General features: G+C 65.9%; 56 protein-coding genes and 2 tRNA genes (2 of these 58 cut by a window edge). 22 read left to right on the top strand and 36 right to left on the bottom strand.

Going from position 1 to position 55,325, the window contains the following annotated elements; translation table 11 throughout:
* The 9 genes from RBH22_RS03280 to RBH22_RS03240 form a co-directional block, all read right to left on the bottom strand.
* A protein-coding gene (locus RBH22_RS03280) for a thioredoxin family protein (RefSeq protein ID WP_306676523.1) crosses the window boundary here: on the bottom strand, positions 1-504 show its 5' portion. 60 nt of this gene lie to the left of the window's left edge; the window shows 504 of its 564 coding nt (coding positions 1-504); its start codon is at positions 502-504; the stop codon falls past the left edge of the window.
* Between the two features lie 78 nt (positions 505-582).
* Positions 583-1,008, bottom strand: coding sequence for an EamA family transporter (locus tag RBH22_RS03275; RefSeq protein ID WP_306676522.1), 426 nt, complete (start codon positions 1,006-1,008; stop codon positions 583-585).
* A gap of 63 nt (positions 1,009-1,071) precedes the next feature.
* Positions 1,072-2,325, bottom strand: coding sequence for an MFS transporter (locus tag RBH22_RS03270; protein WP_306676521.1), 1,254 nt, complete (start codon positions 2,323-2,325; stop codon positions 1,072-1,074).
* Between the two features lie 110 nt (positions 2,326-2,435).
* Positions 2,436-3,329, bottom strand: coding sequence for a DUF58 domain-containing protein (locus tag RBH22_RS03265; protein ID WP_256544844.1), 894 nt, complete (start codon positions 3,327-3,329; stop codon positions 2,436-2,438).
* A 2-nt stretch (positions 3,330-3,331) separates the two neighbouring features.
* Positions 3,332-4,273 carry a MoxR family ATPase gene (locus tag RBH22_RS03260; RefSeq protein ID WP_256544843.1) on the bottom strand — a complete coding sequence of 314 codons (942 nt, stop codon included), beginning with the start codon at positions 4,271-4,273 and terminating at the stop codon, positions 3,332-3,334.
* A 15-nt stretch (positions 4,274-4,288) separates the two neighbouring features.
* Positions 4,289-5,389, bottom strand: a complete 1,101-nt coding sequence (locus RBH22_RS03255; RefSeq protein ID WP_256544842.1) for a hypothetical protein — start codon at positions 5,387-5,389, stop codon at positions 4,289-4,291.
* The gene (locus RBH22_RS03250; protein ID WP_256544841.1) at positions 5,382-5,738 is read right to left on the bottom strand and encodes a hypothetical protein; all 357 of its coding nucleotides are present in this window, start codon (positions 5,736-5,738) and stop codon (positions 5,382-5,384) included. The genes RBH22_RS03255 and RBH22_RS03250 overlap by 8 nt, the downstream gene beginning before the upstream one ends.
* Positions 5,735-8,158 (bottom strand): VWA domain-containing protein, encoded by a 2,424-nt coding sequence (locus RBH22_RS03245; RefSeq protein ID WP_306676520.1) that lies wholly within the window; start codon positions 8,156-8,158, stop codon positions 5,735-5,737. The genes RBH22_RS03250 and RBH22_RS03245 overlap by 4 nt, the downstream gene beginning before the upstream one ends.
* Complete coding sequence (locus tag RBH22_RS03240) at positions 8,158-9,969, bottom strand: BatA and WFA domain-containing protein (protein ID WP_306676519.1); 1,812 nt, start codon at positions 9,967-9,969, stop codon at positions 8,158-8,160. Before RBH22_RS03240 ends, RBH22_RS03245 begins: the two co-directional genes overlap by 1 nt.
* A gap of 156 nt (positions 9,970-10,125) precedes the next feature.
* Here RBH22_RS03240 and RBH22_RS03235 point away from each other — a divergent pair, with 156 nt between their 5' ends.
* The 4 genes from RBH22_RS03235 (at position 10,126) to RBH22_RS03220 (ending at position 15,014) form a co-directional block, all read left to right on the top strand.
* Complete coding sequence (locus tag RBH22_RS03235) at positions 10,126-10,614, top strand: Lrp/AsnC family transcriptional regulator (RefSeq protein WP_121568308.1); 489 nt, start codon at positions 10,126-10,128, stop codon at positions 10,612-10,614.
* Positions 10,611-11,777 (top strand): aminotransferase class I/II-fold pyridoxal phosphate-dependent enzyme, encoded by a 1,167-nt coding sequence (locus RBH22_RS03230; protein ID WP_306676518.1) that lies wholly within the window; start codon positions 10,611-10,613, stop codon positions 11,775-11,777. The genes RBH22_RS03235 and RBH22_RS03230 overlap by 4 nt, the downstream gene beginning before the upstream one ends.
* A gap of 140 nt (positions 11,778-11,917) precedes the next feature.
* Positions 11,918-12,739, top strand: coding sequence for a hypothetical protein (locus RBH22_RS03225; RefSeq protein ID WP_256288233.1), 822 nt, complete (start codon positions 11,918-11,920; stop codon positions 12,737-12,739).
* Between the two features lie 85 nt (positions 12,740-12,824).
* The gene (locus RBH22_RS03220; protein ID WP_306676517.1) at positions 12,825-15,014 is read left to right on the top strand and encodes a hypothetical protein; all 2,190 of its coding nucleotides are present in this window, start codon (positions 12,825-12,827) and stop codon (positions 15,012-15,014) included.
* A 1-nt stretch (position 15,015) separates the two neighbouring features.
* Here the strand turns inward: RBH22_RS03220 and RBH22_RS03215 are convergent, their stop codons facing one another.
* The 3 genes from RBH22_RS03215 to guaB all read right to left on the bottom strand — a co-directional run bounded on the left by RBH22_RS03215 (position 15,016) and on the right by guaB (position 17,621).
* Positions 15,016-15,162: a hypothetical protein gene (locus RBH22_RS03215; RefSeq protein ID WP_306676516.1), complete on the bottom strand. Its 147-nt coding sequence runs from the start codon at positions 15,160-15,162 to the stop codon at positions 15,016-15,018.
* A 185-nt stretch (positions 15,163-15,347) separates the two neighbouring features.
* Entirely contained in the window at positions 15,348-15,962 is a 615-nt protein-coding gene (locus RBH22_RS03210) for a HalX domain-containing protein (protein WP_256288230.1), read from the bottom strand.
* Between the two features lie 159 nt (positions 15,963-16,121).
* Complete coding sequence (gene guaB / locus RBH22_RS03205) at positions 16,122-17,621, bottom strand: IMP dehydrogenase (protein WP_256288229.1); 1,500 nt, start codon at positions 17,619-17,621, stop codon at positions 16,122-16,124.
* A gap of 370 nt (positions 17,622-17,991) precedes the next feature.
* Between guaB and RBH22_RS03200 the strand changes: the two genes are divergently transcribed.
* From RBH22_RS03200 to RBH22_RS03185, 4 genes are all read left to right on the top strand, one after another.
* On the top strand, positions 17,992-18,204 hold the full coding sequence (locus RBH22_RS03200) for a hypothetical protein (protein ID WP_121568431.1): 213 nt from the start codon (positions 17,992-17,994) through the stop codon (positions 18,202-18,204).
* A gap of 6 nt (positions 18,205-18,210) precedes the next feature.
* The gene (locus RBH22_RS03195; RefSeq protein WP_306676515.1) at positions 18,211-19,182 is read left to right on the top strand and encodes a DUF5794 domain-containing protein; all 972 of its coding nucleotides are present in this window, start codon (positions 18,211-18,213) and stop codon (positions 19,180-19,182) included.
* 83 nt (positions 19,183-19,265) lie between these two features.
* Positions 19,266-19,487 carry a DUF5795 family protein gene (locus RBH22_RS03190; protein WP_121568301.1) on the top strand — a complete coding sequence of 74 codons (222 nt, stop codon included), beginning with the start codon at positions 19,266-19,268 and terminating at the stop codon, positions 19,485-19,487.
* An 82-nt stretch (positions 19,488-19,569) separates the two neighbouring features.
* Positions 19,570-19,749: transfer RNA gene (locus tag RBH22_RS03185), tRNA-Trp, on the top strand.
* A gap of 225 nt (positions 19,750-19,974) precedes the next feature.
* Here the strand turns inward: RBH22_RS03185 and RBH22_RS03180 are convergent.
* Complete coding sequence (locus tag RBH22_RS03180; RefSeq protein ID WP_306676514.1) at positions 19,975-20,739, bottom strand: FkbM family methyltransferase; 765 nt, start codon at positions 20,737-20,739, stop codon at positions 19,975-19,977.
* Positions 20,740-21,094: 355 nt separating this feature from the next.
* Between RBH22_RS03180 and RBH22_RS03175 the strand changes: the two genes are divergently transcribed.
* On the top strand, positions 21,095-22,012 hold the full coding sequence (locus RBH22_RS03175) for a DMT family transporter (RefSeq protein ID WP_306676513.1): 918 nt from the start codon (positions 21,095-21,097) through the stop codon (positions 22,010-22,012).
* 112 nt (positions 22,013-22,124) lie between these two features.
* Here the strand turns inward: RBH22_RS03175 and RBH22_RS03170 are convergent, their stop codons facing one another.
* Both RBH22_RS03170 and RBH22_RS03165 read right to left on the bottom strand, forming a co-directional pair.
* A complete protein-coding gene (locus RBH22_RS03170; RefSeq protein WP_306676512.1) occupies positions 22,125-22,556 on the bottom strand; it encodes a pyridoxamine 5'-phosphate oxidase family protein in 432 nt (143 codons plus the stop codon).
* A 121-nt stretch (positions 22,557-22,677) separates the two neighbouring features.
* Complete coding sequence (locus RBH22_RS03165; RefSeq protein ID WP_256288216.1) at positions 22,678-22,833, bottom strand: rubrerythrin-like domain-containing protein; 156 nt, start codon at positions 22,831-22,833, stop codon at positions 22,678-22,680.
* 235 nt (positions 22,834-23,068) lie between these two features.
* Between RBH22_RS03165 and RBH22_RS03160 the strand changes: the two genes are divergently transcribed.
* Positions 23,069-23,629: an NAD(P)/FAD-dependent oxidoreductase gene (locus RBH22_RS03160; protein ID WP_306676510.1), complete on the top strand. Its 561-nt coding sequence runs from the start codon at positions 23,069-23,071 to the stop codon at positions 23,627-23,629.
* Positions 23,630-23,722: 93 nt separating this feature from the next.
* On the opposite strand, the gene RBH22_RS03155 is transcribed toward RBH22_RS03160, so the two are convergent.
* The 7 genes from RBH22_RS03155 to thyA all read right to left on the bottom strand — a co-directional run bounded on the left by RBH22_RS03155 (position 23,723) and on the right by thyA (position 28,081).
* The gene (locus RBH22_RS03155) at positions 23,723-24,337 is read right to left on the bottom strand and encodes a TetR/AcrR family transcriptional regulator (RefSeq protein WP_256288214.1); all 615 of its coding nucleotides are present in this window, start codon (positions 24,335-24,337) and stop codon (positions 23,723-23,725) included.
* Between the two features lie 57 nt (positions 24,338-24,394).
* Positions 24,395-25,144, bottom strand: a complete 750-nt coding sequence (locus RBH22_RS03150) for a pirin family protein (protein ID WP_306676509.1) — start codon at positions 25,142-25,144, stop codon at positions 24,395-24,397.
* Positions 25,145-25,233: 89 nt separating this feature from the next.
* Positions 25,234-25,308, bottom strand: a tRNA-Glu gene (locus RBH22_RS03145).
* Positions 25,309-25,420: 112 nt separating this feature from the next.
* Positions 25,421-26,179, bottom strand: coding sequence for an archaeal proteasome endopeptidase complex subunit alpha (psmA, locus tag RBH22_RS03140; protein WP_256288212.1), 759 nt, complete (start codon positions 26,177-26,179; stop codon positions 25,421-25,423).
* 111 nt (positions 26,180-26,290) lie between these two features.
* Entirely contained in the window at positions 26,291-26,473 is a 183-nt protein-coding gene (locus RBH22_RS03135) for an HVO_2922 family protein (RefSeq protein ID WP_256288211.1), read from the bottom strand.
* Between the two features lie 103 nt (positions 26,474-26,576).
* Complete coding sequence (locus RBH22_RS03130) at positions 26,577-27,086, bottom strand: dihydrofolate reductase (protein WP_306676508.1); 510 nt, start codon at positions 27,084-27,086, stop codon at positions 26,577-26,579.
* Complete coding sequence (gene thyA, locus RBH22_RS03125; RefSeq protein WP_256544821.1) at positions 27,083-28,081, bottom strand: thymidylate synthase; 999 nt, start codon at positions 28,079-28,081, stop codon at positions 27,083-27,085. The genes RBH22_RS03130 and thyA overlap by 4 nt, the downstream gene beginning before the upstream one ends.
* Positions 28,082-28,242: 161 nt before the next feature.
* Here thyA and RBH22_RS03120 point away from each other — a divergent pair, with 161 nt between their 5' ends.
* Positions 28,243-29,586 carry an MFS transporter gene (locus RBH22_RS03120; protein WP_306676506.1) on the top strand — a complete coding sequence of 448 codons (1,344 nt, stop codon included), beginning with the start codon at positions 28,243-28,245 and terminating at the stop codon, positions 29,584-29,586.
* A 21-nt stretch (positions 29,587-29,607) separates the two neighbouring features.
* On the opposite strand, the gene RBH22_RS03115 is transcribed toward RBH22_RS03120, so the two are convergent.
* The gene (locus RBH22_RS03115) at positions 29,608-30,093 is read right to left on the bottom strand and encodes a chemotaxis protein CheW (RefSeq protein WP_256288207.1); all 486 of its coding nucleotides are present in this window, start codon (positions 30,091-30,093) and stop codon (positions 29,608-29,610) included.
* 309 nt (positions 30,094-30,402) lie between these two features.
* Between RBH22_RS03115 and cheB the strand changes: the two genes are divergently transcribed.
* The 4 genes from cheB to RBH22_RS03095 are packed head-to-tail and all read left to right on the top strand — an operon-like array spanning position 30,403 to position 36,074.
* Positions 30,403-31,689 (top strand): chemotaxis-specific protein-glutamate methyltransferase CheB, encoded by a 1,287-nt coding sequence (gene cheB / locus RBH22_RS03110; RefSeq protein WP_306676504.1) that lies wholly within the window; start codon positions 30,403-30,405, stop codon positions 31,687-31,689.
* Between the two features lie 3 nt (positions 31,690-31,692).
* A complete protein-coding gene (locus RBH22_RS03105) occupies positions 31,693-34,314 on the top strand; it encodes a chemotaxis protein CheA (protein ID WP_306676503.1) in 2,622 nt (873 codons plus the stop codon).
* Positions 34,314-35,183 (top strand): protein-glutamate O-methyltransferase CheR, encoded by an 870-nt coding sequence (locus tag RBH22_RS03100; protein WP_306676501.1) that lies wholly within the window; start codon positions 34,314-34,316, stop codon positions 35,181-35,183. The genes RBH22_RS03105 and RBH22_RS03100 overlap by 1 nt, the downstream gene beginning before the upstream one ends.
* A gap of 6 nt (positions 35,184-35,189) precedes the next feature.
* On the top strand, positions 35,190-36,074 hold the full coding sequence (locus RBH22_RS03095) for a CheF family chemotaxis protein (protein WP_256544816.1): 885 nt from the start codon (positions 35,190-35,192) through the stop codon (positions 36,072-36,074).
* 45 nt (positions 36,075-36,119) lie between these two features.
* Here the strand turns inward: RBH22_RS03095 and RBH22_RS03090 are convergent, their stop codons facing one another.
* A complete protein-coding gene (locus RBH22_RS03090) occupies positions 36,120-36,497 on the bottom strand; it encodes a hypothetical protein (RefSeq protein ID WP_306676499.1) in 378 nt (125 codons plus the stop codon).
* A gap of 50 nt (positions 36,498-36,547) precedes the next feature.
* Positions 36,548-38,308, bottom strand: coding sequence for a DNA mismatch repair protein (locus tag RBH22_RS03085; protein WP_306676498.1), 1,761 nt, complete (start codon positions 38,306-38,308; stop codon positions 36,548-36,550).
* 561 nt (positions 38,309-38,869) lie between these two features.
* Here RBH22_RS03085 and RBH22_RS03080 point away from each other — a divergent pair.
* Positions 38,870-40,756: a bacterio-opsin activator domain-containing protein gene (locus RBH22_RS03080; protein ID WP_256544813.1), complete on the top strand. Its 1,887-nt coding sequence runs from the start codon at positions 38,870-38,872 to the stop codon at positions 40,754-40,756.
* A 297-nt stretch (positions 40,757-41,053) separates the two neighbouring features.
* Here the strand turns inward: RBH22_RS03080 and RBH22_RS03075 are convergent, their stop codons facing one another.
* The 5 genes from RBH22_RS03075 to RBH22_RS03055 form a co-directional block, all read right to left on the bottom strand.
* Positions 41,054-41,254, bottom strand: coding sequence for a hypothetical protein (locus RBH22_RS03075; RefSeq protein ID WP_121568275.1), 201 nt, complete (start codon positions 41,252-41,254; stop codon positions 41,054-41,056).
* A 185-nt stretch (positions 41,255-41,439) separates the two neighbouring features.
* Positions 41,440-42,591, bottom strand: coding sequence for an acyl-CoA dehydrogenase (locus RBH22_RS03070; RefSeq protein ID WP_121568274.1), 1,152 nt, complete (start codon positions 42,589-42,591; stop codon positions 41,440-41,442).
* 76 nt (positions 42,592-42,667) lie between these two features.
* Positions 42,668-44,401 carry an AMP-binding protein gene (locus RBH22_RS03065; RefSeq protein ID WP_306676497.1) on the bottom strand — a complete coding sequence of 578 codons (1,734 nt, stop codon included), beginning with the start codon at positions 44,399-44,401 and terminating at the stop codon, positions 42,668-42,670.
* Between the two features lie 61 nt (positions 44,402-44,462).
* Positions 44,463-44,858, bottom strand: coding sequence for a methylmalonyl-CoA epimerase (mce, locus tag RBH22_RS03060; protein WP_306676734.1), 396 nt, complete (start codon positions 44,856-44,858; stop codon positions 44,463-44,465).
* Between the two features lie 47 nt (positions 44,859-44,905).
* Complete coding sequence (locus RBH22_RS03055; RefSeq protein WP_306676496.1) at positions 44,906-46,582, bottom strand: methylmalonyl-CoA mutase family protein; 1,677 nt, start codon at positions 46,580-46,582, stop codon at positions 44,906-44,908.
* A 110-nt stretch (positions 46,583-46,692) separates the two neighbouring features.
* Here RBH22_RS03055 and RBH22_RS03050 point away from each other — a divergent pair, with 110 nt between their 5' ends.
* The 3 genes from RBH22_RS03050 to RBH22_RS03040 all read left to right on the top strand — a co-directional run bounded on the left by RBH22_RS03050 (position 46,693) and on the right by RBH22_RS03040 (position 48,386).
* Positions 46,693-47,172: a pyridoxamine 5'-phosphate oxidase family protein gene (locus tag RBH22_RS03050; RefSeq protein ID WP_306676495.1), complete on the top strand. Its 480-nt coding sequence runs from the start codon at positions 46,693-46,695 to the stop codon at positions 47,170-47,172.
* Positions 47,173-47,271: 99 nt separating this feature from the next.
* Complete coding sequence (locus RBH22_RS03045) at positions 47,272-47,655, top strand: nascent polypeptide-associated complex protein (RefSeq protein ID WP_121568268.1); 384 nt, start codon at positions 47,272-47,274, stop codon at positions 47,653-47,655.
* Positions 47,652-48,386, top strand: coding sequence for a tRNA (adenine-N1)-methyltransferase (locus RBH22_RS03040; RefSeq protein WP_306676494.1), 735 nt, complete (start codon positions 47,652-47,654; stop codon positions 48,384-48,386). The genes RBH22_RS03045 and RBH22_RS03040 overlap by 4 nt, the downstream gene beginning before the upstream one ends.
* 24 nt (positions 48,387-48,410) lie before the next feature.
* On the opposite strand, the gene RBH22_RS03035 is transcribed toward RBH22_RS03040, so the two are convergent.
* Both RBH22_RS03035 and RBH22_RS03030 read right to left on the bottom strand, forming a co-directional pair.
* Complete coding sequence (locus RBH22_RS03035) at positions 48,411-48,992, bottom strand: hypothetical protein (protein WP_306676492.1); 582 nt, start codon at positions 48,990-48,992, stop codon at positions 48,411-48,413.
* A 285-nt stretch (positions 48,993-49,277) separates the two neighbouring features.
* Positions 49,278-49,601, bottom strand: coding sequence for a transcription factor S (locus RBH22_RS03030; protein ID WP_121568266.1), 324 nt, complete (start codon positions 49,599-49,601; stop codon positions 49,278-49,280).
* A 102-nt stretch (positions 49,602-49,703) separates the two neighbouring features.
* Here RBH22_RS03030 and RBH22_RS03025 point away from each other — a divergent pair, with 102 nt between their 5' ends.
* Entirely contained in the window at positions 49,704-50,225 is a 522-nt protein-coding gene (locus RBH22_RS03025) for a DUF5797 family protein (protein ID WP_256544807.1), read from the top strand.
* A 69-nt stretch (positions 50,226-50,294) separates the two neighbouring features.
* Here the strand turns inward: RBH22_RS03025 and RBH22_RS03020 are convergent, their stop codons facing one another.
* Both RBH22_RS03020 and RBH22_RS03015 read right to left on the bottom strand, forming a co-directional pair.
* A complete protein-coding gene (locus RBH22_RS03020) occupies positions 50,295-51,329 on the bottom strand; it encodes a DUF5787 family protein (RefSeq protein WP_306676490.1) in 1,035 nt (344 codons plus the stop codon).
* Between the two features lie 18 nt (positions 51,330-51,347).
* Positions 51,348-51,809, bottom strand: a complete 462-nt coding sequence (locus RBH22_RS03015; RefSeq protein WP_256544804.1) for a bis(5'-nucleosyl)-tetraphosphatase — start codon at positions 51,807-51,809, stop codon at positions 51,348-51,350.
* 186 nt (positions 51,810-51,995) lie between these two features.
* On the opposite strand from RBH22_RS03015, the gene RBH22_RS03010 reads away from it, so the two are divergent.
* Entirely contained in the window at positions 51,996-52,328 is a 333-nt protein-coding gene (locus RBH22_RS03010; protein WP_121568262.1) for an uS10/mL48 family ribosomal protein, read from the top strand.
* An 18-nt stretch (positions 52,329-52,346) separates the two neighbouring features.
* On the opposite strand, the gene RBH22_RS03005 is transcribed toward RBH22_RS03010, so the two are convergent.
* A complete protein-coding gene (locus RBH22_RS03005; protein WP_256288192.1) occupies positions 52,347-52,610 on the bottom strand; it encodes a hypothetical protein in 264 nt (87 codons plus the stop codon).
* Positions 52,607-54,127 carry a Na+/H+ antiporter NhaC family protein gene (locus tag RBH22_RS03000; RefSeq protein WP_256544803.1) on the bottom strand — a complete coding sequence of 507 codons (1,521 nt, stop codon included), beginning with the start codon at positions 54,125-54,127 and terminating at the stop codon, positions 52,607-52,609. Before RBH22_RS03000 ends, RBH22_RS03005 begins: the two co-directional genes overlap by 4 nt.
* Before the next feature lie 113 nt (positions 54,128-54,240).
* Between RBH22_RS03000 and RBH22_RS02995 the strand changes: the two genes are divergently transcribed.
* Positions 54,241-55,325: the 5' portion of an amidohydrolase gene (locus RBH22_RS02995; protein ID WP_306676489.1), read on the top strand. 184 nt of this gene lie beyond the right edge of the window; 1,085 of the gene's 1,269 nt are visible here — the first part of the coding sequence; its start codon is at positions 54,241-54,243; its stop codon lies off the right edge, out of view.

The raw sequence follows: 55,325 nt of genomic DNA, 5'->3' as shown, positions 1-55,325 counted from the left end.
CTCACCCCCGAGAAGTGCTTCGACGGCCTCGCGCATCTCGTGACGGCTCGGCTCTTCGTCGGGGCTCATCGCGTCGTCGATGCGTGAGTGGAAGGCGAGTCGGAACGTATCGCCGTCGCGCTCGAAGAGGAATGGATCGGGCGTGCAGACGGCGCCGTACGCGTGCGCGACCTCCTGTGACTCGTCGCGGAGGTACGCGGTGTATTCGATTTCGCCCGCGTCGACACGTTCTTGCATCCGTTCGAGGGAGTCGTCGGGATACTCCGCGGCGTCGTTCGGGTTGATTCCGACGACGGCGAGGTCGTCGTACGCGCTCGCGAGGTGATTCAGTTCGTCGACCTTCGCCTCGGCGTACGGGCAGTGATTGCAGGTGAAGACGACGAGCAGCGCCTCGTAGTCGTCGAAATCCGAGAGCGTGTACGTTTCCCCGTCGGCACCGGGGAGTTCGAACGCCGGTGCCTCCTCGCCGTGCGACAGTTCCGAATCGGATTCGACTAGAACCATATAGCCGAGGTAGAGGGCTGTCGACAAAAGACGTTGTCCGTTGCGGCAGGTCGGTGTGCAGCCTCGCGGCCGGCCGGTTCACTCGACGCTGACCAGATACACCGCTACGAGCGCGAGGCCGATCCCGAGCAGCTTCCGCCCCGTCAGCGATTCGTTCAGGAACACGATGCCGAGCGCCGAGCTGAGAACGAGGAACATCCCGAAGATCGGCGAGACGACGCTCACGGGACCGAGCGACAGCGCCCGGTAGTACGCGAGGATCCCGACCATCAGGCAGACGCCGGCGGCGAAGACGTACTTGGATTTGGGGTGAGAAACGTACGAGAGCGCGTCCGACCCGTTGTAGACGACGACGAGGACCGTGCCAGCGACGAGAATCGCGTTGCCCAAGAGCGCCGCGACGTTGCTGGGGATCTTCACCGAACCGGTCGTCGCGACGCTCATAAGCGGAGCGACGAGCGAGTACGCGACGAGGGCCAGAATAGCCCACGGGAGGTAGTTCATACTCGGCGTGGGTACAGCGACGGATTCACCGTTTCGATCGCAGCCCGATGGACCGGGCAGAGCTCAATCGCCATCGGCGCCGGCGGCCGCACCGGGAACCGCGAACGACGCGTCGCGGACGATGCGGAGCCCGAGAGCGAGCGAGAGGACGCCGAGGGCGGAGACGAGCCCGAATGAGACTGTGAGACCGGCCACGTCGACGAGATAGCCGAAGACGGGCGGGGCGACGACGCCGCCCAGCGAGATACCGATCGTGACGAGCGCGAAGTTCTTCCCCAGGTCCGCGCGCCGCGAGAGCCGATCGGCGAGCGTCGAGCGCGCCGGGCGGGAGAAGCTGATGCTCCCGCTCAAGAGTAGCACGATGCCGACCGCTGCCAACGGGAGCGAGAGCGTCGCCAGCAGCGCGGCGACGACGACGAGCGCGGCGTATCCGCCGACGACGATCGGCCCGGCACCGACGCGGTCGGTGAGGCCGCCACCGGCGAGGATCAGCCCCGCGCCGACGACGAGCATCGCCGACGTGAGAGCGCTCGCAGTCCCCTCAGGGAGTCCGTAGCCGCGCACGAGCAGGCTTGGCGTGTAGGTCCGGATCGCCCACGCGGCCGCAGAGGTGAGAAACGCGAGCACTGTGAGCCCCAAGATCCCGCCCGAGGAGGCGAGCGTCCGGAACAGCGCGCGAATCCGACCCGGAACGGAGCGCAGCGTGGGACGTTCGTCGGGGCGCTCCGCCAGCCCCGGCCGGGTGATCTCGTCGTCGACGCCGCGGAAGCGGAGCAGGCAGTAGCCGGCGAAGGCCGCGCCGACGACGGCGACGAATCCGATCGCGACGCGCCAGGACAGATCCAGCGCCGTCGTCCCGGCGACGACGGCGTATGGGGCGGCGAGCCCGACCGACCCGCCGAAGGCGTGGGCGCTGTAGGCTCGTCCGCGGTTCTCGTCGGTCGAGACAGCCGCGAGCAGCGGATAGTGAGCGGGGTGGTGGCCGGCGACCCCGACTCCGAGCACGAGCTGGGCGGCGAGCAGCCACGCGTAGGACGTGGCGAGCGCGGTGAGGGCCGCGCCGAGGGTGCCCACGACGAGCGAGATTCCAAGCACGAGCGTCCGGCTGTAGGCGTCGGAGACGTATCCCATCGGAAGCTGGAGGACGAGCACGACCGCGTTCTGCACCCCGATCGCGAGCCCGATGGCGGCGATGCTCACGTCGAAGCGGGCGGCGAGCACGCCGACGAGCGGCGCAAGCATCACCAGATAGGAGTGGTTCACGAAATGCGAGCCAGTGACGAGAGCGACGACCCGGCGGTCCTGTGCGTCGGTCACACCGGGACGTCACCACCCGAGCGAAATATAGCCGCCGGAAGCGCCCCGTCGCGGCCGGTTCATACATCGGCGCGTTACCGCTGTCGTCGCTGCTTCGTGCGCCGCCACCCTCACCGCCGTCTGCGCTGCCGCTCGCGGCGGTCCTGCTGCCGCCAAACCTCGGCGAAGGACTCGAAGAAGTCCGCGCCAGTGTCGACGACGACGTGATCGGCGCGGAGCGTTCGGGCTCGCGCGGCGACGTCGTCGACGTGTTCTGAGAGCCGGTCGCGGTACGCCTCGGCGGTCGAGCCGGCGAAGTACGCGCGCTGGGTCGTGCCCGTCTCGGGGTCCTCGAAGACGGTGTCGCCGGCGACGTCGGGGTCACGTTCCTCGGGTGCGACCACGTGGACGAGGAAGACGTCGTTGTGTCCGAGCGCGGCGATCCCGTCTTCGATCGCCTCGGGATCGTCGAGAAAGTCGCTCACGACCACGACGAGCGAGCGCGAGTGGATCGTCCGCCCGTACGCCTCCAGCGCGTCGGTGAAGTCGGTCCGGCCGTCGGGTTCGATCGCGTTCACGGCGTCGAGCAGGCGGAGGAGTTCGCCACGCGTAGACCGGCCGCGGTCGAGGCGGTCGACGCCCGTGCCGAGCGCCGAGAACCGGAACGAATCGTGCTGTGTGGCCGCGAAGTACGCGAAAGCGAGGCCAAATCGGGCCGCGAACTCGAATTTGTTGGCCGCGCCCTCGCCGAAGTCCATCGAGGCCGAGGTGTCGAGGAGAACGTGGACCGTGAGGTTGCGTTCGGCCTCGTACTGCTTGATGAAGTACTCGTCCGTTCGGGCGTAGACGCGCCAGTCCACGAGCCGAACGTCGTCGCCGGGCGTGTACCGGCGATAGTCGCTGAACGTCAGCCCCTCACCGACGTTCGACGAGCGTTGTGTGCCCTGTTGTCGGGCGTCGGTCTCGCGCCGCAGCGCCCCCTCCAGACGGGCCAGTTCGTCGAGGAACGCGGGCTCGATAGGCATCGTTACAACAGGTCTGCGACGACGTCGTCGGCGCCCACGCCCTCGCGCTCGGCCCGGAAGTCGACGATGAGGCGGTGTCGGAGCACCGGATGCGCCATCGCCTCGACGTCCTCCCAGGAGACGTGCGAGCGGCCGTCGAGGAACGCGCGCGCCTTCGCGGCGAGGACGAGACCCATACTGGCCCGGGGGCTCGCGCCGAACTCGACGTCTTCAGCGGTCCGCGTCGAGCGCACGAGGTCGATCACGTCGTCGCGGATGTCGTCGGCGATGGGGACCTGTCGGGTCAACTGCTGGGCCCGCTGGAGTTGGTCGCGAGAGAGGACGCGCTCTACCGTCGGATCGGGTGCGCCCGTGGTGTACCGGTCGACGATCTCGCGCTCCTCGTCGCGGCTCGGGTAGTCGACGAGGATCTTGAGCAGGAAGCGGTCGGTCTGCGCCTCCGGAAGCGGATAGGTCCCCTCCTGGTCGATGGGATTCTGCGTGGCGAGCACGAAGAACGGACGCGGCAGTTCGCGCGTCTCGCCGGCGGTCGTCACCTGCTTCTCCTGCATCGCCTCTAAGAGCGCCGCCTGCGTCTTCGGCGTCGCGCGGTTGATCTCGTCGGCGAGGACGATGTTCGCGAAGACCGGCCCGCGCTCGAAGACGAACTCCCGCTCGCCGTTGACTTCCCGGATGATTTCGGTCCCGGTGATGTCGGCCGGCATCAGATCCGGCGTGTTCTGGATGCGCGAGAACGACAGGTCGGTCGCCTCGGCGATCGTCCGAACGAGCGTCGTCTTCCCGAGGCCGGGATTGCTCTCGATCAGGCTGTTCCCGTCGCAGAGCAGACAGACGAGCAGTTGCTCGACGACGTCGGACTGCCCGACGATTCGCTTTGCGACCTCCTCGCGGAGGGCGGCGAGTCTGCGCTGAATCTGTTCGATCTCCTCGTTTGTTCCGTTCATCGTAGTAGGTTCAGATTAGGTCTGGGCGGCCGCGCCCTCGTCTTCCTCGTCGAACTCCCTGATCCGCAGATTGTACTCCCGGACGAGTTCGGCATCCTCGATCTGCTCGGCGCCGGTGAAGCCGGCCTGCTGGCTGTCGAACTCGCCGCTCCCGCCCCCGCCGACGTAGCCGCCCGACGGCCCCGTCGGACCGTCGCCGGTGCCGTCGCCGGTTCCGGGAACGGTGATGTTCTCCAGTTCGTCGCCGGCCTGAACGTCCTCGGGGTCGCCGAGGATCTGATCGCCGTCCTGCAGGTCGTCGTCGTCGGGCGGCGTGAGCTGTCCGTTACCGTCGCCACCCGGACCGAGAAGGCCGCCGAGGTCGGGGTCCACGATGGCGACCTGCACGCTCGCGAGGCTCACGAGGACGATCAAGAGCGCGGTAACGGCGACACGGCGGGTCGCGACGAGTTCGAAGCTCGACGTCTCGCCGAGCGTCTCGATCACGTCGTCGTAGAGGCGACGCGCCATCGCGGTGTCGGCGTCATCGCCGACAGCGTCGCGGGCGGTCCGCAGTGCCTCCCGAACCTGGGGGTTGGCCGTCTCGAACTGTTCGACGAGCGGGCGACGGAGTCGCAGCGCCGACTCCACGGCGAAGGCGACGACGCCGACCACGACGGCGAGAAGCGAGGCAGCGTGAATAGATCGCGGGGCGACGTCGCCGAGCAACGGGAGGGCGCGGAGCGCTTCGACGACGACCGTCGGGAGACCGAACGCGGTCGCGAGCCACGACGGTTCGAAGAGTGCGAAGGCGAGATTCGCAAGAACCGCGAGGAGTGCGGCGTCGACGGCGGCCTGGAGGAGTGCCGCCTTCTGCACTTCGCGTCTGACTTCGTCGAGCGCTTCCCGTACGCGATCCGTCGCGGCGGCGGTTCCGGTTTCGGCGGCAGGTTCCGCGTCCCCGTCACGCCCGTCTGCGTCCGCTGTTCGAGCGCCGAAGCCCGGATCGGCGTCGAACGTCAGGTCGTCGGCGTCGCCGTCGCCCCGCGCATCGTCGCCGTCGTCGGGCCACTCGCCGTTTCGTTCCTCGGCCGAACCGAGCCACTCCTCGACGGGGTCGTCGTCGCCGCTAGACATTTTCACACTCCTGTGGGACTGTCTCGTTCGCCTGCTGCCACTGCTGGCAGACTGCGCGTAGATCCTCCCGATACGCGTCGCGCTCGTCGCGAGCCGTCGACAGTTGGCTCTGTAGCTCCTCGACGCGATTCTCCAACTCCGACACCCGCGACTGCAACGACTGAATCCGGTCGCGGGCCGAGCGCAGATCCTCGCGGAGCTGTTCGTTCTGCGCTCGGAGTTGGTCGTTCTGTGCCGCCACCTCGGAGACGCCGGACTGATAGAGCGCCGTCACTCCGACGGTCCCGGCGGCGAGGACGAGGAGGGCGGCGACGAGCACGAGGTTCAGGCGACGGCCGACGAAACTCACGGGAGGCCTCCGTCCGACGTGGTATCGCGGCGACGAACTTGAAGCCGCCGGTAGCTCACTTCGGCCGTGAAGACGAGTAGGCCGAGGAGTAACGGGAGCCACGTCCAGTCGGTCCGAACGGGCCGGATGCCACGGGCGCGCTCGGTGGCGAAGCGAGCGATCTGTTCGCCCTGCCCCGCAGTGAACTCCCGGCCGCCGGTGTCCTCGGCGAGCGATTCCAGGGCCGGGTCGGGACCGAAGGCAGCGTACTCGCGGGCGTAGTCGGCGGCGTAGGTCGCATCGAGTATCTGGAAGTAGCCCGTGCTGTCGGGCGTCACCGTCGCCTGGAACGTCTCTTCGCCGACGCGCCGGAACGCGATGCCGTCAACCGCGGGGCGGTCGGCGCCGCGATAGGTCACGGTCGTCGGCTCGCCGACGCGCGTGTCGGGGATACCCGTGACGCCGGTCGCCTTCCGCTCGGGATCGCCGATAGCGTAGTTCGTCGTTCGGGTCACGAGCAGGGAGTCGGGTTCGCGGAGCAGACCGCCGAGCGTGCCGTCGTCGTCGTGCGCGGTGATCGTGGCCACGCGGCCCAGCCCGTAGCGCCACGTCGCGAGCGCGGGCTGGCCGGTGTCGCCGGCGACGAGGAAGTCCGCGCCGCGGCGGACGGACACGTCGTTGAACGCGTCGGGATCGGCTGTCAGCGTGACGCCGGAGGTGATGAACGTTCCACGGTCGATGACGATGAGTCCGGAGCCGCCGGGCGCGCCCGTACCGCCGAAGAGGATGCCGAGCCGAGTCGTCTCGGTCGCCCGGAAGTAGCTTCCTCCACCGGCGCCGGCGATGGTCCGCAGCGTGCGCTCGTTGATAGTTTCGCCCGCGCCGACGGTGACGACCTGGATCCCGCGTTCGGAGAGTTGTCGGGCGACGCCCGCGGCCTCGTCGGGGTTGTCGTGGCCGTCGCTGATGAGGATGACCGTCCCGACGCGGTCGCCGAGGAGTTCGCCGCCGCCATCGACCCCGGCGGCGATGTCGGTCGCCCCCCCGGCGCGAAGCCGCCGGATCTTGTCCTGAAGCTCCTGGCGGTTCTGCGACAGCGGTTCGACCTCGGAGACGCGATACGCCTGGTAGTTGAAGCCGACGAGCCCGACTTCGTTCTCGTCGCCGAGTTGGTCGAGCACCGAGAGCGCGGTCGCCTTCTGGATCCGCATTCCCTCCTGGGCGCTCCCCGAAACGTCGACCGAGAGGACGATGTTGGTCGATCGGGGTTCGCCCTCGCCGACCGAGACGGGAAGCATCGACGCGAGATTCGACCCCCGGTAGCCGCCGCTCTCGAAGGAGTTGGTACCGCCGACGACGAGCAGGCCGCCGCCGTCGATGACGAACTCCTGGAGGCGGTCGACGTTCCCGATCTCGTCGGCGGGGGTGTCCTGCACGACCACCGCGTAGTACGGAGAGAGGTCCTCCGGCACGCGCTCGGCCGTCTCGACGTCGTACAGGCGGTCGAGATAGTCGCGGAAGGGGTACTCGCCCGGCGAGACGTAGAGGATCTCCGGGCGCTCGACCACGCGAACCGTCTTCCGGCTGACGTCGTTCTCGACGAACCGATCGGTGACGTCGATCTCTGCGGTCACGGTGTGGCTGCCGGTGGACTCGAAGGTGTGGTTGAACACCACTGGCGCGGGCACGTCGTTCACTGTCCGTTCGAGCACCTGTTCGCCGTCGACCGAGACCGTGAGGGTCGCGGTGGTGTTCCCGCCGACGCCGTCGACCCGGGCGACGAATCGGTTCTGGACGCCGAGGCTGGCTTTCTCGGGCCCCTCGATCGTCACGTACCGTTCTCGCGTTCGGGGTTCCATCGAGACAGTCGAGACCGTCGCGTTGGCCGAGCGCGCGAGTTCGGCCGCCTGCTGGAGCGACTGCCCGCTCGTCACCCGCCCGTCGCTGAGGAGGACGAGACTCCCGTTCTCGCGGATGTTTGCCGCGACGGCGTCGCCGACGGGTGAGGAGTCGGCCGCGCCGACTGGGACCTGTCTGACCGAGACACCCGCGGATTCGATCGACTCCGCGAGCCGGTTTTCGACGTTCGGCGTGACGGCCATACTGTCTGACTGGTCGACGAGCATCGTCACCCGCGGCTCGCCGGTCGTCAGTTTCGATTGGGTCGTGTAGGGACCGGCCGCCGAGAGCACGACGAGCGCGACGACGGCGAGCCGTGCGGCGAGGAACCACCGTCGCGAGTCCTCCGAAGCCGTCCCAGACGCGTCGCGGAAGACGAGCGCCCAGAGCGCGAGCGCCGCAATTGGAAACGCGAGGAGGTACGTTGGGCGCGCGAGGCCGACGGAGAGTCCCTCGATCAGTTCGACCGACAGTTCGAGCAGTGTGGCCGTGGCGGGATCGAGCAGGATGGCCGTCGGCACGAGTGCCCCGAGCGCGACCATCAGAGATCACCCCGCCGGCGGAGGAACGCCACCTCGCCAATCGCGACGGCGACGATGCCGAGTGCGACGAGTTCCGTCAGCGGGTCGGGAGCCGTCCGTTCCTCCTCCCGCGTGGTCGGCCCGCCGCCCGCCGTTGCGTTGACAGTCGCCGCCGACACGTCGGACTCGGCGGGATCGAGCAGTGAGGCGCTGTATCGGACTCCGTCGGCGGTGTAGAACCCCGCGTCGGTCGCCTCGACGCTCGACGCGGTCACCTCGCCGCGCGGCGTCTGGACCGTCGTCTCGTTGCCGAGCCTGATCCGCTCGCCCGTCTCCCGGTTGAGTTCCGAGAGCGATTCTCGGCCGGCGAGCGCGTAGACGCTCCGCTTCCAGAAGATCGGATACTCGAAGTCGTATTTGAACGCCGAGGCGGCTTCGACGTAGCCGTAGTAGAGCACGCGCCCGCCGCCCTGGCTGTCGCGGGCGATAATCGGCGTTCCTTCCGTGGTCGAGACCAGCGCACGCCCCGCGCGGAGGTCACCCTGGACGTACCGCTCCGGCGGCGGGAACGTGATGTCACGGGTAAGTTCGTCGTCCGCAGGCGTCCTCAGCGTCGGATTCGATCCCACGCCGCTGGGCGAGACGAGCAGCAGATCGCCGTACGATTCGACCGGCATCGACTCCTGTGCCTGGATACCGACGCCACCGCCTGCCGCGAGCGCGTCGCGGCCAGCGGCGACGTGCGAATCGCGGAGTTGCCCGCCGGCGACGTTGCTGTAGAGCACCACGTCGTAGGCGTCCGTGGGCGGCGACGGAACTGACGACGGAGGCTCGACGACCGTCAGCTCGACGGGATCGACGAGCGAGAGCGCGGTCGTGAGATAGCGATTCCGGTCGTTCGTCACGAGCAGCACGTCGACGGTGGCGTCCGAGGGCGCGGCGACGTACGCGACGTCGTCGGTCGGGAACGAATCGCCGGGCGAAAGCCGTATCTCACCGCCGCCCGCCGGGACCGGAAACGTGAGGCTGCGGACGTCACCGGGGGCCAGCGAGACCTGTGTCGTCTCCCCGCCGAGCGATACCTGTCGAGTCGCGTTCGCTGTCCCGAAGTTCTGCACGGAAACGGTCACCTGCTCGCCCGAGAAGCGCCGGTCGACGATGCCGACGTTGTTCGTTCCGCCCGCCGCGAACTGCCGCAAGTCGACCGTCAGGCCGCGAGCGCTCGCCGCCTGCACGGCCGTCTCCCAGTCGGTGTCGCCGGCGAAGTCGCTGACGACGACGACGCGAGCGTTCTCCCCGGCGACGCTCGTCGCTCGCGAGATCGCGGTTCGGAGGTCGCCTGGCGCGCCCGTCGGACGGAGTGAGGAGAGGACTCCCTCGGCGTCGGCGGCGCTGCCGCTGCGTAACGCGATCGAGGCGTCGCCGCCAGCGACGACGATGGACGTGGTCGAGGTGGTGGCGTCGCGGGCGCTGTCGATCGCTCGGTCGAATCGTGTCACTCCATCCGACTGGACGTTCATACTCGCACTGGCGTCGACGACGAGCACCGTCTCCTCGACTGTCTCCGACTGCGACGTCGAGACGTACGGCGTCGCGAGCGCCGTCGCAAACAGGAGTATCGCCAAGAGCTGCAACAGCAAGAGCGCACTCCGCTTCAGCCGTTCGAAGAGGGGCGTCGACGACGACGTCCCCGCCGAGTCGGTCAGGAACCGGACCGTCGGCAGCGTCACTCGGCGCGGGTCCGGGCGTACCAGATACAGGAGGATCACGGGGACGGCCGCGAGGAGGGCGGCGAGTCCGAGCGGGGAGAGAAAGACGTCCGAGAGGGCCATCGTCACAGAGGCGGTCCGCCGGGGTATTGGGCCTTTCCCACCCGACGTGCTCGACCCGTGTCACGACCCCGAGGTGCGTGTGAGACTTTGACTCGCGGCATTTGGTATCATATAAGGAGAGCAAACCCTTTCAACGGGGACCGCATCGAACCGTCTATGGAAGCGAAGCGGGAACTGCTCGACCTGTTGCTGAGTGACGCTCGACAGAGCACGGACGACATCGCGCGACAACTCGGTGTGGACGCAGCAACGGTCGAAGCACTGGTCGACGAACTGGAGTCCGAGGGGGCGATTCGCGGCTACCAGGCGGTCGTCGACTGGGACAGCGTGGGCGAAGAACACGTCCGCGCGGAGGTCGAGTTGAACGTCGAACTCGACCGCGAAACCGGCTACGAGGAGATCGCCCGGCGCATCGCGAAGTTCCCGGAAGTGTCGTCGCTGCGGCTCATCTCCGGCAGTTACGACTTCGCAGTCGACGTCGAGGGCGAGTCGATGCACGACGTCTCGAACTTCGTCTCCGAACAGATCGCGCCGATCCCCGAAGTCACCCAGACGGTGACGCACTTCGTGATGACGACGTACAAAGAACGCGGCGTCTACTTCGGCGACGGCGACGACGACGATCGACTCTCGATCTCGCCATGACCGAGGGGACACACAGCCCGCTCTCGAAGCGGGCCCGAGAGACGCCGCCGTCGGGAATCCGCCGGTTCTTCGAACTCGCCGAGGAGATGGACGACATCGTCTCCCTCGGCGTCGGCGAACCCGACTTCTCAGCGCCGTGGGCCGCCCGCTCCGCCGCGATCGATTCGCTGGAGCGCGGTCGCACCTCTTACACGGCCAACCGGGGCCGTAAGGACCTCCGCGAGCGGATCGCAGAGCACGTGACGCGCTACGACCTCTCCTACGAGCCCGACGAGGAGATCCTCGTCACGGCGGGCGCGAGCGAGGCGGTCGACCTCGCGATGCGTGCCCTCGTCGATCCCGGCGACACGGTGGCTGTCCCACAGCCGTCGTACATCTCCTACGGCCCGACGGTGACGTTCGCCGGCGGCGAGGCGCTCCCCGTGCAGACACGCGCGGAGAACGACTTCGTCCTCACCTACGAGGACCTCGAACGCGCCGGGGCCGCAGACGCGGACACGCTCGTCCTCTGTTACCCGAACAATCCGACGGGCGCGGTGATGACGCGTGAGGAACTCACAGAAGTCGCCGAGTTCGCCCGCGAGCACGATCTGGTCGTGCTGTCCGATGAAATCTACGCGGCGCTCCGTTACGAGGACGAGCACGTCTCGATCGCGACGCTCCCCGAGATGCGCGAGCGGACGGTCGTGTTCAACGGCTTCTCGAAGGCCTACGCGATGACTGGGATGCGCTTGGGGTACGCCCTCGGCCCAGCGGAGATCATCGACGCGATGAACCGCATCCACCAGTACACGATGTTATCCGCGCCGACGACGGCGCAGTTCGCCGCGATCGAGGCGCTCGAGTCCTGCGACGACGCCGTCGAGGAGATGCGCCAGGAGTTCGACCGTCGGCGCAAGTTCGTCATCTCCCGCTTCAACGAACTCGGGATGGACTGCTTCGAGGCGAAAGGCGCGTTCTACGTCTTCCCGAAGTGTCCGCCGGGCTGGGAGGACGACGAAGCGTTCGCGGAAGCGCTCATCCGAGAGAAGCGCGTCGCGCTCGTCCCGGGACGCGTCTTCGGCGAGGGCGGGAACGGACATCTCCGCGTCTCGTATGCGTCAGGGATGAGCGAACTGAAGGAAGCGCTGAACCGGATCGAGTCGTTCGTCGAGTCGAACTAATAGGGAATATCGTAACTGTTCGGAGATTCTCGCCGTATCGTCCGGCGAGACATCTATGGAGACGTACGATAATCCCTATAACCTGACAGACGTTTCATATCACAAAGTATTACTTTAGTGGCGGTTTTGTGTGCAGACGAATGCACACAGGAGGCGGCCCCGACGGGACAGACGTCGGTGCCACTGTGGGCGTCGCGACCGCGCTCGACGATCTGAAGTCAAACGGTAGCGCGCTTTTGATCGTCGGATCCGTGCCCGATGAGGTCTACGCTCGTCTGTCCGGGTGTATGCTCGGCGACGAGGACGCGGCGGACCGGCGTCGCGTCGTCGTCGAACGGGGGGCGAGCCCAGACGCCCGATTCGAAGACGTCGAGCGCTGGACGCCGGAGTGGACGCGAATCCTCCGATGGGACGTCGCCGCGCGACGCTCGACGACAGCCAACGGACAGAGAGCCACGCATCCGGGTGCGCGGGCCGGTCCGTCCTCGAATTCCCGCGACGAACCGGCGCCGATGGGCCACCTGCCGGACGTCGACTCGACGCCCGGGATCTACGTCGGCGAACGTGGGTACGCGGGCGCCTCCGTGACGGCCGAAGGATCGATCGCCGAACTCGGAGTCGCGATCGGCGAGGCGATCGAACAGCTCGATTCGGTCGCCGGCGGTCTCGACCCCGCCGAGTTGCGCGTCGCGTTCGACTGCGTGGCCCCCCTACTGTCCGAGTACGACGAACAGACGGTGTTCCGTTTCCTGCACATCCTCGCGAACGACGTCCGGACGGTCGACGGGATGGCACACGTTCGGCTGCCGGAACCTCTCGAATCCGAGACGACCCGACTCCTTGCGCCCCTGTTCGACGCCGTCGTCGAGTTGCGGCTCGACGGCACGACGCCACAGCAGCGCTGGCACTTCCGGGACGCCAACGTCTCCTCGGAGTGGCTGCCGATCGATCCACAGTCGTAGCCGTCTCTGCCCAGCGGGACAGAGAACCCACACGGGCCGTCGATCACCAGTACGCTTTTTGCTTCGTGCGTGATGTATTGTCACAATGGAAGGGTTTGGGCGCCGTAGGGGGCCGGAGTCGGACGCTGTCGCTCCGGTTGGGGACGACCACCTCCAGATCGAGTTCGATTCACCGGCCGATCAGACGGGCGTCGTCGTCTCCGATCCGATCGAACGGAGCCGGTTCGTGCTCTCGACGCCGGAGGAGGTTCAACTACGGACGGCCGACCCCGACGCGTTTCAGTTCCCCGCCGACGAGGCGGTGACGCTCCGGACGACACAGTTCGACTTGGATGTCGTCTCTGTCTGCGTCCGGGATGCAAACGGAGAGATGTTAGCGCAGGCAGAGCACTTCGCGGACCAAAGTTTCCCCCACGGGACGTACAGTATCGAACTGTTCGCACCCATTAAGCTGTATCTCAAGGTCGACGGCCCGTTTCGAGTCTCCTCGAATGCGGTTCGAATGCGACTCGAATTCGAGTCGGAGACCGACGTGCTCGTCGGCGCACGGTCACATCACAAGCGTCCCGCGGCGACGATTCGGACGACGGATCATCCCCGGGACGCTATGCGTGCCGTTTCGCTCCTCGGGTCGGCGCTGAAGACGACGACCGTGGAGCGCTCCTATCCCACGCTCCGCGGACATCCGCCCCTCATCGAACGCGGCTCTCAGTTCGAGGCTCCGGACGGTCTCGAACCGCCCGAGACGGGCGTTCGGCTGGAACTCCCCGAGACGCACCGGCACGTCTACGTCGCCGCGCCGCTGGCGTACTATCTCGGCGCGGAGGTTGTGCCGGGGACATCGCCGCGAATCGTGACCGAGGGCGGGTTCGCGTACGACCTCGACGGTCTCGATGGGTTCGAGAAGTCCGTCGAGCGGGTCCTCAAACAGACCTTCTTCCTCGACTGTCTCACGCGTACGGAGGGCTACTACCAGGTCGATCTCCACGAGCGACGGACGCTCGAATCGACGCTGGATCTGGACTTCGCCGATCTGTACGATCGTTCGATCGGCGAGCAGCTCGAAGCGTACCTGCGTATCCCCTACGAGACGATCGAGCCGCACCTCCCGGAGTGGAAACTCACCGCTCACGTCACGCCGAACGCTCCGAACGTCGAACTCCTGCCGTTCGTCGCGAACGACCTGGCGGTAGTCACGACGCCGGCGACCCAACCGACCAGCGGGTCGTCCGTTCAGGCGAACGCCGTCGACGACTTCCTCCGCAGAACCGCGACGCCGCCGTCGCCGAGCACCGCACCAGCAGCCGGCGAATTCACGCGAAGTGCGGGCACGCGGAGTCAGCAAGTCGGCCCCGACGAGAGCAAACAAACGTACGTACAACCTCCGGAGACGGACTCGCTCGAACAGGCGTGGCTCGGGCCGGGGATTCCGATCGGTGCGAGTAAGACGTCGCTGCAGGCGTATCGTAATCGGTTGTCCCGCGATCCAATCGAGGGCGACATCGGAATCACCGTCGTCTGCAACGATCCGAAGATGGCCGAAGAGCGGGACGCAGTCGAATCGGTCTACGGTTCGCGCGACGAACTCCCCTTCGAGGTGCGGACGCACTACGAACTCTCTGTGGAAGAACTCAGATCCGTGCTCGCCGAAGAGACGGAGTTCTTGCACTACATCGGACACATCGACGAAGACGGATTCCAGTGCCCAGACGGCGCGCTCGACGTCACGACGATCGATTCGCTCGGCGTCGACTCGTTCCTGCTCAACGCGTGTCAATCGTACGAACAGGGAATGGAACTCATCGAACGCGGGGCGATCGCCGGGATCGTCACGCTGAACGACGTGGTCAACAGCGGCGCCGTCGACATCGGTCGAAGCCTGGCGCGACTGTTGAACTACGGCTTCCCGATCCGGATCTCCTTGGAGATCGCTCGCAAAGACAGTTACATCGGTAGCGACTACATCGTGGTTGGAGACGGGAGTTTTTCAGTAGCACAAGTGCAAGCGGCGCTTCCCAATATGTGTAAGATCAAGCGGACTGGCGATGGATTCGAAGTAGATTACATAACGTACCCTGCCGCCGAGTACGAACTCGGGAGTCTCGTCGTACCTTATACTCCCGGTAACGAGACGTATTATCTGTCGTCAGGCACAGCTAATATTTTCAATTTGACGCTATCGGAGCTAGAAGATTTTCTCTCCCTAGAGAATATACCCGTGTTGACAAACGGTTCGTTACGCTGGAGTACGGATCTAAGCGTAGACTCGATCTGATTTAGGGGCCCGAGATCGCGCCGTGATTTCCTCCGGCGACGACCGCGCCAGCCTGCGAGAGCAGGAGCACGGCGGTGAACAGGACGCCCATCGCGCGGGGGTGGTCAGCTAGGTACTGTGCGACAGCGTTGGTGTCATCGTCGGACATGACGATTAGTCCATCAGCGCGGTTTAAAATAAAATTTTCTGACACTTTCTGATATGATATTATCTTATTTTAGTTGGGTTTGTATATACAAAAAGGCAGACAACGACGAGAGAACCTCTCGACCCCGTCGCACCGCTCGAAGCGGAAAAGAGTAGAAAAGAAACGGAATCGCAGCTGACCTGTCGTTACTCGGACTGTTCGACGTCGGCGTCGGCGGGCTCGACGTCGAAGTCGTCGCCGAGGTCGCGGTACATCGCCGTCATATCGTGCTCGTCGTCGAATTCGACGAGCGCCTGATCGAGCTGCGAGCGGAGTTCGTCGACGCGGTCCGAGAGTTTCTGGTATTCCTCGTGCTCTTCGAGCGTCGCGGCGTCTTTCTCGGACTCCAGGATGGCTTTCTTAGAGGCCAGCGAGAACAGTTCCTGGATGCCGTCGTCGTAGGTGTTGCGAAGCAGGAGATTCTCGACCGTCTCTTTGAGCGACTCACGCGAGACGGGCTTGACGAGGTAGTCGTCGAATCCCATCTTGACGATGTCGAAGTCGGGTTCGACGGCGGTGACCATCGCGACCCGGCATTCGACCCCCCGGTCCCGGATCGCCTCTAGTGCTTCGTCACCCGAGAGATCCGGCATCCGGCGGTCGAGGAGGACGACGTCGACTTCGTCGTCGAGTTCGTCGAGGGCCTCACGTCCCCCGTAGGCGACGCGGACGCGATAGTCGTCTCTCAGCCACGTTGCGTACAGGTCGGCGAGATCTGGCTCGTCTTCGACGACGAGCACTAGCGGCAGGTCAGCGCTCATTGGTAAGTTCGCGGTGTTCCGATGACACCGATATGAAGGATTGTTTTCCGGGGGCATATCAAGATACCCCTTGTGAACCCTACGTCAGGCGTGACGCCGACGTCGCGACGGGGACAGTCGGCTCACGAAGGTGGTCGAGAGGATCCGCAGTTCGCGGCTCTAGTTACTGTCGGGGCTGTAGTTCGGCGCTTCGTCGGTGATCATCACGTCGTGGGGGTGGCCCTCGGTCTGGCCGGCACTGGAGACGCGGACGAACTCCGCGCGCTCTTTGAACGCCGGGATCGTCTCGGCGCCGACGTAGCCCATCCCCGAGCGCATCCCGCCGACGAGCTGGTGCAGTTCGGAGGCGAGCGTGCCCTTGTACGGCGTCGCAGCCTCGACGCCCTCCGGGACGAACTCCTCGTCTTCTTCGGTGTCTTTGAGGTAGCGCTCGCTGCCGCCGGATTTCATCGCGCCGACTGAGCCCATTCCTCGATATTGCTTGTACTTTTTCCCGTTCATCGTGATGACGCGACCGGGCGCTTCCTCGGTGCCGGCGAAGTACGAGCCGAGCATCACGGCGTCTGCGCCCGCGGCGATCGCCTTGATCGCGTCGCCGGAGTAGCGGATGCCGCCGTCCGCGATGACGGGGACGCCTTCGGGTGCGGCGACATCTGCGACCTCCGCAACCGCGGTGATCTGTGGCATCCCGGCACCGGAGACGACCCGGGTCGTACAGATCGAACCGGGGCCGATGCCGACCTTCAGCCCGTCGGCGAAGTCGACGGCGGCCTCGGCCGCTTCCTGAGTGCCGACGTTGCCGACGACGACGTCGGCGTCGACGGCGCTCTTGATCTCGCGTGCGCTGTCGAGGACGTTGAGGTTGTGCGCGTGCGCGCAGTCGATGAAAATCACGTCGGCGTCGGCCTCGTCGGCCGCCTGGGCGCGGTCGGCGTCGAAGGGACCGACAGCGACGCCGACGCGGAGGCGTCCGTCTTCGTCGCGGGCGGCGTTCTCGTGTTCGCGACGCTGGAGGATGCCCTGCATCGTGACGAGACCGACGAGGCGGTCGTCGTCGTCGACGATCGGAACGCGCTCGATCTTGTGGTCGTACATCAGTTCGAGCGCGTCGCGGGCCTCGACGTCGCGCGGGGCCGTGACGACCTCGTCGGTCATCGCCTCCCGAACCTCGTCGGTGTCGCCGACTTCGAGGTAGGGACGGATGTCGGTGCCGGAGATGATCCCAAGCACGACGTCGTCGTCGTCGACGACCGGCGCGCCCGAGACGCCTTCTCGCTCCATCATCGCGTCGACCTCGCGGACCGTCTGGCTCGGATTCGCCGTGACCACGTCCTCCCGGCGGATCACGAGTTCGTCAGCGCGCTTTACGTGTTCGATCTCTGCGACCATCCGTTCTGTGTCCATATTCTGGTGGAGGACGCCGAGACCGCCTTCACGAGCCATCCCGATCGCCATCCCGGCTTCGGTGACCGTGTCCATCGCGGCCGAGAGGATCGGAATGTTCAGTTCGACGTTCTTCGAGACGTGTGTCGAGACGTCCGCCGCGTCGGGTTCGACGCGGCTCTCCATCGGTCGAAGGAGCACGTCGTCGAACGTCAGCGCTTCCGGTACTCGAAGTTTCTCGGAGAATGGGCCGTTGTCAGAAACGTCGTTCGCCATATAAACGGTCCACAGTGAATCGACAAAAGCGTTGCGAGACACCACGCCTGTGAAGATCGTTGGCACGTATCGGCGCTCGATACACATACTTGTGTACACATTTGACGGTAGGACATCTGTCCCAGGCCGCGTTAGCACAGTCGTGCGTCGCTTTCTGATACGTTAATTATTGCCGCGAGATGTGGGCGCTGCGCAGTCGGACGCGACGCAACTATCGCCGCATCCAACCCTCGGTTCCGACAGTTCGTAGAGTTATTTGACCGGATTGTGGAACATCGGAAATTTGCGTGGTTGGATGATGAAAGAGCCCCGGAACCGTGAGCACACGTCCCACACAACGTTTAATATCCCATTCCCGTATATTTTAGATATGGACTCCGAGTGTCCCACTGCATCGCGCATCGCAGGTCAGCCGACCACCGAATTCGATGCGAACTTTACATTTACAGCGATGCAGTCCTTCAAACGCGGGAATCAGACGCTCCCCGCGCTCGACTCTCTCGGAGTGCTCGGCCAGGCCCACGGCGCTTCGCCGTCGGGCTTGCGCCCGTATCGCCGTTTGGCCGATGGTGACGGCCGTTAGTCCCGAATGAGCGTCTCTCAGCACCCTGTTGCACTTCAGCTTGAGCAGCAGGTCGGTGGTGCGACCAGGCTTCTCGCGACGGTAATGGCCCTCCCGCTCGTCGACGGAATCTTCCCGGCACTCATCATCGCCGGGACGCTCAGCACTCCGCTCGGGATCATCGAGACGGGGCTGCTGATCTTCGGCGGTTCGGCGACGGTCGCAGTCATCCTCGCGGAGATGGACGGGACCCGACGCGAACAGGTCACCTCCGTGCTCGTGCTCGGCGCGCTCTTGCTGCCGGTCGCGGGGGTCGAAGCGCTCTTTGCGGAAACCCTGAAGACGGTCCTGAACTTCGAGGTCTTCCACCGCTTCGCGGGCCTCGTGATCCTCGCGGTCGCCGCGAAGACGGCATCCGCGAAGATCGGCGAGTTCCTGCCGTCGCCGAGCGTCATCATCGGCCTCGGACTGATCGCGAGCCTCGACCTCAGCAACGCCACGCTGGTTGTCGACCCGAACCTCGTGACGGTCGGACGGGCCGTCGCCGCAGCGGGCACGGGTGTCGGCTTCGCGCTCGCCGTGGCGCTCTTCGCCCCGCGGCTTCGCGGCGCGGTCGATATCGACCTCTTCCGCTTCGGGAGCTCGGTCGCGCTGGGAATGCTCGCGATCGACGTCCTGGGGCTCCTGCCGACGCAGGCCCCCGTCGCACTGGGCGTGCTGGGCGTCACCGCGTTGTTCTCCTACGACCCCGCGTCGGACGCGGAGGACACCGCGGTCGACGATGCCGACGACGAATCCGAGCCCGAAATCGAGGCCGACGTCGACGACGATACTAGCGTTCCGTCGTCGCTCTCAAGTTCGACCGTCGCCGACGGTGGTGACTGGGACGACGCCGAGAGCGACGAGGACTCGCGATCGGAACGCGACCGCGGCGACAGCGGCGGGGACGTCGGGTACGGATACCCCGACACCGACGGTTCCCGGGCCCCGTGGCTCTGAGGCCGCGATTCACTTCTGCAGCGCCGCTCCGCTGTCGATCCCCCACGCGACGGATTTACCACCTTCCACCCCGTGCCCGACGTATGAGCAATCGCGTCGTCGAAGGGCGAATGGTCACGCCGAAGCGACTCGCAGAACTCGTCGAGGGCGAAGCACCGATGGATGCCGAACCGATCGAGGACGCCGAGATGGACTGCCCCGAATGCGGCGGCAACGTCATCTCCGTGGGGTATATGCCGAGTGTGACCGAGTTCGTGACGGCCTACAAGTGCCAAGACTGTTCGTGGTCGGATACGGATCGCTAATCGCCGACGGTTCGAGGTGGCGTAGCGCCGACCGATCGTAATCCCTTTATGTAGAATCAGCATACGAGCGGATGCACGCAGAGGGGCCGTGGCCAAGCCCGGCATGGCGACTGACTCCAGAGGCTTGGCGCCCGGTGACGACACTCCAGACTGATATACCGAGCGGCCGACTGATCATCGGTTCGCGACGACGACCCTCTGGAGTACCGAGGCGCGTACCGGAGATATCAGTCGATCGGGGGTTCAAATCCCTCCGGCCCCATTCCAAAAAATAAAACTTTCTGAACCTCAGGTAAACACAGACCCAACAATCTGCGAATTTTGTGGCCTGTGGATCGATGAACGGTAAATAGCAGTCTCTGGCACTCTCAGAGGAGAATGGACACGGAGGAACCAATTATAGTAGCATTTGCAACTGATTGCTCATCCAATCGCACGACAGCGTACGATCCGATGAGTGAAGACTTGCAAATGCTACTATAGTTCCCTATTTTTCACCACGAACGAACGTCTGGTACCCCTCTATCGAGCAGTCTTCGACAGAGAAGCCGTGTGATTCGAGGAGGTCGTACACGTCCGAAACCGAGTGGCCCCGAGAATTGAGACGGTCCTCGTGGAGTTCACAGTACACGAGTCGACACTCGGGACGTGCCAAAGTCGATTCGAACCCTTCTAGGACTTCCATTTCGGATCCCTCGGTGTCGATTTTTAGTACCGTCGGAGGCTGTACGTCCTCGTTGGCGACGAACTCGTCACCACGCCGTTTTTCGACCTGAATCGTCTCGGACGCCTCGTCGTAATAATCCGTGAGTAGTGTATGTCCAGCAGAGCCGGCCACGTCGGCGTCGAATCCGGGAGCGAGTTGCATCCGGGCCGTTCCCGACGACGACGCGAGGGCGACCCGCTGAATGGATACGTCGGCATCGTTCAGAGCGACGTTCTGCGCCAGTTTGTCGGCGTTTGCCGGGTGGGGTTCGAACGCCACGACCGTCGGTGCAACGACGCTGGCAGCGAAACAGGAATACACCCCGAGGTTCGCGCCGAGGTCGTAAAACACGTCATCGGGCTGGAGATCCGAGAGCAACTCCTCCAGGAGGGGTCGCTCGGGCAGTTTGACGAAATCCAGATATTCACGTCTCGTCGGTATAGCGAACGCCGCCTGTGCCTCCTGTGCCGTCACTCGATAGGTACCGCTACGGAGCCGATGCTGTTTGTATCGCACATCCCACGCCGTCTCGTAGAGCCTCCGCATCAGCCAGTAAAGACGTGCAGCGACGGGCCGAACCCCCAACCTCGTCGCCCATCGGTTCACCTTGGTGAGTTTATCGGCCATCACAGCGAGATATCCGGAGAAGAAACATAGTTAACGGGTAGTTTTCGGGGAATTACGCTCTCGGTACTCAAATAGCTGTGTCTCGGAACCGCGGCCGCGGCAGTCTGTGGACGCGCACGGGGCGGCTGTGCGGATCCGTTCGCTATCGTACCGGTTGCAACTGCTGCGCAACAGATCGTACGCTGCGGTACGATCAGGAGTGTGAAGACGTGCAAACTCGGCTATCGAGACAACGAAAGAACACGTTCATATCCGGGCCGCTCGGAGACCGGCTATGGTCCTCGGTTCCGACGTGATGGTGTACCTCCTTGCACTCCTCCCGGCAGTCATCTGGGGATTCACACCAGTGCTAGACAAGCGGGGGATGTCGCTCGACGGCACCGCCCTGCAGGCGGCGCTGGTCGTGGTCATCGTCGATCTCTCGCTGTTTCTCGTGGCCCTACTCGCGCTCCGTGGGAGCGACGTTCTCGCCGGCCTCGACCCGTCGACGGCAGGGCTGTTCCTGTTCGCCGGCGCGACGGGGACGGCTCTCGGCCGCCTGGCCATCTTCGTCGGTGTCGACCGCGTCGGCGCGAGCATCAACAGTGCGGTCGTGAGCGCACGCCCGCTGTTCGCGACCGTCTTCGCTTTCGGCCTACTTGGAGAACCGATCTCGCTCAGTACGGCGGTCGGAATCGTCGTTCTCGTCGCGGGCTTGGTCGTCCTCAGCCTCGCGAAAGGCGGCGACCTCGCCGGCTGGGAGTCACGTGATCTGTTCTACCCGCTGGCGTCTGGGGCACTGTTCGCGTTCGGGAACGTCCTTCGACGGTTCGGGCTCGGGACGGGCGGGGCGGACGTCCTCCAAGCCGTCGCGCTCAACGAGGCAGGTGCGCTGGTCGTCTTCCTCACCTACGCTGCGATCCGCGGGACGCGTGGCTTCCAGTCCGCCGATCGCCGATCGTACGGCTACTTCGCCGCCAGCGGCGCGCTCACTGCTGTCGCCCTGCTATCGCTGTTCGGGGCGCTCGCACTGCCAGCGGGTCGCGTCGCGATCGTCGAATCGCTGGCGTCGACGGCACCGCTTTTCACGACCGTCTTCGCGTACTTCCTCCTGCGGGATCTCGAACGAGTCACGCGCGGTGTCGTCGCTGGAGCCGTACTGGTGGCCGTCGGGGTGGCGCTGGTGACGCTGGGGCCGGGAGTCGCAGCCTGAGGCGGGGACCTGCAAGACGGATCGCTACGGTGCGTTCGTGAGCCTCCGTCTGTCCCAAGAAGGTACTGTCGTAGTGACGAGCGAGAAGGCCGAGAGAACGGCCGGAAGTCGGTTACTTCGGCACGCGGTCGTTGAATTTTCGGCCCGAGAGCTCTTCTGGGATCAACTGAAAGAACGCCATCGAGAGGTCGTCGGGGCCAGTGTTCGGAAACACGTTCAGCGTCGGAATGTTGGCGTTCTCGGCGATTGCGGTCGCGGCCCGCGTCTGTGCGGTCTCTGGGACGCGTTCGAGGGCACCACGGACGAGCACGCTCTCGGCGGGCTCTTCGGTAAAGACCGTAAAGGAGGCGGTCTCCGTCGACTCCATTAGCTGCATCTTCTCGCTATCGCCGTCGTAGACCAACTGAAAGTAGAGCAGTTCGCCATCGTAACCGAACGACTCGGGGATCCCGTAGGTTTCGGTCCCGTCTGTCAGCGACAACACGCCCGCGCCGCGCGCCTGCAGCAGGTCGTCGATCTCGGCGCGTCCCATCTCTCTCGTCATCACTGCGGTATGGCGGAGGGACGTGGATATGTGTGTTGACTCGCGAACGGTATGTCGCGGCCGCCAGCTCAGTCGCTGGGGGCGGGCACGGTGACGAGAGGCGACGAACGACGCGGGCGTATCATTCGAGCGACTTCGCTCGGTTCTGGAACTCGCCGCCGCACTCCGAACAGACGCCGGGATGCGTCTCCGAGTGGACGATGCTGCCGCACTGGAGACATTCGTACTCCGAGATGACCCCGCCGGTGTCGCCCTCGGTATCTTGATTGTGTGGCATACTCTAACATTGTCGTTCGCGGCTGAAAAGTCTTGGTCGAGAGGGGACAGGTCGAACAGAATCTCCGACACGACAGATGCCCTCCACAGGAGCGCGGAATTAGACAGCCGACACGTCTAGCCGCTCGACACGTCTTGAAGAGCCAGACTGTCGGAGAAATTCGTCGTCTCCGCACCGTTTGCCGGGTTTTACCAGATGGTAAAATACTTCTTTCGAGGGTTCCCCGTCTTCGACGATGGTAGACGTAGCAATCGTTGGCGGCGGTCCCGCTGGACTGAGCGCAGCCCTGTACGCTGCAAAGAACGATCTCGAAACGATAGTCTTCGATACCGACGAGTCGTGGATGCACAAGGCGCATCTGTTCAACTACCCCGCAGTGCGAAGCATCAGCGGCGACGAGTTCCTCAAGATTTCGCGCGGCCAGGCCCGCGACCGCGGCGCTGCACTACACGACGCCGAGGTCACGGACGTCGAACGGACTGACGACGGATTCGTCGTCTCCACGGCCGACGACGAGTACACCGCCGACTACGTCGTCCTCGCCACGGGTGGGGCCCGAGACCTCGCCGAGGACCTCGGCTGTGCGTTCACCGAGGAGGACGTCGTCGACGTGAACCTCGATATGGAGACGTCGGTCGAAAATGTGTACGCTACCGGCGCGATGGGTCGCGCGGAGAAGTGGCAGGCTGTCATCGCGGCTGGCGACGGTGCGGCCGCCGTCCTCAACATCCTCTCGAAGGAGAAAGGCGAGTACTACCACGACTTCGATATGCCGTCGGACGTCCCCGAACTGTAACGCTCGCACCCACCACACCGCGACCGACGTGGTCGCGGCCTCTCTCGTTTCTCCGGATTCTCACCCGATCCGACTCCGAACTGATTACCGCAGCTACTGCGTCGGCTCCAACGAATCGAGAACGAACGCGTCGATGGCTCGTCGTGCCTCTGCCGGCGCGTCCTCGTGATCGAGGGCGAGTCGACGTTCACGAGCCGCGTGGATTACGTCAGTGATGAGTTGTCCCATCAGCTCTGCGTCCACCTCTCGGAAGACGTCCTGCTCGATGCCCGCTTCGATGACCTCGACGATGCTCTGTCGAATGTGCTCGTAGTGATCGTTGAAGATATCCTGGTGTTCGTCGTCGTGCTGTGCGTACGCGAACAGTTCGTGATACACCTTCATTCGGTCCCAGTGCGTGAACTCCTCGAACTGCGGGCCGAGCAGACACTGATCGATTCGAGCGTCCAGTTCGGCACGCGGCGCCGCATCCCCATCCACGTCGACGCTGCCCTCGTACTGCTCGATGACGTACTGCAGAAACGCGGATAACAGATCGTACTTGCCGTCGAAGTGGTAGTGAATCACCTGCCGCGACAGCTCCATCTCCTCGCCGATGTCGCGGACGCGCAGGTCCTTGTACCCGTGTTTGCTCACTGCTCGGAACGTTGCCTCCATAATCTGCTCGCAGGTATCGTCGGCGGCGACGCTCCCGTCCGATCCGCTCATACATCGCTTTCACGAGAGCGACACAAATCGCTTTCTCCCATCGTGTCTGTCCCGCTGTCAGAAGACGAACGGCCCACGCTGTCGGATCGGTTCGTCGTGGGGGTTGCCGGCGACGGCGACGACCCGTAGTCCGGAGTCAGTCGCGACCTCGACGTCCCGAGCGTCGACGAGTGGAACGACATCGCCTTCGCCGAACGACCACCCGTCGACGCGCCCGGTGCCGTCGACACCGTAGAGAAAGCCCGACCAGCCGTCCGCGACCGACCACGTCCAGCGGTCCGTCACGCGCACGTCGAGGTACTCCATCGGCGTCTGCAACTCGATCGGCGAGCCCTCGCCGACGACCGTCGTGATGGTCGCTCCCGGTCGGGACTCGGTGGGAAGTTCCTCGGCATCTGCGTCGGCGTATCCTGGATCAATGTCTTTCCGAGCGCGGGGGAGGTTCACCCAGAGCTGGAGGCCGTTACAGGCGGCTCCGTCCGCCGGGAACTCTGAGTGTCGGATCCCGCTGCCGGTGGTGACGCGCATTACGTCACCTTCGGTGGCGGTGTTTGCGACGCCCAGCGAGTCCTCGTGGTCCATTCCTCCCTCGAGCAAGTACGAGACGATCTCGAACCCCTCGTGTGGGTGCATCGGAAACCCCTCGTCGGGCTCGATGTAGAACCGCTCGAAGAGCACGAACGGATCGAGATGCTGCGGATACGCGTTCGTCGGGAACGCTCGGTTCGAGGTGACGCCCGTCCCGTGTTGCACGCGCTCGCCCGAGAGAGGAGCCTCGGCGTCGCTCGTGTCGTCGTCTACTGCCATACGGCAACTGATGGATCCGTCGCAGATAAGCCATCTGTAGTGACAGACAGCACAGTCCCCTCAGTACGGACGTCGAGAATTCGGAGAAGTGCTCCGTCAGGGATTCGAACCCTGGTCCTTGCCGTGAGAGGGCAAGATGATTGGCCGGACTACACCAACGGAGCGCTGCTACACTTTTCCGTATCTCCGGGATGTGTAAAACGGTTCCGTTTTGCCCGCGCCGTGCCGTGGTGTCTCGTACCCAAATACGGCGACTGCAGACGGATAGCGGCGGAGTTACTGTCTCTCGCCGGCTTCGTCGTCGTCGCTCTCGGGGGCGTGTTCGGCGATGATCTCCGCGACGTCGCTCTCTGCGACTGCTTCGTATCCATCGGGCGTAATCGTCGCGACGCTCACGCTCTCGGCGGCGAGTTCGCCGTCTGATTCTAAGAGTGCGCGAACGGCGATCGAGACGCCGTCGTCGAGAGAGAGCTCCTCCGACCAGTGCTCTTCGAGGAACTCCTGGATGTCGTCGCGCCCGGAACCGATCGCGACGGCGCGCCACTCCTGGGGTGCACCCGACGGATCGGTCTGGAAGAGTCGCGGGCGGGCATCCGGACGCTCTCCGTCCATCCCGGCGACCAAGAGCGCGGCACCGAACGGGCGCGTACCACCGTACTGGGTGGTCTCCTGAATCTCGTCCGACAGCGTCTTCGTGAGCGTCTCCACGCCGAGCGGTTCGCCGTACCGCAGTCGGTTGCGCTGGGCGGCCGTCCGCGCGTCGTCGATCAATCGGCGGGCGTCGGCGACGTGCCCGGCCGAGGCCGCGCCGAGATAGTCGTCGAGTTTGTGCAATTTCTCGATGCTCTCGCCCTCCATCAGCGACGAACTGGTCCGACGCTGCGCAGCGAGGACGACCCCGTCCGTGGTGCGGATGCCGAGACTCGGCGCACCGCGTTTGACCGCTTCGCGCGCGTACTCGACCTGATAGATGCGTCCGTCCGGGGAGAAGAGCGACGTCCCCCGATCGTACGCCTGCTGGTCGTTTCGGTTCATATACCCCTACTCCGACCCGGGGACGGATAAAGCCACCACCGGCACACGATATTACCGGAACCGACGGTCCGAGAAGGGCCGTGCTACCAGCACCGAGGCGGCGCGTCGCCGCTACTCGGCTTCGACGACGTCGGCGTCGGGAGCGTTCTGTTTGACGCTCTCGATGCCCTGCTTTGCCTTCTGCTTCGTCGCGTATCCCTCCCCGCTGTCGGCGATGATGTTCCCGTTGGAGTGAACGAGCCGCCAGCGGTACTCTCCGGCCTGATCCTCGTACACCTCGAAGGTGGCAGTCATACGACCGCCGTGTTGAACTGCTCGCGACAAAAATCCCGGTGCAGTTTGCGTTCGGCGCGTCGCCGGGCCAAGACGGCGACGTGGTGGCGACGTGGCGGCGGCGTCACTCCCGTCGCCGCTCGTAGGTCACGAAATCGAACTGGTCGCGGTCGTCGCGGTCGACTTCGACCCACTCGTCGTCGTCCCACGCCGGGAAGGCTGTGTCGCCCTCGTAGGCGCCGTGAATCTCGGTGAGCACCATCCGAGACGCGTGCGGGAGGAACTGCTCGTAGACGCGGCCGCCGCCGGCGACGTACGCCGTCTCGACCCCTCGCTCGGCTGCGTCGACGCAGGCCAGGTCGATCGCCTCCTCGACGGAGTTGGCGACGACGGCACCCGCCGGCAGGTCGAGCGACTGCGAGGTGAGCACGACGCTCGTCCGGCCAGGGAACGGTTCGCCGAGCGCGTCGACGACCGTCTCGTAGGTCTTGCGACCGACGATCACCGGGTGGCCCGTCGTCGTCTGTTTGAAGTGCGCCAGATCCTCGCTGAAGTGCCACGGCATCCCGCCGTCGCGACCGATGGTGCCGTTCTCCGCGACGGCGGCGACGAGGACGATTTCGACGTCCATCATTCGGCCACCGCGAAGCGGATCCCCGGCGCGGGATCGTACTCCGACAGTTCGACGTCCTCGAACGTGAGGTCGTCGAGCGGCACGTCGGCGACGTCGATCGTCGGCCGCGCTCTCGGTTCCCGGGCGCACTGTTCGAGGAGTCCGGGGACGTGGTCGTACCGCTCCTCACCCTCGGCCTCCGGGGGGGCAGTCGCTTCGAGCCACTCGCGCACGTCGCGATACCCGGTTCGGTCCTCGACGTCCCCGAGACGCGACTGCAACTCTCCGAGGTGGTCGGCGTACCACGCGCCGCGGTCGCCCGCGCCACAGTACACGTGGGCGTCGACGACGGAATGGGCGAATTTCCCGGGCTCGAAGCCGGTCCGCTGGGCAAGTGCCGTCGCGAGCAGCGAGTACGCGGCGATGTTGAACGGGATGCCGAGTGCGACGTCGCCTGAACGCTGCGTCAGGTGGACGTTGAGGCGGTCGCCCTGCACGTTGCAGACGAAGGTATAGTGACACGGCGGCAGCGTCGAGACGGCGGCGTTCGCCGGGTGCCAGGCGTTGACGACGAGGCGGCGTGAGTTAGGATTCTCTTTGAGTTGATCGAGGACGTACTGGATCTGGTCGAACGTGCCCTCGTCGTTCATCCAGCGGTGGCCGTCGTCGGGCCAGGACTCGCCCGGAAGCCCCTCGTCGGGGACCGGAAAGCGACGCCAGAAGCGCCCATACGCGGTGTCAAGGCGGCCGTCGTCGTCGGCCCAGGCGTCCCAGATACCAGTCTCCTCGCGGAGCGTGCGGATGTGCTCCTCGCCGGAGAGATACCAGACGAACTCGTGAATCAGGGAGTTCCACCGCGCGCCCGAGAGGTCCTTCGTCGTGAGTAACGGAAAGCCCTCTGCGAGGTCGACTTCGTAGTGGCGGCTGAACGCCGAGATGGTGTCTACGCCCGTTCGATTCGGCTTGTGGCCCCCGGATTCGAGGACGTCGGTGACGAGGTCGAGATACTGACGCATAGTAGACCGGATTGTCCTACGATGTTGCGCCTGCAATCTTGATTGTTTGTGTTCGCCGCCGGTGCTCGCACCGCCGGGGACCACTGATCGTGCCTCCGTGCCGGTGCGGGCGACGTGGCAGCCCGGCAACAACTATACGATAGTCCGCCGTCGCGACAGACGTGAGCGACGCCGATCAGACGCAGACGACAGACACGTGGCTGTACGGCTGGGCACTCGGCTACGCTGCCGTGGGCGCGGCTTCGCTGCTCGTTCCCCTCTACGCTATCGACCTCGGCGCGGGCGCGTTCCTGGTCAGCCTCATCGCCGCCACGGCTGCCTTCGCCGGCGTGCCAGGCGCGATCCTCTGGGGGCGGTTAGTGGCGCGGACGCGACGACGCCGACCGTTCATCCTCGTCGCACTGGGCGCGAGTGCCGGCGTCTTCCTCGTCTTACCGTTTCTGGCCTCGCCGTGGACGGTCCTCGCCGCCAACGCCGCGCTGTGGTTCGTCGTCGCGGCCGCCGCGCCCGTACTGAACGTCGTCGTCGTGGAGGGCTACGAGCCGTCGCTGTGGACGCAGCGATTCGGCCTGCTGAACCACTACCAGGGCTACGGCTGGCTGGCCGGTCTCGTCGCCGGCGGCGTCTGGTCTGCGGTCGCCGGGTCCCACGTCGGCCTGCCGGCGCTCGCAGCCAAGCGACTCTTCTTCGTCGGCGGCGCGACCGCCACGCTAGCTGGTGTCTTCGTCGTCTTCCTCCGCTATCCGGAAGCGGTGACGATGTCCGAACAGCGCTTCCGACGGCTCTCACGTCGCTTCCGCGCGGGGAACGGGGGCGCCGAGCGGGCCACCCGCGCCGTGCCGTTCGGCCCTGCCCGAATCTACTGGGCGCTCCGCGAGATCAGACTCGGTCGGGGCTCCCTCACGCGCCTCCGCGGGCGGTTCTCGGCGCGGTTGCTCCGGTACCTCCTCGCAGCGACCGTGTTTTTCGCCGGGTTCTCGGCGTTCTTCGGACCGTTACCCGCGTATCTGGTCGACGCGGGCTACGCCACCGACGAGGTGTTCGTCCTGTTCATCCTGAGTTCGGCGGCGTCGGCCGCGGCGTACGCCCGGGCCGGGACGGCGGCCGCGGCGTTCGACCCGTTCCGACTGCAGGTCGGGGCACTGCTCTTTCGCGCCGGGGCGTTCCCGATCGTCGCCGTCACCGGGGCGGCGATTGCGCCCCCGACCGGTCTGCTCGTCGTCGGCGCGCTGTTTCTCGCGCTCGGGGCCTCCTGGGCGGTCATCGCCGTGACCGCGACCGGCCTCGTCTCCGAACTCGCGTCGGAGACGGTCCGCGCGGAGGCGCTCGGGATCTACACGGCTATCGGGAGCCTCGGCGGCGGCATCGGCAGCGTGCTGGGCGGTGCGATCGCCGACGCCGTCGGCTATCTCCCGGCGTTCGGCGTCGCAGGCGGGTGTGTCGTCGTCGGCATCCTCGTCGCTGGTCGAGCGGAGACGGCGGCACACGAACCCATCCAGGGCTGAGAGCGGCAGCGGAAGTGACGGCTACTTGTCGACCGTCTTCGTCGGGGAGATCCAGACGACGAGGTCCTCCTCCTGTCGCACGATTCCCTCGATGAAGTCGCCGCGATCCATCGGCGGGTCCTCGACGTCGTCCATCGAGACACGGACGACCTGGTCGACCTCGTCGACGAGCCAGCCGACCGCGGCGTCGTCCTCGAAACTGGTCGCGTCGAAGATGACGATACGACTCGCCTCACCGGTGTTCTCGACGTTCAGGAGCGTCTTCGGGTTGACGATCGAGGTGGTCCGTCCGCGGAGGTCCATCACGCCTTCGACGAAGTCGGGCGCGTTCGGGACCGCGGTGAGCGAGCCACGGTCGACGATCTCGGAGACGTAGTCGATGTCGACACAGTAGGTCTCGCCCCCCAGCTCGAACTCGAGGACCTGCATCTGGCGGGCGGTGGCGTCGGTGTCGTCTGTGGCGGTGGGGTCTGAAGCGCCCGCCGCCGCACGTTGTTCCTGCGACATAGCCGTGTCGCCGACGGCTGTAGAGCCGCCGGTTGTTACCTGATTTTGGCGCACACGTCGGCAATAAATGTACGCACGCTATTATCACGGCTGATTTTCGCCGGCGAGCGCTTAAGTCCCCCAGTTGGGAAGTTTTCCAGTAGAGATGAGCGGGTACGAGCACGGCGTGGACCGGCCGGACGCGCCTACGGGACGGAGGCGGCGTCACGGCCCGAGACACGAGTGCGTCTCGCGGCTGCGAACCGAGACCCGTCGTCGTTCGAGGACGGCGCAGGCGGAGATAGACGACGGACACGGGGGAGACGAGCGATGAGTACCGCCTCCGAGCCGGGCGGCAGCGACGAGTCGACGCGGGCAGTCATCGTCGACGACTCACGGTTTATGCGGACGCTCATTCGAAGCCTGCTCGAAGAGGGCGGCATCGAGGTCGTCGGCGAAGCCGAAGACGGCTCGAAAGCGCTCGATGCGGTGACCGAACACGACCCGGATGTCGTGACAATGGACATCGAGATGCCCTCGATGAACGGCCTCGAGGCCGTCGACGCCATTATGGCGGACCACCCGACTCCGGTGTTGATGCTGTCCGCACACGCCGAGGAGGACGCCGACGTGACTTTCGAGGCGCTCGACCGCGGCGCAGTCGACTTCGTGACCAAGCCCGGCGGCGAGGTCACCTCGTCGATGCCGCGGGTGAAGCGCGAACTGGTCGAGAAAGTCGAGTCCGCGGCCCGAGTCGACCTCTCGGCGAACGCCCGCCTGTCCTCGGAGGACCGCGGCAGTTCGACTGCGACGAGCGGGTCCTCGTCGCGAACGGCCGGCTCTACCGCGTCGACAGACACGAGCGCGGCCGATGGAGCGACCGCGTCCGGAACGGCGACGGGAGCAGACGCGTCCCGACAGCAACGGACGGCCCGAACGGGGTCCGCTGCGGGGCAGACGGACGCCACCGACACGGGGTCATCGACGGCATCGACAGCAGGGAGTTCGCCGGCAGCGACGCAGACCACGACGTACCCGGAGGCCGGAACGCTCGTCGTCGGCGCCTCGACCGGGGGACCGAACGTCGTCGAGCGCGTCCTCGGAGCGTTACCGCGCGAGGCGAACCTCAGGGTCCTCGTGGTACAGCATATGCCCGAAGGCTTCACCTCGCGGTTCGCGACGCGACTCGACGGCCGGTCGGGGTACGATGTCACGGAGGCAGAGTCGGGCGAGCGGATTCAGGCGGGCGAGGCGCGTGTCGCACCCGGCGGCCACCACCTGCTCGTCACCAGCGATCGGAACGGGCGTCTCAAGCTCGAACTGACGGAGACAGAACCGATTCACGGCGTCCGGCCCGCCATCGACATCACGATGGCCTCGGCCGTCGAGAGTGTGGAGGGACCGCTGTGTGCGACTCTCCTCACCGGGATGGGCCGCGATGGCGTCGACGGGATGCAGCGGATCCACCAAAGCGGCGGACACACGATCGCACAGGACGAGGAGACGTCCGCGATCTTCGGGATGCCGCGGCGCGCCATCGAGACGGGGAGCGTCGACGTGGTCGCGCCGGCCGAACAGATCGCCGAGAACGTACTGCAGTACTTCGCGGAGGAGTGACCGATGGACGACGAACTCTACCAGGAATTCATCACCGAGTCCGAAGAGAGCATCACGCAGTTGAACAACTCACTTTTGGATCTCGAATCGAACCCCGACGACGAGGAAGCGATCGACGACATCTTCCGACAAGCCCATACCTTGAAGGGGAACTTCGGGGCGATGGGCTTCGACAACGCCGCGACCGTGGCGCACGCCGTCGAAGACTTACTCGACGAGGTCCGAAACGGCCGCATCGAGGTCACCCACGAGCGGATGGACCTGGTCTTCGACGGGATGGACGAGATCCTCGACATACTCCACGAGATCGAAAAGCACGGCGAGTCCCAGCGCGATCCGAGCGATCTCGTCGAGGAGATCCGCGCCGCTGCAGAGCCTGAGTCCGACGCGGACGCCGGGGAGGAAGCCGCCGCGGACGCCGAACCCGCCTCCGCAGACGCCGAGTCAGGCGACACAGACGGAATGGAAGACGCGGTGGAGCCGGAATCCCCGGACGCTGACAGCTCAGCGGAGTCGGGAGAAGCCCTCGCGGCAGCTTCGGACGCGCTCGATCTGGACGAGCCCGACGTCGCCGACGCCGACAGCCTGTATCACGCCGAGATTTCGCTCGACGTCGGAGATATGAAAAGCGTCGACGGCGGCTTGTTCGTCGGCGGCCTCCCGGAGGACCTCGCGGTTGTCGGTGCGGACCCGGACCTCGATCGCATCGAGGACGGCGACTTCGGAGACGACTTCGCCGTCTTCGTCGCCGACGAGGACCGCGACGAACTCGAAGCGACCCTCTGGGACCTCTGGAAGGTCGAGTCAGTCACGCTCACCGACGTGAGTGCGGTGCTCGACGGAGAGACCGGAGATATGGCGGCCCCCTCCTCAGACGGTGCGACAGCCAGCGCGGACGCAGACGGATCCGACGCGGACACCACAGCAGACGGATCCGAGGCGACCCCCGGAACGCCGGCGGCGAACGGGTCCGCGGGCGACGCCGGGAGCGCGCCGACGTCGACCCCGAACGAGGACGTCGACGCCGAGTCTGCGGCCGCCGCGGTCGACGCTGTCGTCGACGCGTACACCTCGGACGGAGCGGCCGCCGGCGACGCGGCGGACGGGACTGGTGACGCTGCTGCAAGCGACGACGCAGCAGACGAACACGACGACGCCGCGGACGCGGCGGCCGAGGATACAGCGCCCGCAGACACCGACGAGACCGAGGCAGACGCAGACCCCGGCAGCAACTCCCCAGGCGTCGCGGAGGTCGATGGCGCTGCTGACTCCGGCGACGATGCCGAGGAGTCCGACGAGAACGACGCGGACAGCGACGACAGTGGCGGGACGGCGCGAAAGCGTGGAGACAGCGGCCGGGGCGGCGACGAGGACGATAAAGACGAAGACGACGAGGAGTCACGCTCGATTTCGGCGGTGAAGTCCGTTCGCGTCGACGTCGACCAGCTCGACGAGCTGCACAGCCTCGTCGAGCAATTAGTCACGAGCCGGATCAAGCTCCGCCAGGCGCTCGGCGAAGACGACTCGACCGGCCGCGACAACCTCGATGAACTGGATAAAATCTCCTCGAATCTCCAGGACACCGTGATGGATATGCGGCTCATCCCGCTGAAGAAGGTGTTCGACAAGTTCCCCCGACTCGTGCGTGACCTCGCGCGCGAGGAGGACAAGCGGGTGAGCTTCAACATCGAGGGCGAGGGTATCGAACTCGACCGGACGATTCTCGACGAGATTTCAGATCCGCTGATGCACGTGCTCCGGAACGCGGTGGATCACGGTATCGAACCACCGGAGGAGCGGGAAGCCGCCGGGAAGTCCGCGACCGGCGCAGTCGAGTTGCGAGCCGAGCGCGAACACGACACCGTCGTCATCACGGTCGAAGATGACGGGGCGGGCATCGACGCCGACGTGCTCCGCGATAAGGCGGCCGAGAAGGGCATCCGACCGCGCGAGGAGTTGGTCGAAATGCCCGACGAGGAGGTCTACGACCTCATCTTCCACCCGGGCTTCTCGACGAACGAGGAGATCACCGACGTCAGCGGCCGCGGGGTCGGAATGGACGTCGTCAAGACGACCGTCGAGTCGCTCGACGGATCGGTCAACGTCGACAGCACGCTCGGCGAGGGGACGACCATCTCGATCCGGCTGCCGGTGTCGGTCGCGATCATCAAAGTGCTCTTCGTGCAGGTCGGCGACCGAGAGTTCGGCGTCCCGATCAAGTACATCGACGAGATCTCGCGGCAGACGCGCGTCCAGAGCGTCGACGGGGCCGAGGTGATCGTCCACGAGGATCGTATCTTCCCGCTGATTCGACTCCGCGGCGCACTCGCTCTCAGCGACGAACGGCGCGATAGCGGGATGATCGTTCGCATCCGACCCGCCGACCGGCAGGTCGCGCTCCGCTGTGACGACGTCGCGCGCCAGGAGGAAGTCGTCGTGACGCCGCTGCAGGGGCCCCTCAAAGGCACGGAGGGACTCTCCGGAACGGCCGTCGTCGGCGACGGGAAGGTCGTGCCGATCCTCGACGTGAACTCACTGTCGGTTCCCGACGAGGGCAAGCAGGCGCGCCGTCAGTGGATCCCACCGGAAGACGACAGCGCGGAAGCCGAGGGGGCGGCCGACTGATGGGCCTCGACATCGACACCGGATCCGACGACGCCGAGGACGCAGACGAGCGAGCGTTCGACGACTTACTCGAGTACGTCGAGTCGTCGCTGTCGTTCGCGACGAGTTCGTACAACCGCTCGTACCTCGACCGACGGGTCTCCGCCCGGATGCGACGCAGACACGTCGACGACTACGACGAGTATCAAGAGCTGCTTGAAGCCGACGAGGACGAACAGGAAGCGCTCCTGAACGCACTCAGCGTCAACGTTACCAGTTTCTTCCGCAACCCCGACGTCTGGGAGGCGTTACGCGAGATCATCGCGGAGTTGAGCGACGACGGCCGGACCCGGATCTGGAGCGCCGCTTGCTCGGACGGCCGCGAAGCGTACTCGGCGGCGATGCTCGCGCTCGACGACGACCGAATCGACGCCGATCGCGTCGAGATCCTCGGTACCGACATCAAGCCCGAGATTCTTCGGGCCGCACGCGGTGGCGAGTATCACGCCTCGGAGACGAACGATCTCGAAGAGCAACTCGAACCGCTGGAGAACAGCGACCGGTACATAGAGCGTGAGGGAGACACCTACCGCGTCAGCGACGAGGTGCAGGAACTCGTCTCCTTCCGCCGACACGACCTCGTACAGGAGGATCCCCCGAAGACGTTCGACCTCGTCATCTGCCGAAATCTGTTCATATACATCAACAGAGAAGCAAAAGAAGCCATCTTCGAGACGCTCGGATCCGCCGTCGAACCCGGAGGATACCTGACGATCGGGATGACCGAAACCGTCCCGGCGTCCTGTCGCGACCGGTTCGATCCGGTCGAAAAGCGACTCAGGATCTACCGCGACACGGCGGGTGAGGAGACGTCTCGAACACGGAGGTAGGTGCGTGTGAAACCAGGTGAAACGAAACTCGCGGACACGCGCGGACGGTTCCTGCAAGCGCTCCGTAACGGTCGCGAACGGAGCGACGCCGGCTGGACGAACGGCCGCATCCTGCTCTCGAACAAACGGATCGTGCTCGCGGGGACGAGCGGCAAGCGCACCTTCCCGCTCTCGAAGATCGAACAGGTGGGCGGCCGATTCGACGTGAACCAGCGCGTCGCGACCGTCGCCGACTACATCGCGCTGCAGTTCGACGACGGCGAGGACGTGATCCTCGTCGCGCCCGCGGAGTTCGAGGAGTTCGAGATGGACCTCTACGACGCGCTGCTGTCCTCGACGAAGTTCCTCGTTCGACACCCGGCCGTCGAGGGCGGCGTCGTGCAGAACACCGAGTGGGAGCGCGCCAAGATGCAAGTCGAGACGGAAGCCGTCAACATCGCGACCGTCGCCGGCACGTTCGTCGGCGTCCAACTCGACGACATCGGCGACATCGAGATGGGGCGCCGAACCGTCCGCGAGGAGCGACGAGAGGTCATCGAGGTCGAACACTCCGACGACAACGGGACGAGCGTCCAGACGTACATCTCAGGACCCGAACGGGCCGTCGGCATCCTGAAGTCGCTTCTGCGGATCGGCGAGGAACAGACCGAGACGGCGCTCGATCTCTCGAGACAGGACAAACAGGTGTTGATGGCGCTGTACTCCGGCGTCTCCCCGTTCGACATCCCCGCGTTTCTCGGGATCGACGTCGACGAGGTCGAAGAACTCTTTGTACGGCTCATCGACCACGACGTCCTAGACGAGGTCCGGATCCGACACGAGGTGGAACTCAACGCCCGCGGGCGGTCGATCGCGGCTGACGCGATCGACGAACAGGGCGCGGAGATGTGACGACGACGAGCACCTCGAAAGAGCAGACCTCGCCGAGTCCCGCGCTCACCCGCTAGCGTGCGCCAGAATCTCTGTGCGGGCCTCCGAAGCGCACTCCCGACCACCCCGGCCGAAGTGAAGGGTGTTCGCGTTGACCGGGTCGCTGAGGAGGCCCCCCGAGTCGACGGGGACGTCGACCTGTTCGATCTGGAGGTAGCCGATAGTGATCCCGTTGGCGAGGTCGACGCCGATTATCTCGTCGGCTGGGATCGTCTTGTCGTCGAACCGTGAGCGGTTCACGCGATAGATTTCGACGCGGTCCTCGTAGACGACCAGCGTACCGTCCTGGAACGTGCAGACGACGAGCGCGTTCGGATACTCGTCGACGCCGTCCTCGGAGTCCTCATCCGCGTCACCGCTCCGTCCCCACGGGAGATCGACCATCGAGAACTGGTACCACGGGACACCGCAAAAGCGTTCGGCCGGGCCGGGCTTCAGTCACCCGACCACGCCGCATCCGAGAGCGTGCGCTGGACCGCCTCCTCGCCAACCGCGGCCGCGAGCGCCTCGAAGCCACGTCGCTCCGCGCGGTCGCGGGCGTTCGCGACGAGTCGGGAGACGATGAACTCCGGCGTCGACTTGCCGACCGTGCCGAACCGTGGCTGGTAGTCGACGCGGAGCGCGAGATCGTCGGTCAGCCCCTCCGCGAAGATGCCGTCGATGCGCGCCTCCGGGGGGAGGGGACTGAGGTCGTCGGCGAGGTGGGTCACGTAGACGCCGAGCGCGTCCTGATCGACCGTCAGATCGACCAGGCCGTTCAGCAGGTCGGCGGCCCGGCCGGGTTCGGTGATCGCCTCGAACTCGTCGACGAGCATCAGCGTGCGGTCGCCGGTCGACAGCGGCGGGACGATCGATTTCAGCGTCGACTCCAGGACGCCGGCGTTGAAACTGGCGTGTCGGCGGTGGAAGACCACCGTATCGAACTGACCGACCTCGGCCCGCGCTGCGGGCACGGGCAGCCCCATCGAGGCGAGCAGGACGACCTGTGCGAGCGTCTCTAAGAGCGTCGTCTTCCCGCCTGAGTTCGCCCCGGTGAGGACGGCGACGCGGTCGCCGGATGGCGGCTTCGGCGCGTCGTCGCCGAGGTCGGCCGAGCCTATGCCGTGTGACCCGACGGCGTACGTGACGGGCTGAACCTCACCGGACAGCGAGAGGTTCCGCGCGCCGACGACGGCGAGTCCGTCCTCGACGAGTCGCGGGCGGGTCAGATCGTACGCGGCGGCGAAGCGGCCGAGCGAGAGGTCGAACGCGATCTCGGAGACGGCGCCGACGGCGGTCTCGACGTCCTCGCGCGCGGTCTCGATCGACTCCCGCAGATCGGCTGCCACTGTGCGTTCGCGTTCCTCGACGTCGGCGTCGAGTTCGGCGACGAGCGCCCGGAGGGACGTCCCCGCGAAGTCCGCCTCGTCGTGGGCGTCCTCGGCGACCGCGGCCTCGACGCGCCCGCGGCGAACGTCGGTCTCGCTCGCGACGTACTCGACGAACGCCGCGCGGAACTCCTCGAAACTTCGGACGCCGCGCTCGCGCACGGACTCTAGCACGTCGAGCGCGCTCGACTCCAGTTGCGCGGCGGCGTCCCGCTTCTCGCGCAGACGATCGAGTTCGTCGTCGGTACCGGGTGCGACCGATCCATCTTCGTCGACGGTGCCGAGCGCGGCCGCGGCCGCTTCGAGCGCGTCGTCGTCGAGGTCGTCCAACGCGGCGAAGGTCCCGCCGCGCAGGCCCGCCTCGCGGAGCGCGAGCGCCGTCTCGACCGCGATTCGGTCGGTGCCGCCGGCCTCGTCGTAGGCGTCGAACGCCGAACGGACGGCCGCGCGATCCTCGTCGTTCAGTTCGACCCAGGCGTCGCGTGCGGCGAGCACGCGGTCGAGTCGCGACTCCCGTTCGTCGACGTCCGAAAGCGGCGTCAACACGCGAATCCGGTCAGCGGCGTGCGCGGTCAGCGCGTGTTCGCTCGCCAGCGTCAGCAGTTCGTCGTAGACGTCGCGGGCGTCCCGCGTCCCGAGCGTTTCGATGCCCGCCGCACCGTTGGCTCTGCGGAGGATTCTGACCGCACGCCCCCGCGGGATCCCGGCGTCAGCCAGCGCGCGGATGTCGGCGTTCTCGATGGCCGCGACGGCGCGCTCTGTGCCCATCGCCTCTCGGAGTTTCTCGCTCGTCTTCGGACCGACCCCCCAGTAGTCCTCCAGTCGCATAGCCTCACCTCCAACGGGAGCATCTTGTAGGTTTGCGGTTCGACTGGTCGGGGCGTGGGAGCGCCGTCACGGAGGTGACGGCAGGAGGAATGGGGAAACGAAGGGACCGCCGTATGAGGCGGTCCGGAGGGGACGCCCGACAGCGTGGTTGGGGGAGTGGTGGACGCTGTCGGAACGGGGGGTCGGCGTCGGGGTCGGGAGGCGGTGGAGCGTCGTGTCGGGAGCACCGACTGCGTCAGGGGGACGACGAGACGCGCCGGGCACGGGCGTCTCGGACTTCTGCTCCCTCCCGGATTGCGTCCTCACAGTTGGGACAGACGCGGGCGTCTGTGAACCCTTCCGGGGCGAAGACCCGGACGTAGTCCCGCGAGACGAATGAGCCACAGTTCTGACACTCAGGCATTGCACGCCACCTCTGCGACGGATCGGTCGAACATATCCACTTGGGGAGAGGGGGTGTAGTACCCTAACACGGACCCCTACGTCCTTAGGTCCCGAGCGGAAATTGGGGGTCTGAGGGGCAGCTATTTATCCGTGGACTCGTTTCGTCCGGGTATTAGGATGACATCGGACGGTTCGTCGAACGGCTCTCAGTCGGGGCCAGACGACACGTCGGCTGCGACAGGTTCGCCCCCCGGCGGGACGGTGGAGAACCCTGCGACGCCGACAGACGGACCGCGAGCCGAGACCGATGCGTCAGACGACGGGCCGGTCGTCCTCGTCGTCGACGACGACAGAGACCTCGCCGACACCTGCGAGTACTGGCTCCGCGAGGACTTCGACGTTCGCGTCGCCTACGGCGGAGAGGACGCGCTCGAACAGATGGACGACGAGGTCGACGTCGTCCTCCTCGACCGCCGGATGCCGGACCTCTCGGGCGACGAGGTGCTCGCGGAGATCGACGAACGGGGGTACGACTGCCGCGTCGCGATGATGACGGCCGTCGAACCCGACACCGACATCGTCGAGATGCCGTTCGACGAGTACCTCGTCAAGCCGGTCGACGAGGATAGCGTCACCGGAACCGTCGAAGAACTGCTCGTCCGCTCGGAGTTCGACGAGCGTGTCCGCGAGTACTTCGCGCTGGAGTCGACGGAAGCAGTCCTCGAGGAGCGCGATCTCCGCGACCTCGGCGATCCGACCGCCCTCGACGACCTAACTGCCAGAGTCCGTGAACTCCGCGAGGAGCGCGAATCGGAGATCCGCGAGCGCGAACGCCAACTGGACCGCGTGCGCCGGATCAACGGCTTCCTCCGCGACGTGGACCAGGCGCTCGTCGACGCGAGCACCCGCGAGGGCATCGCGGAGACGGTGTGTGCCTCCTTCGAGTCCTCGCCCTACGACGGAGCGTGGATCGCGCGGTACAACGAAGCAGTCGACACCGTCGAGTGCGCGGCCGCTGCCGAGTCGGTCACGTCCCCGTTCGCCGAGGGCAGTTCGGCGGATCCGGCGGCGCTCGTCCGCGAGGCGATCGACACGCGATCTGTCGTGACCGACGCCGTCTCGCCGGCCCACGCCGCGGCAGCCCTGCGAAACGCCGACGCCGTCGCTGGGGAACTGACCCTCGTCGCCATCCCGGTCACCTACCGGGAGACGGTCTACGGCGCGCTCGTCGTCTACGTGCGCGGATCGATCTCCGAGGAGGAGCGGTCGATGCTCGGCGGCGTCGGCGAGACGGTCGGACACGGCATCAACGCCGCCGAGTCAAAGCAGTTGCTTCACGGCGACAGCGCGGTCGAACTGGAGTTCGAGCACACCGACACCCGAGACGTGCTCGTCGACCTCTCCTTGGAGTTCGACACGACCGTGACGCTCGAAGGCGCCTCACTCGCAAACGAGGGCGTCGTCTCCTGCTACGTCTCGATCGAGGACGTGGATCCGTCGACGGTGCTCTCGGCCGTCGCACCGCTCGACGCGCTTACGAACGGGCGGGTCATCTCCGACGAAGACGACGAAGCGCTGTTCGAGTTCCGGCTAGCCGACGCCTCGGTGGTCGTGACGCTCGTCGAACTGGGCGCGTCGGTGGAGTCGTTTAGCGCGACCGGCGGCGAGGGCGAACTCGTCGTCAGAGTGCCCGCCCGGTCCGACCTCAGAGCGCTCACGAACGCCGTGCAATCGTCGTACCCGGACGTGTCGGTGCTCGCGAAACGAGAGGTCGAAGACGCAGTGCAGTCGACGTCTTCGTTCCGTCGACAGCTCGAAGAGAAACTGACCGACAGACAGCGCGACGTGATGGAGACGGCGCTGGCCTCGGGCTACTTCGACTGGCCGCGCGGCAGCACCGCCGAGGAGGTCGCAGCCTCGCTCGGCATCGCCGCGCCGACGTTCCACGAGCACCTCCGATCCGGCGAGCGAAAGCTCATCGAATCGTTCTTCGCGGAGACGTCGACCGACCGTCGGACGAGGAATCCAGCCGACGACACCGGCGACGCGGCTGGCGACGACTGATAGTGATTACTCTCACTGTGTACCGCCGAGCGCCACTCCCGGTGGCGATGGTCGGCGGTAAGAGACGAGAGTAATCATTATCATACGGTCGGACGTACTTGGCCTGAGTGTCTGATACTGTCGGACAGAACGATGTGAAGACCATTGGCACTCCGTGAGTGCCAGCGTGATTCACGAACTGCTGTCTGACAGTGTGAGCGACGGGAGAGTCGGCGTCGGAAACTGCAGGCGATCGGGGGCCGCCCGCGTGCGCAGAAATCTACGGAGAGTGTATGCCCGAGAGGGCTGTGAGCCGAATCAGGCGTCGTTCATCCGCTGGGCGCGTTCGTCGCCGCAGGCACGGCACTTCGTCACTCGGTAGGGCTCTCTGGAGAACGCTCGGTTCGTCTGCTTCTTGCTCTCGGTCTTGAGTTCGATCGAAACCTCGTGGGGAGTCCGCGCGCCGCATTCGTCGCAGTACTCGGTCAGTTCGGTGTGGGAAGATTGGCTCTTGGACATCGTCGTTCGGTACCAGAGTAGATGGCCGAATCCACATTGACTCCCGACCCTACACCCTTAGGGTCGGGCGGATCGGCGGACTGCGGTGGGATCTGTGAGCGAAAAAGCGTCGACGGGACCGCACAGTGATTGAGACGGCACCCCAGTTGGAGATTCGAATACGTCCCGACGCCTGCGCAAGCGCGTCAGATACTGCCCTGTCGGTAGATGAGGTTGCGCTGGATCTCGTTTGCCCCCTCGTAGATGACGGGAATGCGGACGTCGCGGTACACCCGCGAGATCGGGTACTCTTCGAGGACCGAGCGGCCGCCGTGGAGTTGCATCCCGCGCTCGGCACACTGCATCGCTACCTCTGTCGATTTGGTCTTCGTCGCCGCCGCCCAGAAGCCGGCGTCCTCGTTGGTTTCGACCTTGTGCGCCGCACGCCAGTTGAGCGTCCGCGCCGCCTCGAACTCCATCCGCATATCGGCGATGATGTGCTGGGTGGACTGGAACTCGGAGATGTTTCGCCCGAACGCCTCTCTGTCGTGGACGAACTTCCACGTCTCCTCGATGGCGCGTGCTGCGAGACCGATGCCGTGACCGCCGACGACGACGCGGCCGTGATTGAAGAAGTCCGCGAGGACGTAGAAGCCGCCGCCTTCGGTGCCGACGAGGTTCTCCTCGGGGATCTCGCAGTCGTCGAAGACGATGTGGCCCTGCTTGGAGGCGCGCATCCCCATCTTCTCGGGGATGTGCTCGGCCTCGTACCCGGGGGTGTCGGTCTCGACGATGAACATCGAGTAGTCCGAGTAGCGGTCGTCGCTGTCGTCCGTCTTCGCGTAGACGGTCAGCCAGTCGGCCTCCACGGCGTTCCCCACCCAGTACTTCTCGCCGTTCAGGACCCAGCCGTCGTCGGTTCGCTCGGCAGTGGTCGTCATCCCGGCCATATCCGATCCGGTCTGTGGCTCCGAGACGGCGAGTCCCGAGATCTGCTCGTTCGCTGCGACCGGTCTGAGGTACTCGTCTTTCTGTTCCTCGGACCCGTACTTCTCGACGATCTCACAGCCGAACGACGCGAGCATCAGCGTCAACGCGATACCGGCATCGGCCGCGTAGAACTCCTCGTTGATCGCGAGAATCTGTTCGAGGTCGAGACCACGGCCACCGTACTCCTCGCCGATGTCTTGGGCGACGAGACCGGCGTCCATTGCCGCTTCGAGGATCTCCCAGGGGTACTCCGCAGATCGGAAGTACTCCTCGGCGTTCGGACGGATATACTCGTCGGCGAACTCACGCGCCTCCTGTTTTACTTCGCGAGCGTGCTCGGGCACGACCGACTCGTCGAGAAGGTCCATAGGGGCCACTCGAATGCCACGAGCAAATAACTCTCGGAACTTTGAAAAACTTTAGATTCGTTTATAGTTCTCTGATTCAGTCGTCGGTGCCGGCGTCCGAGTCTGTGCGGTCATCTTTCGGCCTCGTCCCGGTGAGCCGCTCCCGGACGGCTTCTCGGTCCACCGTCCCCGAGACGGTCCGCGGAATCGCTTCGGTGACCACGATCACTTTCGGGAGTTTGAAGCCGGCCAGTCGGTCGCGAGCGAACCCGAGCAACTCGTCCCGGTCGATCGAGTCGCCTTCGGGGACGACCAGCGCCGAGACGCGTTCGCCCCACTCGGCGTCCGGCACGCCGACGACGGCCGCCTCACGCACGCTCGGGTGTGCGAGGAGAGCGTCGACGACTTCGCCGGGGTCGACGTTCTCGCCGCCGGTGACGATCCGGTCGTCGACGCGGTTCAGAACGGTGAGCGTCCCATACTCGTCGGCGACGCCGACGTCGCCGGTGTGGAACCCGAACTCCCCGAACGCTGCCTCGGTGGCGTCGCTGTCGCCGTAGTAGCCAGGTGTCACCGTCGGCCCGTCGACGACGAGTTCGCCGGGCTCTCCGGGTGGGAGCGGCGATCCCGCCTCGTCGACGACGGTGACGTCGGTCATAAAGAGCGGGCGACCGACGCTCTCGGGATTCTCGTACGCCGCGTTCGGGCGGGCCGTCGCGATCTGGGAGGCGGTTTCGGTCATTCCGTACGTCGGGTACACCGGGACGGAGTAGTCGCGGCAACGCTCGATCAGTTCCGGCGACGCGGGTGCGCCACCGAGAAGTACGACGCGGAGCGACTCCGTGAGCGTCCCCCGGCGGTCCAGCATCCGGCGGAGCATCGTCGGGACCAGCGAGACGGCGGTCGCATCGTATCGGTCCAGATCGTCTGCTGCCGCCCCGGCATCGAAGCCCGCTCGGAAGACGACCGTCATCCCGTACAGCGGCATTCTGAGAATCGGCGCGATCCCACCCATATGGTGCAACGAGAGCGTCACGAGCCACCGGTCGTCCGGGTCGAATCCCAGACGGAACGCCGATGCGACCGCGCTGGCTAGGAGATTCCCCGTCGTCAGCCGGACGGCCTTCGGATCGCCAGTAGTGCCGGACGTGAACAGGATGAGTTGGGTGTCCTCGAGCGACCATTCCGCGGGGGTCACAGACTCGGGCGTCACCGACGAGAGGGAGGTCACGGCGTCCGTGTTCGGTTCCTCGACGGTGACGACCGAGGCGGTGCGGTCACAGCCGGCACCGTCCTCGCCGCCGGGTACGTCGTCGAAGTCGGCCTCGCCGCTGCTTCCAGACTCGTCCTCACTACCGGTCTCGTCCTCACTACCGGTCTCGTCGTCGGAGTCGGTCTCGTCGTCGGAGTCGGTCTCCTCGCCAGAATCGGTGGCTTCGCCATTACCCCCGTCAGTGTCGGCCGCTTCGCCAGCCACGCGCGAGAGAGCGTGTACAACCGTCGTTTCGGTCGCGTCGCCGCAGACGATTGTCGACACGTCCGCCGTTTCGATCTGCCCGGCCAGCTCGCGGGCGGTCAGTTCGTCACCCATCGGAACGAGCGTGACGCCGAGTCGCATCGCGGCGTGGACGAGACAGACGTATTCGAGTCGAGGGTCCAGCACGACGCCGACGTGTGCGCCGCGTTCGACGCCCGTCGCGGCGAGTCGGCCGGCGAGGTCGTCGACGAGCGCATCGAGGTTCGCGAACGTGTAGACGTCGCCCGTCGCTGCAGTCACGAGAGCGTCGCCCTCCGGTTCGATCCGAACCCGGTGAGAGAGCCAATCGCGCATCCTACGCGTGTGGACGTGACGGGCCGCCTAATACTGTCGGCTCCTCCGGCGGCCCCGACCGCTACGCCCCGTCGCCGTGTTCGACGTACTCAACGAGGACGCCCCCGGTCGACTTCGGGTGCAGGAACGCTACCTCGTGGCCCCACGCGCCCGGTCGCGGCTCCTCGTCGACGAGGTCGACGCCGGCGTCGCGGGCGCGTGCGAGCGCCGCGTCGATGTCTTCGGTCCGGAGTGCGACGTGGTGAATGCCCGGACCGTGGCTGTCGAGGTAGCGCGCGATCGTGCCGTCTTCGAGCGGTTCGAGCAACTCGAAGTAGCCGCCGTCGAGTTCGAGAAACCGGGCGATCATCCCGTCGAACGTCTCCTCGTGGACGATCGAGGCCTCGAAGAGCGTCTCGAAGGTCGCTGCCAGTTCTTCCCCGTCGGTCGTCGCCACGCCCAGGTGGTCGAAAGCCATCGGCATAGGGGGACGGTAGCGCGACGCGGAGATAAAATCCGCTGCCGCTATCGCGCGGGACGGTACTCGCCGAATACCTCGCGGAGCGCGTTCGATATCTCGCCGACCGTCGCGTAGGCTTTCACGGCGTCGACGATGGGCAGCACGAGGTTTTCGTCGCCCGCGGCGGCCTCCCGAACAGTCGCGAGCGCCGCTTCGACGGCTTCCTCGTCCCGCTCGTCTTTCACTGCCTCCAATCGTTCTCGTTGCCGCGTTTCGTCCGCCTCGTCGACGTCTTCGACGTCGACCTCCGGTTCTTCGTCGACCTGGTACTCGTTGACCCCGACGACGATCCGCTCGCCCGATTCGATCTCCTGCTGGCGTTCGAAGGCGACGTCTTGGATCTGTCGCTGTACCCACCCGGACTTCACCGCCTCGAGCATCCCGCCGCGGCTGTCGACCTCCTCGAGGATCTCGAACGCCTCGGCTTCGATCTCGTCGGTGAGCGACTCGATCGCGTAGCTCCCGCCGAGCGGATCGATCGTGTCCGCGACGCCCGACTCGTGCGCGAGGATCTGCTGCGTCCGAAGCGCCGTCCGCACGGACTGCTCGGTCGGCAGCGACAGCGCCTCGTCTTTCCCGTTCGTGTGGAGGCTCTGGGCGCCGCCGAGGACGGCCGCCATCGCCTGATAGGCGACGCGGACCACGTTGTTCTCGACCTGCTGGGCGGTGAGGGTCGACCCGCCGGTCTGGGCGTGGAACTTCAACTGCTTCGATTTGGGGTCGTCCGCGTCGAATCGCTCGTCCATTATTTTCGCCCACATTCGCCGGGCAGCCCGGAACTTCGCGACCTCTTCGAGGACGTTGTTGTGGGCGTTGAAGAAGAACGAAAGCTGTGGGGCGAACTCGTCGACGTCGAGTCCGGCGTCGATGGCCGCTTCGACGTACTCGATGCCGTCGCCGAGCGTGAACGCGATCTCTTGTGCCGCCGTCGACCCCGCCTCCCGGATGTGGTACCCCGAGATCGAGATAGTGTTGAAGTTCGGCACCTCGCTCGCGCAGAACTCGAAAAGGTCGGTGATGAGCCGCATCGACGGCTCCGGCGGGTAGATGTAGAGATTGCGCGCGATGTACTCTTTGAGAATGTCGTTCTGTATCGTGCCACGGAGTTTATCTCGGGGGACGCCCTGTTGATCGCCGATCGCGACGTACATCGCGAGCAACACCGCTGCGGGGGCGTTAATCGTCATCGACGTCGAGACTTCGTCCAGCGGGATGTCGTCGAAGACGACTTCCATATCCCGGAGGCTGTCGATCGCGACGCCCGCCTTACCGACTTCGCCCGCCGCCATCCCGGCGTCAGAGTCGTAGCCCTTCTGCGTCGGGAGGTCGAACGCCATCGACAGCCCGGAGGAACCCTGGTCGATGAGGTAACGGAAACGCTCGTTGGTCTCCGCGGCGGTTCCCATCCCGGCGTACTGCCGCATCGTCCAGAGCCGGCCGCGGTGCATCGTCGGGTAGACCCCGCGCGTGTAGGGCTCCTCGCCCGGGAATCCGAGGTCGGCGTCGTGGTCGAGGTCAGTCACGTCCTCGGGGGTGTAGAGCCGTTCGACCGTCTGCCCGCCGGTGTCAGTGGTGAACGTCTCCCGTCGCTCCCCGAAGCGTTCCAGCGTCGGTGAGAGCGTCTCGGCCTCCCACTCGCGTTTTGCCTCCCGGATCGTCGCGAGGTCGTCGGGGTCGAACATACTCCAGTGTGGGGTTCCGACCGGTATTGAAACTGTCCGACGGTCGGGGTCGTGGGGATTGTCGCTCCAAAGGGAACAAGGCCATTACGGACGCCGACAAACGGCGTGCTATGAGCGACGACGTTGCCGACGACGTGACCCCCGGACGGGTACGTGGCGGGCAGATGACCGACGCGGAGATCGACGCCTACCTCGAAAGACAGGGGACAGGCGTCCTCTCTTTGGCCGACGGGAACCGAGCCTACGCGGTCCCCATCTCCTTCGGCTACGAGTCCGGGCGCGCCGTCTTCGCCTACTGGCAGTTCCGTCCCGACAGCACCAAACTCGCGTTCACCGAGACGACAGAGCGCGCGTGCCTGGCAGTGTACGATTTCAACGCACAGACCGACTGGCGGAGCGTGCTCGCGTTCGGCCCGCTGCGGGAACTCGGAACCGACGAGTGGGCCGAGATCGGCGAACTGATGGACGAAAACGCCTGGTCACCGGATTTGACCGGCGTCGGACGCCGACAACTCTCCATCGTCGGCTTCGAGATGCCGATCGAGGAAGTGACCGGGCTCAAGCGCGAACCCGACGCGGCGAGCGAGTGAGCGTTCGCCGTCCGGTCGAATCGACAGGGCGACGGAGACCCACCTGAACGGCACGGTTCGCCACGCTTTTGCTACCGGCCGCCTACGCTTCGACCAACTATGTTCGGCGGAGGCGGTATGAACCCACGGAAGATGCAGCAGATGATGGAACAGATGGGCATCGACGTCACCGAACTCGATGCCGAGGAGGTCGTCATCAAGACGGCCGACGAGGAACTCGTCTTCTCGGACGCGCAGGTCACCCGGATGGACGCGCAGGGCCAGCAGACCTACCAGATCGTCGGCGAGCCCGAATCCCGGGAGCGCGGGGCCGACGAGAGCGAGACCGCAGAACTCGAAGGCGGCGACGCCGAGTCCGGCGGCATCCCCGACGAGGACGTCGCACTCGTCGCAGAGCGCGCCGGCGTCGACGCAGACACGGCGCGTGAGACGCTCGAAGCGACCGACGGCGACCTCGCGGCCGCCATCGCCCAGCTGGAGTGAGTTTCCTCCTCGTCCACGACGACCGCGAGTACCTCCGCGCCCCGGGCGACGAACTCCAGACGGACCTCGGCGTGCTCGACGTCCCCGAAGACGTCGAACCCGGCGACGTCCTGGAGACGCATCTCGGCGAGGAGTTCGTGGTCCGTCGACTGCGCGGGCCGGATCTGTTCAATCACTTCGAGCGCACGGGCGCGCCGATGCTCCCGCGCGACATCGGCCTCGTGGTCGGTCACACGGGCGTCGCGGCCGGCGACCGCGTGCTGGACGCCGGAACGGGAACGGGCGTACTGTCGGCGTATCTGGGCCGGCTGCACGCGGACGTCGTGACCTACGAGGTCGACGCCGAGTTCGCCGACGTCGCGCGCGAGAATATGCGACTCGCCGGCGTCGACGACCGCGTCGACGTCCGCACGGGAGACCTCACGGAACACCTCGACGCCGTCGCCGAGGACGGCCCCTTCGACGTGATCACGCTCGACACCGGCGACGCGCCCGCGGTCGTCGAGCGTGCGCCCGACCTCCTCGCGGACGGCGGTCACGTCGCCGTCTACTCGCCGTTCGTCGAGAACAGTCGCGAGACCGTCCAGGCGGCCCGCGAAGTGGGGCTCCGCGACGTCGACACCTTCGAGACGATCCAACGCGAGATGGACTTCGGCGAGCGCGGCTCGCGACCCTCGACGGCGGGCGTCGGCCACACCGGCTATCTGACGTTCGCGCGAAACGAGCGCTGAGCAGGGTCGGCACGGCCAACGCGCTCACTCGATCGAACGCAACATTCCGAACAGTTCTTCGCGAGCGCGCTCGGGATCGAACGTCTCCGGCTCCGGAACCGTAAGCGGGTACGCGCCACCGCCGAGGAGGTACTCCTCGCCGGCTGGCCACGCGGCGAAGTACGCCTCCACGGGGCGATTGCGGCCGTCGACGCGCACCTGCGCGCGGAACCGCGTCGCCTCTACTTCCGTGTGGTCCACGTCGATCCGGTGCGTGTCGGCGCGGTCGACGCCGGAGAAGCCACGTTCTTCGAGCACCTCGACGAACTTCGACGTCGCACGGTCCCTGACGAGGCGCGTGAGCGACTTCGACGGCGAGGTGGTGGGCGAGATGCGGAGCCGACTGGCAAAGACGAACCGCCACGTCGTCCCGCGATCGACACCTGTCGCCGCTTCCAGCCGCTCTCGCAACTCGACGTCCTCGTAGATCTGAGTGTGGGCCTCGATTCGGACCACGCGCACGTCGAACGGCGCCGTCACCTCTTCGGAGACCAGCCGCCAGCCATCGGGGACGTCGATGCTCGGCGGCGCGATCTCGTCGGTCACGGGCACTCGTTCGGGCGCCACCGACTTAATTCGCAGCGACGGGCGGGGTCGAGGGGTCACAGCGAAGACGGCATATCCACTCGGTGGGGCACGCGTCACCGGAAAAACCGCCGTAGTATGCGAACGATGCGACAGCGACGGCTCATACTGTCGGATAGAACGATGTGAAAAGTATCGGCACCCGGTGGGTGCCAACATATAGTAGCGTTTGCAAGTCTTCACGCACCTAATCGCACGCGGTCGTGCGATTGGCTGTGTAATCAGTTGCAAACGCTACTATAATTCACGAACTGCTGTCCGACAGTATCAGTGGTCGTCTTCGCGCCACTTGTGGCCGCACTCGGTACAGGTGAAGAACCGGGTCTCGGATTCGTCGGCCGAACGGATCTGCTTCATCTCATAGCGCGCGCGGTCGTTTCCACACTCCGGACAGATGACCGTCGTCGTCGGTCCGATCTCCGCGTCGTCGACGTCGGACATATCGACCACCTCGCTCTCCTCGCGGGCGGCCGTCGAGGTCATATGCTCTTCGTCGGCCGTATCGCGGGGTTTCTCGTACCCGCAGTTTCCGCAGACCCAGACGTCGTCCTCGGTCTTCATCATCGAGCCGCATTCGTCGCAGAACTCCATCTTACCCCGACTCAGACGCTTCGGAGACTTAAGCGGCCGGGATCGGTGCGACCGCGTGTCGGATGTTGAAACGTCTTAATACCACAGTGCGAAAAGCCGTGTGTGACAGATAATCGAGCCCTCTCCGAGCAGGCGAAAGAACGGCTCGCCGACGTCGTCCGCCTGCAGCCGACGAAAAACAAAGAACTCCAAGACCAGTGGGGGATGGAATCCGGCAGCGAGGTCCACCAGTACCTCGAAGGCGAACTGAAGGACTACTACTACCGGGACGACAACAGCCTCATTCGCGCGACGGCCGAGGCCGCGGAGTTAGTCGACGTCGAGCCCGGCGTCGAGGGCGACGGCGACGACGAGGGCGGCGTCCCCTCCGTGATTCGCGTCCCGGCGCTCGAGTCGCAGGTATTCCAGGTCGTCGCCGGCCCCGACGAGCGCTCCGAGAGCGTCGTGAGCGTGTTGAACAAAGTCCGCGACGACTTCGACGTCGACCCGCCGGTCGAGGACGTCCGCCGGGCGCTCCAGAGCCTCCGTCGGAAGGGCGTCGTCGAAGTGATCTATCGGACGGTGCCGACGTTCAGGCTGGCCGCGCCACGCGACGACATCGACGTCGAAGTAGCCGATTCGTAGTCCGAGTATCGGGCGTGCTCACTCCGCCGGGGTTCTCGTTTCTGACGGAGGCGCACTCCGGCGGTTTTCTCATTCGCGGTCGTGTTCTCGCGCGCGGATCCACGCGCGCCGGTCGTCGAGGAGCCGTTTGATCCCCTTTCCGGGACCGCCCTCGATGGGCCACCCGCGAGTGCGCCACGTCGGCGGTTCGGGCTCGAACTCCGGGCACGACCCCGCACACTCCGCGGCGGTCTGTGAGCGCTCCTTCGCAGCGCAGTGCGGCACGAGCGCGCGGTCGAACCGGCGGAGTTCGAAGTGGCGGCAGTCGGGCCGCATCGTCTCGTGATACGACCGCCAGCCGCGGCCGTACGCGCGCTCGGCGAGTTCGAGCCGCCGTCGCTGCCGCTCGTCGTCGCCGTCGGCGGTGTCGGGAGTCACCTCGCTCGGATACCACTCGACGTTCGCAGCGGTGCGCCGACTGGCGTCTGCGGACTGTCCCGCGGCTTCGCTGTCGTCGTCGCCGTCGAACGAGACCGCCAAAATCCCCACGTCGACCGGAAGGTCTTCGAGCAGCGCCGGTTCGATGCGGCTGTCTGTCGCCTCGGTCGCGACCCAGACCTCGTCGGCGAGCGCTGTCTCGACGTCGTGTTCGAGTTGCGCAGAGAGCGCGCGGGCCGCCGAGGCGTCGAGGTCGGGCTTGTTCTCGACGGCGACGATCCGGCGGAGCCAATCGGGGTACGGCGCGATCCGTCGGATCTCGATTCGGTTGCTCCGGCGGCGCGTCTCGACGACGCCGCGGTCGGCCGCGCGGTGCACCGCTGCGCGGACGTAGCGCCAGGGGTAGCCCGGGTCCGGCAAGGCGTCGCGGTACCACGTCCACTCGGCCGGGGCGTTGCGGACGACGTGCAGGAGATCCGAGTCGAGTTCGCGCTTGCCGAACTGCGCGCGGGCGGCCAATCCGTCCGGATCGCACTCTAAGACGACGGTGTCCCAGCGGCGCTCCCGCGTTCCGAGCTGTCGGGCGACGACGACGGCGTCCTCGCGTCGCTCCTCGGGCGGCCAGGCGGTCTCTGCCCAGCGGCAGACGAGCAACTCGAAGCCGAACTCGGCGGTGCCGGGGTACACGCGTCAGGCTCCGATCGCCTACGCGAGGTACTTGCCTTCGCCGGTCTCGCCGTTTTCGGCGGCGAGTTGGTCGAGGTACTCGTGTGCCTGCTCGAAGATCTCGCGGGGGCCGTCCTGTGTGATCGTGTTGGTCGCCTGCTCGTAGTCGCGCCACTGCAGGTCGCGGTGTTCGTTCGAGAGCTCCGCGCTCGCCTCGAACGAGCGGGCGATGAACAGGTGGACGGTCTTGTGGATCGTCTTCCCGTTCGCCTCGAAGACGTAGTCGTACTCCTCGCGGAATCCGTCGATAAGACGGAAATCTTCGATTCCGGCCTCCTCTTTCACTTCTCTGATGGCTGTCTGCTGGAGCTCCTCTTCCCCTTCGACCCCGCCTTTGGGGAACTCCCAGTCCCCCGGACGGCTCTTCAGGAGCAAATACTCCCGTTCGCCGCGGGTGTCGCGGAAGAGGATCGCTCCAGCGCTAACCGCTTCCACAGTCATTAGATGGATAAACCGGGTAGGGAGTTAAGAGGCTATCGGACGTTTGGACGGGTCCGCGCTCTCAGAGGGTCGACTCTGTCGGGGTCTTCGAGTCGCAGCGAAGGCTCGTTGGCGTTACTTCCGTCCTATGGATGTGTTTTTAGGGCTCGGTGACGACGTATCTTCTATCCCAGCGAGACCCCAGCTATGACCTTCGTCACAAAACTACACTTCCAGTCGGGGAACCGATACGAACTGGAATCGGAAGTTTCAGAACTCAAATCGATGCTCGAACGCAAAGGCGCGGAGTGTAAAGGCCCACACGCGGATCCGCCGGAAACCGTCGCCGTCCCGCAGTATCGATCGCTCCAACCGGGCGACGAGTTCTCCTCGTGGAGCTACACCGTCTACTCCCGAAAACTCGAGATCCACGGGAACGATCACATCGCCCGCGAGGTCGGCCATATGGACTTTCCCGAGAGCCTCCACGTCGAGATCGAAGTCGAACAGAAGAAGCCGCTCGGACACCTGCGGGACTGACTCCCTCCGTTCGCGACGTTACTCGCCGTCCTGGAGCACGTCGACGACGCGGGCGGTCCCGCGGTGTTGCCCCTCGTCGAACGATTCGATTTTGATCGTGACTTTCGCGTCCAAGAGCGCGGGGTCCGCGTCGGGCAGTACCAAGACGGTGTCGCCGACGCGGACGAGCAGTCCCGACTCGCTTTGGCCGGTGACGAACGCCGGGACTTCGTCGCCGACCTCGAAGGACGGCGTGGCAGTACGGAAGGTGAGGCCAGCGAGCACTTTCTCGAAGCGGCTCATACGCGACTCACCTCCTCGCTGGCGCGGTCGGAAACGTACTCACGGCCGTAGCCGGTCCACGCCGCGAGCAGGAAGACGGCGACGAGGAACCAGCCGTGGAAGACGAACGGCCAGACCGACGCGGGATTGACAACCATCGCCTGCGTGAACCACTCGTACTGCTCGGGGAGTCGCTGCATCGCCGAGTAGCCTGCGAGCAGACCGCCACCCCACGGGAAGATGTAGCCGAGCGCCGACGTGTTGGCGTCGAGGATGTTCGCGCGGCGGTAGCCGTTGATGTTGAAGCGACGCCCGAGCGTCTTGATGTACGGGGCGATCGCGATCTCGGCCGCGGTGTTGATCGTAATCATCGCGTTGACAAGCGCCGTGCCGAGCACCATCGTCGTCTCCGCGCGGCGGACCGTCGTCGCGACCCGTTCGAGGAGGAACTCCTGGATCGCCTCGAAGCCGCCGCCGCGCTGCATCACCTGCGCGGCCGCGACGATCAAGAGGACGAGCACGATGAGCGGGAAAAAGCCCGCTGCGCCCGTGTAGAGGCTGCCCGCGACGGCCGCGTCGCCGGGAGCCACGGGGACGACGAACGCCCCGATGAGGGGGAGCGCGTCGATCGACTGCACCAGCGCGGATTCTTGAGAGGCCTCGAAGGCGAGCATCGCAGACACCTCAGCGAGGCCGAACGCGAGGTTGAGAAACACCGAGAGGACGATACCCCACGAGATGGCCTCGACGATGTGACGGCCGCGGATCGCCGTCACGATCACGACGCCGATCGACGCGAGGTGGACGAGGCCGAGCGCGGTCCCGGCGCCACCCGCGCCAGCGACGTCGACGGGCGTCCCTTGCATCGTCTGGCCCGCCGCGAGGTACGCCGCGAACGCGAACACCGCGGCGACGATGGCGTACTTCAGCCGCGAAGCGACGACGCCGCCGATGTCGGCGTTCTGCGTCACGGCCGAGACGATCGTGGTGTCGCTCACGGGCGCGAGATTGTCGCCGAAGACGGCTCCCGAGAGGATCGCGCCGAACAGCAGCACCGGGTCGGCGCCGACCGCGACGCCCGCCGGGAAGACCAGCGCCGTGAACGCGATCGCCGTCCCGTAGCCGGTGCCGATCCCCGTCGCCAACAGCGCGGCGAGGAGGAACGTCAGCGCCGGGAACAGACCCGAACCGACCTGGACGGCGTCGGCCGCCCAGACGAGGCCGTCGACGAACCCGCCGACCTGGATGGTCTCGGCGAACATTCCGGCCCACAGCCACGCTACGATCGCTGTGGCGGCGACCCGTTGCGTCATTCCGTCGAAGAGGACGTCGGCGTAGGTCTTCCACGGACCCTTGACGAAGAACATTCCGACGACGAGCCCCACGAGGATTCCGACGATGAGACCGGTCGTATCGCCGATTCCGAGCAGTCCGCTCTGGAAGACGGCCCAGGCGATGAAAAACGCGATCGGGATCGCGCTTGCGGCCCGGCCGCCGTAGAAGCTCAACGTTCTGGATGCGTCGCTACTATCGCTCATCGACAGACCGGTTGCAGTCGTCCCCGATAAACGAACCGATCCGGACGGTACCAGAGAGACAGCAGGTGCTCGCCTCCGACGCGACTTTACCACCCGACGACGCAGAGACGAGTATGACTGCTGCCGACCTCGTGGAACTCCGGCGCGACCTGCATCGCCATCCAGAACCCGCCTGGCGGGAGTTCTACACGACCGCGCGGATCGTCGACGAACTCGAGACGCGCGGTCTGGACGCGATCTACGTCGGACCGGAGGTCCTCGCAGATGACCGCGTCGGCGTCCCGGACAGCGACGAACTCGACGCGTGGCACGAGCGTGCGCGCGAGGCGGGCGCTCGCGACGACATCCTCGACCGACTCGCCGGCGGCAACACGGGTGCGCTAGCAGTCGCAGAGCGGGGTGACGGACCGACGGTCGCGCTCCGCGTCGATATCGACGCGCTGCCGATCACCGAATCTCGGGGCGACGAGCACGCGCCCGCAGCGAGCGGGTTCCGATCGACGAACGAGGGGTATATGCACGCTTGCGGCCACGACGCCCACGCGACGATCGGCATCGGTGTCCTCGATGCCGTCCTCGACAGTGACTTCCAGGGCACGCTGAAGGTGTTCTTCCAGCCCGGCGAAGAGCGGATCGTCGGCGGCGAGCCGATGGCGAACTCGGGGCACCTCGACGACGTCGACTACCTGCTCGCCGTGCACATCGGCCTCGGTCACCCCTCCGGCGAGATCGTCGCGGGCATCGACGGCTTCCTCGCGGTCTCACAGTTCGAAGCGGAGTTCGAGGGAGCGCCGGCCCATGCCGGTATCGCGCCCGAGACGGGTCGGAACGCGATGCAATCGGCCGCGGCGGCGATCCAGAATCTCTACGGCATTCCACGGCACGCCGACGGCGCGACCCGCGTCAACGTCGGCGTCATCGAGGGCGGGACGGCGACGAACATCGTCCCCGAGCGCGTCGCCATCGAGGGCGAGGTGCGCGGCGACACCACCGAACTGATGGAGTATATGGACGAGAACGCTCGGCGCGTGCTCCGCTCGGCCGCAGAGATGCACGACTGCGAGGTCGACGTGACCACTGCGGGGCGTGCTCCGTCGACGGCGAGCGATCGGGGACTCGCCGCCGTCGTCGGCGACGTCGCCCGAACCACCGACGGAGTGACATCTGTTCTCGACTCGGACCACCTGGGCGGCAGTGA

Source organism: Halobellus sp. H-GB7 (assembly GCF_030848585.1).
Lineage (GTDB): Archaea > Halobacteriota > Halobacteria > Halobacteriales > Haloferacaceae > Haloquadratum > Haloquadratum inordinatus.
Note: the sequence above shows the minus strand (reverse complement) of the source record. Positions and strands in the feature narration are given on the sequence as shown.

Bases quoted from the DNA above. Each gene is read 5' to 3' on its own strand.
- RBH22_RS03275 (WP_306676522.1), bottom strand. From the start codon at position 1,008: ATGAACTACCTCCCGTGGGCTATTCTGGCCCTCGTCGCGTACTCGCTC.
- RBH22_RS03265 (WP_256544844.1), bottom strand. From the start codon at position 3,329: ATGCCTATCGAGCCCGCGTTCCTCGACGAACTGGCCCGTCTGGAGGGG.
- RBH22_RS03260 (WP_256544843.1), bottom strand. From the start codon at position 4,273: ATGAACGGAACAAACGAGGAGATCGAACAGATTCAGCGCAGACTCGCC.
- RBH22_RS03255 (WP_256544842.1), bottom strand. From the start codon at position 5,389: ATGTCTAGCGGCGACGACGACCCCGTCGAGGAGTGGCTCGGTTCGGCC.
- RBH22_RS03245 (WP_306676520.1), bottom strand. From the start codon at position 8,158: ATGGTCGCGCTCGGGGCACTCGTGCCGACGGCCATCCTGCTCGATCCC.
- RBH22_RS03240 (WP_306676519.1), bottom strand. From the start codon at position 9,969: ATGGCCCTCTCGGACGTCTTTCTCTCCCCGCTCGGACTCGCCGCCCTC.
- RBH22_RS03235 (WP_121568308.1), top strand. From the start codon at position 10,126: ATGGAAGCGAAGCGGGAACTGCTCGACCTGTTGCTGAGTGACGCTCGA.
- RBH22_RS03230 (WP_306676518.1), top strand. From the start codon at position 10,611: ATGACCGAGGGGACACACAGCCCGCTCTCGAAGCGGGCCCGAGAGACG.
- RBH22_RS03225 (WP_256288233.1), top strand. From the start codon at position 11,918: ATGCACACAGGAGGCGGCCCCGACGGGACAGACGTCGGTGCCACTGTG.
- RBH22_RS03220 (WP_306676517.1), top strand. From the start codon at position 12,825: ATGGAAGGGTTTGGGCGCCGTAGGGGGCCGGAGTCGGACGCTGTCGCT.
- RBH22_RS03215 (WP_306676516.1), bottom strand. From the start codon at position 15,162: ATGTCCGACGATGACACCAACGCTGTCGCACAGTACCTAGCTGACCAC.
- RBH22_RS03210 (WP_256288230.1), bottom strand. From the start codon at position 15,962: ATGAGCGCTGACCTGCCGCTAGTGCTCGTCGTCGAAGACGAGCCAGAT.
- guaB (WP_256288229.1), bottom strand. From the start codon at position 17,621: ATGGCGAACGACGTTTCTGACAACGGCCCATTCTCCGAGAAACTTCGA.
- RBH22_RS03200 (WP_121568431.1), top strand. From the start codon at position 17,992: ATGGACTCCGAGTGTCCCACTGCATCGCGCATCGCAGGTCAGCCGACC.
- RBH22_RS03195 (WP_306676515.1), top strand. From the start codon at position 18,211: ATGAGCGTCTCTCAGCACCCTGTTGCACTTCAGCTTGAGCAGCAGGTC.
- RBH22_RS03190 (WP_121568301.1), top strand. From the start codon at position 19,266: ATGAGCAATCGCGTCGTCGAAGGGCGAATGGTCACGCCGAAGCGACTC.
- RBH22_RS03180 (WP_306676514.1), bottom strand. From the start codon at position 20,739: ATGCGGAGGCTCTACGAGACGGCGTGGGATGTGCGATACAAACAGCAT.
- RBH22_RS03175 (WP_306676513.1), top strand. From the start codon at position 21,095: ATGGTCCTCGGTTCCGACGTGATGGTGTACCTCCTTGCACTCCTCCCG.
- RBH22_RS03170 (WP_306676512.1), bottom strand. From the start codon at position 22,556: ATGACGAGAGAGATGGGACGCGCCGAGATCGACGACCTGCTGCAGGCG.
- RBH22_RS03165 (WP_256288216.1), bottom strand. From the start codon at position 22,833: ATGCCACACAATCAAGATACCGAGGGCGACACCGGCGGGGTCATCTCG.
- RBH22_RS03160 (WP_306676510.1), top strand. From the start codon at position 23,069: ATGGTAGACGTAGCAATCGTTGGCGGCGGTCCCGCTGGACTGAGCGCA.
- RBH22_RS03155 (WP_256288214.1), bottom strand. From the start codon at position 24,337: ATGAGCGGATCGGACGGGAGCGTCGCCGCCGACGATACCTGCGAGCAG.
- RBH22_RS03150 (WP_306676509.1), bottom strand. From the start codon at position 25,144: ATGGCAGTAGACGACGACACGAGCGACGCCGAGGCTCCTCTCTCGGGC.
- psmA (WP_256288212.1), bottom strand. From the start codon at position 26,179: ATGAACCGAAACGACCAGCAGGCGTACGATCGGGGGACGTCGCTCTTC.
- RBH22_RS03135 (WP_256288211.1), bottom strand. From the start codon at position 26,473: ATGACTGCCACCTTCGAGGTGTACGAGGATCAGGCCGGAGAGTACCGC.
- RBH22_RS03130 (WP_306676508.1), bottom strand. From the start codon at position 27,086: ATGATGGACGTCGAAATCGTCCTCGTCGCCGCCGTCGCGGAGAACGGC.
- thyA (WP_256544821.1), bottom strand. From the start codon at position 28,081: ATGCGTCAGTATCTCGACCTCGTCACCGACGTCCTCGAATCCGGGGGC.
- RBH22_RS03115 (WP_256288207.1), bottom strand. From the start codon at position 30,093: ATGTCGCAGGAACAACGTGCGGCGGCGGGCGCTTCAGACCCCACCGCC.
- cheB (WP_306676504.1), top strand. From the start codon at position 30,403: ATGAGTACCGCCTCCGAGCCGGGCGGCAGCGACGAGTCGACGCGGGCA.
- RBH22_RS03105 (WP_306676503.1), top strand. From the start codon at position 31,693: ATGGACGACGAACTCTACCAGGAATTCATCACCGAGTCCGAAGAGAGC.
- RBH22_RS03100 (WP_306676501.1), top strand. From the start codon at position 34,314: ATGGGCCTCGACATCGACACCGGATCCGACGACGCCGAGGACGCAGAC.
- RBH22_RS03090 (WP_306676499.1), bottom strand. From the start codon at position 36,497: ATGGTCGATCTCCCGTGGGGACGGAGCGGTGACGCGGATGAGGACTCC.
- RBH22_RS03085 (WP_306676498.1), bottom strand. From the start codon at position 38,308: ATGCGACTGGAGGACTACTGGGGGGTCGGTCCGAAGACGAGCGAGAAA.
- RBH22_RS03080 (WP_256544813.1), top strand. From the start codon at position 38,870: ATGACATCGGACGGTTCGTCGAACGGCTCTCAGTCGGGGCCAGACGAC.
- RBH22_RS03075 (WP_121568275.1), bottom strand. From the start codon at position 41,254: ATGTCCAAGAGCCAATCTTCCCACACCGAACTGACCGAGTACTGCGAC.
- RBH22_RS03070 (WP_121568274.1), bottom strand. From the start codon at position 42,591: ATGGACCTTCTCGACGAGTCGGTCGTGCCCGAGCACGCTCGCGAAGTA.
- RBH22_RS03065 (WP_306676497.1), bottom strand. From the start codon at position 44,401: ATGCGCGATTGGCTCTCTCACCGGGTTCGGATCGAACCGGAGGGCGAC.
- mce (WP_306676734.1), bottom strand. From the start codon at position 44,858: ATGGCTTTCGACCACCTGGGCGTGGCGACGACCGACGGGGAAGAACTG.
- RBH22_RS03055 (WP_306676496.1), bottom strand. From the start codon at position 46,582: ATGTTCGACCCCGACGACCTCGCGACGATCCGGGAGGCAAAACGCGAG.
- RBH22_RS03050 (WP_306676495.1), top strand. From the start codon at position 46,693: ATGAGCGACGACGTTGCCGACGACGTGACCCCCGGACGGGTACGTGGC.
- RBH22_RS03045 (WP_121568268.1), top strand. From the start codon at position 47,272: ATGTTCGGCGGAGGCGGTATGAACCCACGGAAGATGCAGCAGATGATG.
- RBH22_RS03030 (WP_121568266.1), bottom strand. From the start codon at position 49,601: ATGGAGTTCTGCGACGAATGCGGCTCGATGATGAAGACCGAGGACGAC.
- RBH22_RS03015 (WP_256544804.1), bottom strand. From the start codon at position 51,809: ATGACTGTGGAAGCGGTTAGCGCTGGAGCGATCCTCTTCCGCGACACC.
- RBH22_RS03010 (WP_121568262.1), top strand. From the start codon at position 51,996: ATGACCTTCGTCACAAAACTACACTTCCAGTCGGGGAACCGATACGAA.
- RBH22_RS03005 (WP_256288192.1), bottom strand. From the start codon at position 52,610: ATGAGCCGCTTCGAGAAAGTGCTCGCTGGCCTCACCTTCCGTACTGCC.
- RBH22_RS03000 (WP_256544803.1), bottom strand. From the start codon at position 54,127: ATGAGCGATAGTAGCGACGCATCCAGAACGTTGAGCTTCTACGGCGGC.